The following is a 55,458-nucleotide window of genomic DNA, read 5'->3' as shown; positions in this document are numbered from 1 at the left end:
GGCCGCTGGATAGCGCCGGTGAGGAAACCGCGCCCTAACGGGCTGTAAGGCACAAAGCCGATCCCCAGTCGCTCACAGGCCGCCAGCACGCCCTGCTCGGCGTCGCGCGTCCACAGTGAATACTCGGTCTGCAGCGCCGTGATCGGATGCACCTTGTGCGCCCGCTCCAGCGTGGCGACCGACGCCTCGCTCAGGCCGATGTGGCGGATCTTGCCTTCGCGGATCAGATCCGCCATCGTGCCCACGACGTCTTCGATCGGCACCTGCGGATCGACCCGGTGCTGATAATAAAGATCGATCTCCTCCACGCCCAAGCGCCGCAGGCTGCCCTCGACGGAGCGCCGGATATACTCGGGGCGGCTGCTGACGCCGCGCGCCGAAGGATCCGCCGGATCGCGCAGGATGCCGAACTTGGTGGCCAGGAACACCTGTTGCCGTTTGCCTTTGATCGCTTCCCCCACCAGCGCTTCGTTGGTGTGCGGGCCATACATGTCGGCGGTGTCGAGCAGCGTGACGCCCAGCTCCAGCGCCCGGTGCAGCGTGGCGATGGCTTCTTGCCGATCGGCGCCGGTGGAGTAGAAGTCGCTCATACCCATGCATCCCAGCCCCAGGGCGGAGACGACGGGACCGTGGGAACCCAGTTTACGTTGTTGCATTGTGCTGCCCTCATGCGGTGAATGGATAACGCAGCAAAGTCTGGTTGTTTACACTACAAAGATAAATAATGCAGATTGCACATCACTGTTCAAAAATCACCAACAATCCGGAGTGGACATGGATCAGGTTCAAGCCATGCGCATTTTTACCCGCATCGTCGAACTGGGCAGCTTCAGCCGGGCGGCCGAACGCCTGCAGCTGCCGCGCGCCACGGTCAGCAACGCGTTAAAACGGCTGGAGCAGCGGCTGGGCGTTCGCCTGCTGATCCGCACCACCCGCCAGGTACAGGTGACCAGCGAAGGCAGCCTCTACTATCAACGCTGCGTGCAGTTGTTGGGGGCACTGGAGGAGGCGGACACGCTGTTCAGTCACCATAAGCTGCAGCCGTCCGGCAAGGTGCGCATCGATATGCCCCATTCGCTGGCGCGCCAGATCGTCATTCCGGCGTTGGACGACTTTTACCAGCGTTATCCCGACATCACCCTGGCGCTGGGTGCCAACGACACCCACGTCGATCTGTTGCGCGAAGGCGTTGACTGCGTGCTGCGCGCCTGGGAAACCGAAGACGACAGCCTGGTGGCGCGGCGCATCGCCCAGTTGCCACAGATCACCTGCGCTTCCCCCGCTTACCTGCAGGCCTGCGGCACGCCACTCGACATCGATAGCCTGGCGCCGCACCGCGCGGTGGGGTATTTTTCGCTGGCCAGCAACCGCGATTACCCCCTGGAGTTCTGCCGCGGCGGCAAGCTGGAACTACGCGAACTCCCCGCCCGGCTGAGCGTCAGCGGCGCCGACGCCTATATCGCCGGCGCGCGAGCCGGCATGGGATTGATACAGGCGGCGCGCTATTCGCTTGCCCCCTGGCTGGAACAGGGCGAACTGGTGGAAGTATTGACGGACACGCCGCCCCCGCCGATGCCGATTTACATCATGTATCCGCCTGGCCGTTTCCTGGCGCCACGGGTCAGGGTGTTGATTGATTGGCTGATTTGGCTGTTTGACCAGCAGAAAAGCGGCGATATGGCTGTTTTTCCAGCAAACACCCGCAAAGCGGGGAAATAACTGTTGACGTGCCCGCCAAAATCTCTAGAATTCGCCTCCGTGGTAACGTTACTCCGGTAATGTTTCTGGTACGCGAAGGTGGCGGAATTGGTAGACGCGCTAGCTTCAGGTGTTAGTGTCCTTACGGACGTGAGGGTTCAAGTCCCTCTCTTCGCACCAAATAACCACATGATTTATATTGCACTCAGCATCGATGCGAAGGTGGCGGAATTGGTAGACGCGCTAGCTTCAGGTGTTAGTGTTCTTACGGACGTGAGGGTTCAAGTCCCTCTCTTCGCACCACGCTGGCGACGTAATATAAATCAAAGCAACAACATCGACTGTGCGAAGGTGGCGGAATTGGTAGACGCGCTAGCTTCAGGTGTTAGTGTCCTTACGGACGTGAGGGTTCAAGTCCCTCTCTTCGCACCAATTGATGATCTCTCCGGTAGTCTCCCCGAAAAAATCCCAACGCATTGATGAATCACACGCTAAAGCGTGGTTTTGCCGTTTCGGGCGTTTCACCCGAAGCTGAAGTTGAGGCTGACCGCCGCCAGGCCGCCCGCCAGCGCCATACAGGAAGGCAGCAGCAGATAGTGGCGCAGCCGGCTGTTGAACAGCATCACCAGCGTGGCCAACATCGCTATCACGATCAGGGTGCGCAACTGCAGCATATCCAGGTTGATCAGGGCCAACAGCGGCATCAACGCACAAGGCAGCAAAACGCCCCAGGCGCTGGCCAGGCGATCGCCGAGGCACCAACTGACGCCCCACAGCCCGCACGCGGCAATCATGGCAGTGAGCATGACAACCCTCCTCAAGTGATAATGATAACCAATATCATATAACACTTTTTTGGCCGCCGCATCATTTTCACTGCGCTGACCAAACTCAGATGACACCAGCAGGAAAAAATGATAATTTGACATAAGAAAATTCCTAGTCCTGTTTGCATGATAATAATCACAATCCTCAACCATGCAATTCAAGTGGATATTCGCGCCAAGGGAATGCTTCTCAACCTTAATTATTCGACAGAACGACTTTGCAAAGAGTGACCTCCGTATGAACGCCCGTTCTTATCAGGAATTACTGAACAGCAAGCAGCGCCTGGCATTATTTCTTTTTCTGATAATGAATGCCGCCTCTTCCGTATTTACATTATTGTTCCCTTTTAGGGATACGCCCGCATTTACCCTACCTTTATTATGTATACCGCTATTTTGTCTGGTAGCAGCGCTATTTTCTCTGCAAACGCCACGTAAATATTTGTGCAAACTCAACCTGTTCTCCAGCGTGCTTGGCCTGCTGTGGGCCGCACATATTTACGTTAAAAGTCAATATTGCTTGCCGAATAACCAAGATTTTTTATTAATTAGTTTGTTCAGCATCTTTTTTATCAGCGCTATTTCTCTGACGGATAACTTTACCGCCTTTTGTTTACACGCCGTGCCTTCCGCAATGGTGATCCTGGCTTTAGACGGCATGCATAATACCCTGCGGATATTATTCACCACGCTATTACCTATTATCGCTTTCTCCATTCATCACCTGATGTTGAAACGCAGTGAAATCTTTACCCACGCGCTGGTGGCCAACCTGTATAACGAGCGGGACAAATTCAATAATTTGAGCATGCTCGATCCCCTGACCGGCCTTTATAACCGGCGTGGCCTGGAAAATAAGATCACTATGCTGCTGGAACCGCAAACCGGCCGCCACTACGTGCTACTGCTGGATATCGACCACTTCAAGGTCTACAACGACAGCTACGGCCACGCCATGGGCGACCGGGCTCTGGTGCAGGTAGCGGTCGCCATTCGCGATGCGGTGCGTTCGCGCGACATCGTGGTGCGTTACGGCGGGGAAGAGTTTTTGGTGCTGCTGACCAACGTGCACGAAGGCTACGCGGCGCAACTGGCCGAACGGGTGCGCCAGCGGGTGGCGGAGCTGAACATCCCGCACGGCGCCAGTCCGCAGCACAGCGGCACGCTGACGCTCAGCGCCGGCATCTCCGCGCTGGAAAAACTGGACATCGAATCGGCGATAGGCGCAGCCGACGCCGCGCTCTATCTGGCGAAGCACAGCGGCCGCAACAATATTCAGCTGGCGCAAAACGTCGAGCCCGCCGCCGTTCACCCTTAAGCCGCCGCCGTAACGGCGCGGCGGCTGACATCAACACTTATACGGCTATACGGCGGTGGAACGCAGCCCGTTCAGCAACAGGTTCAAACTGACCAAGGCTTGTTCCAGTCCCACGTCTTTTTCCGGATGATGGGCGACCCACAGCGCGGCATCCATCAGGCCGCCGTTGATTAAATGCGCCAGCGATTCCGGCTCGGCGACGGCGATGCGCCGCTGCGCCATCAAGGCCTGCAATGCGCCCGTCATCCAGCTGATGCACGCCAGCTTGCTGGCCCGCAGATATTCAGCTCCCAGCACCGAAGGTGAATCACGCAACAGAATGCGTTGCGCTTGCGGCTCCGTCATCATGATCAGATAACCGCGGCAACGCGCCGCAAAAGCCTCCCAGTCATCCGCAGTACTCGCGGTTATGTCAGCCAGATGCGCATCCATCTCCGCGTCTATCGCCTGCACCACCGCCAGGAACAGCCCCTTTTTATCGCCAAAATGGTGATAGAGCGCGCCGCGCGTCAGGCCGGCCTGGGCGGTGAGATCATCCATCACCGTCTCGGCATACCCCACGCTGCCAAACTGCCGGCGGGCCGCCGCCACCAGCTTTTGTCGGGTTTCTTCAATCATTTCGGTGCGCGCTTTACGTGCCATGGGTCCACTCCGCCTCGTTATTGATGATGTTATAATTGACATACGTCATGTATGTCAATTAACGTAACATACGTGGCGTATGTCAATGATGGACATTGAGCGAATACCGAGCCGCCAACATTCCGGAGCCCTTTCCATGGCAAATCCTTATTTCAAACTGTTCAACGCCCCGGGCAGCAAGGCGTTTTCCTCTGCCGGGCTAATCGCGCGCCTGCCGGTCTCGATGACCGGTATCGGCATCATCACCATGCTCTCGCAGGTACGCGGTTCCTATTGGTTGGCGGGTGCGGTGGCGGCGACGTTCGCCTTTTCCATGGCGCTGCTTGCGCCGCAAATCGCGCGCGCGGCGGATCGTCACGGCCAAAGCCGCGTGTTGCCGTATGCCACCGGGATCAGCGCGATCGCCCTGCTGCTGCTGTTGTTCTGCACCCACTATCGGGCACCGGACTGGACTCTGTTTGTCTTCGCCGCGCTCGCGGGCGGCATGCCCAGCATCTCCGCGATGGTCAGGGCCCGCTGGAGCGAAATTTATCGCGGCACGCCACAGCTGCACACGGCATTTTCATTCGAGTCCGTATTGGACGAGGTGGCCTTTATCGTCGGCCCACCGATCGCCGTGGGGCTTAGCGTTTCACTCTTCCCAGAGGCCGGCCCTCTGGTGGCCGCGCTGCTTCTGGTGGCGGGCGTTGCGGCATTCGCCGCGCAAAAAAGCACCCAGCCCCCGGTTTACGCCCACAATAACCAGCGGCAGCGCGCCATCCTGACCATGCCGTCGATGCAGATCCTGGTGCTGGCGCTGATCGCCCTCGGCACCATCGTCGGCACCGTGGACGTCATCAGCGTGGCCTTCGCCGAGCAGCAAGGGCAGCCGGCCGCCGCCAGCCTCGTACTGTCGGTTTACGCGTTCGGCTCCTGCCTGGCCGGGCTGATTTTCGGCGCAATGAAGATCCCCGTACCCTTGCCTCGTCTGTTCTTATACGCGGCGTTCGCCACCGCTTTCACCACCTTGCCGCTGCTGTGGGTGCACAATGTCTTAACGCTGGCGGCGGCGATGTTTGTCGCCGGATTGTTTTTTGCGCCAACCATGATCGTTGCCATGGGGCTGGTTGAAAACATCGTGCCGCCCTCCCGGCTGACGGAAGGATTGACCTGGATGGTCACCGGCCTGGGGATAGGCGTGGCACTCGGCGCCGCATTGGCGGGCCTGGCGATCGACGCTGCGGGGATAACGGCCGGCTTTGGCGTCACGCTCACGGCCGGCCTGGTCGTACTGCTGGTGGCGGCCGGCGGCTACCGCTTAATGCAGCGAACGCTGGCCTTGAAAGCGGCGTGAATCGCCCGCGCTAAGCGGTTTCCCAAATCGCCTTGCCCTGCCAGCGCCGTTCGATCGCCGTCAGAAACAGTTTCACCTTGGGGGAGAGATGGCGCCGGCTGGGATAGACGGCGCAGATCGGCGGCCCCGGGCGACAATAGCGCTCCAGCACCGGCACCAGCGTGCCGGCCGCAATCTGCTCGCCGACCAGAAACGCCCCCACCTGGCACAGACCCGCCCCGGCAACGGCGGCATCCCGCAAGGCCTCGACGTTGTTGAAGCGCATCCGGCCGCGCACCGGCTGTTCGTGCAGTTGGCCGTTAACTCGATAGCGCCAGGGCGCCGGCAATCCCTGGTGGCTGAAGACCAGCGTCTCGTGATCGCCCAACGCCTCCGGCGTTGCAGGCGTGCCGTAGCGCGCCAGATAGTCCGGCGCCGCGCAAGTGATTAGGCGATGCGGCGCGAGCACTCGCCGCACCAGCCGGCTGTCGTCGCTGCCGCCGACCCGGATAGCTACGTCGATGCCGTCGCGCACCAGATCGCTGTAATCGTCGGAGAAGCTGACGTCGGCGTCCACCTCCGGCCACTGTGCCAAAAACTCCCGTAAAATCGGCAGGATATGCAACCGCCCCAGCGAGACCGGCAGATCCAACCGCAGCCGCCCGCGCGGGGTTTGCCGCCGGGTATTGAGCGCCGTTTCCGCCTCTTCGGCCTGCGACAGGATGCGCTGCGCATACTCGTAAAACACCGCGCCGTCTTCGGTCAGGCTGACGCTGCGCGTGGTGCGCTGCAGCAGCCGGGTCGCCAATCGCGCCTCCAATCGGTTCACGCATTTGCCCGCCGCCGATCGGGAGATGCCCAGCCTCTCGGCCGCCAGCGTGAAGCTGCAGGCGTCGGCGACGCGGATGAACACCAGCAGGTCAGTCAGGTTATCCAACGGCATAGACGGTAAATTAGCCACGATTTGTCCCCAATGTTGCGCAATCAGGCCAGTTTATCAGCCATTTTGGCGCGGATACACTGAGGTTATTCATCTGTTGGGAGGGTCCTTATGAATGCCTTACACGCCGACGGCGGCGCAAAACCCTGGCTGGCGACCTTCGCGGTCAGCCTGTCCACCTTTACCGTCGTCACCGCAGAAATGCTGCCCGTCGGGCTGCTGACTCCGATCGTCAGCACCTTGAACGCATCGATAGGCCGTGCCGGGCTGCTGATTTCCCTGCCGGCCCTGTTCGCCGCGCTGTTCGCCCCGCTGGTGGTGCTGGGCGCCCGGCGCACGGATCGCCGCAGCCTGTTGGTGGGCTTTCTGCTGCTGCTGATCGTCGCTAACCTGCTGGCCGCCGCTGCCACCTCCCTGGCCCTGCTGTTCGCCGCGCGCATCCTGCTGGGCTTTTGCATCGGCGGTATCTGGGCCATCGCCGGCGGGTTGGCGGAACGCCTGGTGCCGCCGGCCTCCGTCGGATTGGCGCTGTCCGTCATCTTCGGTGGCGTAGCGGCGGCCTCGGTGTTCGGCGTGCCACTCGGGGTATTCCTCGGCGAAGCGCTGGGTTGGCGCATGGCGTTTCTGGCCGTCGCCGTCCTGGCGGCGCTGGCCCTGCTGTTGCTGCTGTGCGTGCTGCCGTCGCTGCCGGTCACGCAGGCGATAAGCTGGCGGTCGTTCACCGCGCAGCGCGCGAATCGCCGACTGCTCCTTGGGCTGCTGCTGACGTTTCTGCTGGTCGCCGGCCACTTTATGGCTTACACCTTTGTTCGCCCGCTGTTGCAGACGGTCGCCGGCATCGAGGGCCGCTGGGTGGGGCCGCTGCTGTTCGCCTACGGCGTCGCCGGTATCGCCGGGAATTTCATCGCCGGCCAGGCCGCCGCCAAACGGCTGCGCCGCACTCTGGCGCTGATCGCCCTCGGGCTGGCGCTCGCCGTCCTGCTGCTGCCGCTGCTGGGCCACGCGCCGCTGAGCGGCAGTGCCTTCCTCCTGCTGTGGGGCATCGCCTACGGCGGCGTTTCCGTTTCACTGATGGCATGGATGCTCAAGGCGGCCCCCGACGCGGTAGAGGTCGCCTCTTCTCTGTATATCGCGCTGTTTAATCTGGCGATTTCCTGCGGTTCGCTGGCGGGTGGGCTGGTGGTGGACACCGGAGGCCTGACGATAAACGGCGTGCTGTCCGGCATGGTGCTGCTATTGGCGTTGGCGATCCTGATACGAACCCGCCCGCAGGCGCTGGCAACGGCGGCGAAGGCCGATTCGCCGCCGGGTTGAATCAGGCGCGGCGCTGCCGCAGGCCGTAAACTAGCACCACCGCGAAGCACAGCAGCGGCAGCAGATAAGAGAGCGCGGTGCTGTAACGATCGGCCAGCGCCCCCATAAAGTACGGCATGATGGCGCCGCCGACGATCGCCATGATCATAAAGGAGCTGGCGCGCTTGGTGTGTTTACCCAAATTTTTCACCCCCAGGGCGAAAATGGTCGGGAACATGATCGACATAAAGAAGAACACCGCGATCAGCGCCACTACCGATACGCCGTCGACGCTCAGCATCACCACGCCGCACAGCGCGATGTTGATCAGCGCATAGGCCGCCAGCAGCGTCGCCGGTTTGACTCGCCCCATCAGCCAGGTGCTGAAGAAGCGTCCGACCATAAAGCAGATCATGGCGATCGACAGCAGGTAAGAGGCGCTCTGGTTAGACACCTCGCGCCAGTGCTCGGTGGCGTAGTTGATGAAGAACGCCCCGACGCCCACCTGCGCCGCCACGTAGAAGAACTGTGTGATAACCCCGCCGACGAAATGCGGATGCTGCCACAATCCTTGCGCTATCACGCCGTGCACCGGTTTTTCCTCTTCGCGGATCGCCGGCAGCCGTGTGCGGCTGAACAACAGCGCGATCAGCAGCACCAGCGCGGCGATCGCCACATAGGTCATCTTCACCGCGCTCTGATCGCCGCCGCCGGTGGACTGGCTGGCGGAGAAGAACAGCGTGCCGCCGATCAGCGGGCCGATAAACTGCCCGAGGCCGTTGAACGACTGGGCCAGGTTGAGCCGCCGTTCGGCGCCCTGCGCATCGCCCAGCACCGTGGCGTACGGGTTGGCCGCCGTTTCCAGGCAGCCCAGGCCGCTGGCGATAACGAACAGCGCGAACAGGAATACGCCGAAACTGTTGGCCGACGCCGCCGGCACGAACAGCAGCGCCCCCAGCGCATACAGGCACAGCCCGACCAGAATGCCCGCCTTATAGCCCTTGCGATCCATAAAGTACCCGGCGGGCAGCGCCACCAGGAAATAGGCGCCGAAATAGGCCGCCTGCAGCAGCCCCGACTGCGCCTTGGTGACGTGCAACGTCTCCTGAAAATGTTTGTTCAATACGTCCAGCAGGCCATAAGACAGCCCCCACATGAAGAACAGGCTGGTGACCAGGATAAAGGCCCAGCGCAGATTGGCGGTCACGGGGACGCCCGGCTGCGCGGAGGCCGCACTTTTTTCAGCAAGCATGGTGATACCCTCGTATCGTCTGGCGATGATGATGTTGGCGTTATTGCTGTTGCAGAGAGAAAATCCGCGCCATTTCCACCCATTTTTCGCCCTGCGGCGTCCAGGGGGTGGTGGCCTGGTAGTGCCACATCAGCGCTTCCCATCGCTGTACTTCGGGGTTGTTCAGGCTGGCGGCGTCAAAACGCGCGGCGTCGAAATCGGCGCTGACCTCCACGATCATGAACAGCCGGGTGCCCAACCGGTAAATCTCCATGTCCAGAATGCCGTGCTCGCGCAAATGCGCGGCGATGCCCGGCCAGATGCGCTGATGATGCTGCTGGTACTCCGCAATCAGCGCCGGTGAGTCAATCAGATCGAGCGCCTGGCAGAAACGGCGCCGCCCTGCCGCCGCGCCGCTCACGTCAGCGCCCGATCGAGATGCAGGTAGCCGCCGTCCACCGACAGCCACTGCCCGGTGGTGTGCGATGACCGCGACGACAGCAAAAACGCCACGGTATCGGCGATCTCCTGCGGCGTGGTCATGCGCTGCCCGAGCGGAATGCGCGCGGTGATTTTCTCCATCTGCCGCTGCGGTTCGGCGAAGGTGTTGAGCCAGCGCTGGTACTGCGGGGTGATCACCTCCGCCGGCACCACCGCGTTCACCCGCACCCCGTCATGGCGCAGCGACACCGCCCATTCGCGCGTCAGCGCCAGCACCGCGCCCTTGGCGGCGGTGTAGCCGCTGGTGCCCCCCTGCCCGCTGAGCGCGGTCTTGGAGGCGATGTTGACGATGGCGCCCCGGCTTTCCTGCAGCGCCGCCTGGCACAGGTGCGCCATCAGGTAGTAGTGCACCAAGTTCTTCTCCAGCGATCCGACGAACGCTTCACGCCCCGCCTCCAGCCCGACGCCGTCATTGACCCCGGCGTTGTTCACCAGTCCGTCGATGCGGCCGAAGGTCGCCAGCGTCTGGCTGACCGCCCGGCGGCAGGCCACCTCGTCGCACAATTCGGTGAGGATCACCTCGGTGCGCGGCTGCAGCCGCTGCAAATCGGCCAGCAGCGCCGCTTCCGGCGCGGCGTTGGTGACCAGCACCGGGATCGCCCCCTCCTCGGCCAGCACATGAGCAATCGCCGCGCCGATGCCGGCACCGCCGCCGGTGACCAACACCACCTTATCTTGCAGATACAGATCCATAACCAGACTCCGTTAAACCGTAAATTCGCCAGGCGGTGCCGCCCCAAATCGCCGCCTGCTCGGCGGCCCCCAGCGTCGACAGCGCCCGTTCGCACAGTTGCACCACCTGGCGGTAGTCGCCGGCCAGCAGGCACACCGGCCAGTCGGAGCCGAACATCAGCCGCTCCGGGCCGAACGCCTCCAGCGCGGCGTCGAAGAACGGCAGCAGTTCTTCCGCCCGCCACCGGCCGCCCGGCGCCTCGGTGATCAGCCCCGAGAGCTTGCAAGCCACGTGCGGCAGCGCCGCCAGCGGCCGGATTTGCTGCGCCCAGTGCCGCACGCCGCGCGCGATGTCCGGCTTACCGAGGTGATCCAGCACCAGCCAGTGTTCGTCATGGCGGGCGGCGAACGCCGCCGCGGCCGCCAGATGCCGATGCGTCACCAGGATCTCGTACACATACCCGGCGCGCTGCAGCGTTTGCATGCCGCGTTCCACCTCCGGCCGCGCCAACCAGGCCGCCGGATCCGCTTCGTCCTGCACCTGATGGCGCACCCCGCGCAGCGCGCTGTAAGGCCGTAAGGCCTCCAGACGCTGCGCCAGCTGCGGCGCGGCGATGTCCAGCCAGCCCACTACGCCGCATACGCCCTCGCTCTGTTCAGCCAGCGCCAGCAGGGCCAGCGTCTCGTCCTCGCTGGGGCGCGCCTGCACCGCCAGCGCGCCGTCGAAACCGTGTTCCTGCAACAGCGGCCGCAGCCGGGGCGGATCGAAATCCTGCCGCAGCACGCACATCCGCTCGTCGATCCACGGGTAGTGCCGTGGGTGATAGCGCCAGTAGTGCTGATGCGCGTCGATGCGCGGCATGCGATCCTCCCGCCTCACCCGCGGAACCGATACTGCTCGATCGACGACGGATGCATCTCGATCGAATAGCCGGGACGGCTCGGCGGCATGTAGGCCGCGCCGTTGATCACGCAGGGATCGACAAAGTGTTCATGCAAATGATCGACGTACTCGATCACCCGGCCTTCGTGGGTGCCGGCGATGCACAGGTAGTCGATCATCGACAGGTGCTGCACGTACTCGCACAGTCCGACGCCGCCAGCGTGCGGGCAGACCGGCAGCTGGTATTTGGCCGCCATCAGCATCACCGCCAGCACTTCGTTGACGCCGCCGAGACGGCAGGCGTCGATCTGCACCACGTCTACCGCGCCGCGCATGATGAACTGCTTGAACATGATGCGGTTCTGACACATCTCACCGGTGGCCACCTTGACCGGCGCCACCCCTTCGCGGATGCGGCGATGCCCTTCCACGTCGTCCGGGCTGGTCGGCTCTTCGATAAACCAGGGTTTGGCGAACGCCAGATGCTTCACCCACGGAATGGCTTCGTCCACTTCCCACACCTGGTTGGCGTCGATCATCAGCCGGCGATCTGGGCCGATCACCTCGCGGGCGATGCGCACCCGGCGGATGTCGTCTTCCAGATCGCGCCCGACCTTCAGCTTCAGGTAGGAGAAACCGGCGTCGACCGCTTCCTGGCACAGGCGGCGCAGCTTGTCGTCCGGGTAGCCCAGCCAGCCGGCGGAGGTGGTGTAACAGGGATACCCCTCCTGCAGCAGCCGCTCCAGGCGCCGTTCTTTGCCCTCGGCCCGCTGTTTCAGCAGCGCCAGCGCTTCCTGCGGCGTGATGCAGTCGGTGATGTAACGGAAGTCGATGCAGCGTACCAGCTCCTCCGGCGTCATCTCTGCCACCAGCCGCCACACCGGTTTGCCGACCGATTTGGCCCACAGATCCCACACCGCGTTGACCACCGCGCCGGTCGCCAGGTGAATGGCACCTTTGTCCGGCCCGATCCAGCGCAGCTGGCTGTCGCTGGTGAAGCGCCGCCAGAAGGCGCCCATATCGGCGGCGATCGTCTCCAGCCGCTCACCGACGATCTGATGCTCCAGCGCGCGGATCGCCGCGCAGCAGATCTCGTTGCCGCGGCCGATGGTGAACGTCAGTCCGTGGCCGCTGAGATCCGCGCGATCGGTCTCCAGGATCACGTAGGCGGCGGAATAGTCGGGATCCGGATTCATGGCGTCGGATCCGTCCAGCCCCAGCGACGTGGGGAAACGAATGTCTTCAACCCGCAGTGCGGTAATGGTGGTCATGGCGGCGCTCCCGGTTAAGCCTGTACGGTTTGCTGGCGCTGTTCGCCCAGCCCTTCAATGCCCAGACGCATCGTCTGGCCCGCCCGCAGGTAGATGGGCTGCGGTTTCTGCCCCATGCCGACGCCCGGCGGCGTGCCGGTGGAGATCACGTCGCCCGGCTGCAGGCTCATGAAGCGGCTGAGGTAGCTGACGATCTGCGGAATGCGGAAGATCATGGTGCTGGTGTTGCCGTCCTGATAGCGCTTGCCGTCCACCTCCAGCCACAGGTTCAGGCTGTGCGGATCGGCGATTTCGTCGGCGGTCACCAGCCAGGGGCCGATCGGCCCAAAGGTGTCGCAGCCTTTGCCCTTGTCCCAGGTGCCGCCGCGCTCAATTTGATATTCGCGTTCTGAGACGTCGTTGATCACGCAATAACCGGCGACGTGGCGCATCGCATCCGCTTCACTGATGTAGCGCCCGCCCAGGCCGATCACCACGCCCAGCTCCACTTCCCAGTCGGTTTTCTGCGATCCGCGCGGGATCTCCACCCGGTCGTAGGGGCCGACCACCGCGCTGGTCCATTTGTTGAACACCACCGGTTCCTCAGGAATGGCCGCACCGGTCTCCGCCGCGTGATCGGCGTAATTCAGGCCGATGCAGATGAACTTGCCGATGCCGCCGACGCAGGCGCCGAGACGCGGCTGCCCCTCGACCAGCGGCAATGCGGCGCTGTCCAGCGCGCGCAGTTTGGCGAGCGACGCCGGCGATAACGCGGCGCCGCCCACGTCGGCGATATGCTGCGACAGATCGCGCAGGCGGCCCTGCTCATCCAACATGCCGGGGCGCTCTTGCCCGGGTTCCCCATAACGTAAAAGTTTCATGCGTTCCTCTCTCAAAAATGGCGGCTCAGTTGCTCCAGCCACCGTCGATGATCTGCACCGTGCCGGTGGTGTACGAGCTGGCGTCGGAGGCCAGATACTGCGCCAATTGGGCGATTTCCTCGGTGGTGCCGATGCGCCCGATCGGCTGACGGGCGACGAACGCCTGATACACCTCTTGCTCGCTGCGCCCCTGTTCGCGCGCCTGCTCGGCGATGCGCTGGCGCAGCGACGGCGATTCCACCGTGCCGGGGCAAATGGCGTTGCAGCGGATGCCCTGGGTGACGTAATCCGCCGCCACCGAGCGCGTTAGGCCGATCACCGCCGCCTTGCTGGCGCTGTAGGCGAAGCGGTTCGGCACCCCTTTCACGCTCGAGGCCACCGAAGACATGTTGATGATCGAGCCTTTGCCGCGCGCCAACATGCCCGGCAGGAAGGCGCGGATCATGCGGAACATCGCGGTGACGTTGAGATCGAGCGCGAACGCCCACTGATCTTCGCTGCAGTCGAGGATCGATCCGCTGTGCACCACGCCAGCGCAGTTGAACAGCACGTCGATCGGGCCGATCGCTTCCGCCGCCGCCGCGATGGCGGCCGGATCGGTGACGTTCAGCGTCAGCGCGCGGATCCCGGCGGAGCCCTGCAGGCGCTCGAGGTTGATGTCGCTGGCGATCACTTCAGCGCCGGCGGCGGCGAACAGCCTGGCGGTGGTGAATCCGATCCCTTGCCCGGCGGCGGTGATCAGTACGCGTTTCCCGGTTAAATCCATCTTGACTCCTCGGCCTAAAGGTCTAATGGTCAGGCCACTAAAGGCGGTTAAAGGTCAGGCCTCTAACATGACAAAAGACGCTTTACGCGTTATCGTTGGGGGAAGAAGTTAATAAAAACAGCCTTGAAACCGCATTTCAATTAACCATTTTTTTACACTTGAATAACGATTACTCAAGCGCCTTATCGCATAATTGTGCGCCAAATCACTGAACGCCGAATCGTCAAAGGTCAAAAATGCCGATTACCCGACTGGAAAACCCAAGAATTTACAGACAGATAGCTGACCAACTCAAACGTCTGATCGAAAATAACGAATTTCCGCCGGGCAGCCGTCTGCCCTCGGAGCGCGATCTCGCCCAGCAATTGCAGGTCAGCCGCGCGTCAGTGCGCGAGGCGCTGATCGCGCTGGAAGTGATCGGCCTGGTAGACGTCAAGGTCGGCAACGGGGTGATCGTGCGCTCGCCAACGCCGCTGGCGCCGTCGCAGGAGCCGGTGATGGCCCAAGCCGGCCGCAACCAGTGGGCGGAGATCGACGACGAACTGAACATCGAGCTGGATTTCAACGCCGAGTTGCCGCCGTTTTCTCTGCTGCAAACCCGCCTGCTGATCGAACCGGAGACCGCCGCGCTGGCCGCGCGCCACGCCACCGACGAAGAGCTGGCGGGTATCCGCGCCGCCTATGAACAGAACTGCCGCGATAACCGCGCCGGTTCCGCCACCCACCCCGGCGATCGGCTGTTCCACATCCGCATCGCCCAGGCCAGCGGCAACCCGGCCTATGCGTTCATCATCGGCCACCTGCTCGGCCACCGTTACGGCAGCATGTTCCGCGTGCTGCAGCGCCACTATACGCCGGACGACATGCCGCACCGCTCCGAGCTGGAACACCGGGCGATCCTGGCGGCGATCGAAGCGCGCGACGTGCGCGGCGCCCGCAAGGCGATGAAGGCGCACCTGGACGAAGTGATCGCCATTTTCGCCCGCGCGCAGTAGGCCGCCGGCGGTGAAAAAATTTTATCGCCACCGCTCTTTTTTCTACATGCAGCCGGGGCCTGGGGGCATTACACTGGGCGACGAATAAGCCCTTTCCCCGCTGCATTGTTAAATGGATAACGACCGTTGAAGAACTCTGTCTCCGCTTTATTGCTGGCGCTGGGCCTGTGCGCCGCGCCGCTGGCCGTGCAGGCCGCGCCCCCGCAGCTGGCTTCGCAAATCGTCGACCAGTATGCCGAACATATTTTCTACAACAGCGGCGCCACCGGCATGGCGCTGGTGGTGATCGACGGCAATCAGGTGGTTAACCGCAGCTTCGGCGACACCAAGCCCGGCAACAACCTGCGCCCGCGCCCGGATTCGCTGATCCGCATCGCGTCGATCACCAAGCTGATGACCAGTGAAGTGATGGTGAAAATGGCGGCGGCAGGCCAGGTCAAGCTGACCGACCCGCTGCGCAAGTACGCTCCCAAGGGCGCCTATGTGCCGTCTTACAACGCCGGCCAGCCGATCACCTTATTGAACCTGGCCACTCACACCAGCGCGCTGCCGCGCGAGCAGCCGGGCAAGAAGCCGCCGAAAACGCCGGTGTTCACCTGGCCGACCAAGGCCCAGCGCTGGCAGTGGCTGGCGCATGCCAACATCACGACGCCGCCGGGCGTGCACGCCGCGTATTCCAACCTGGCGTACGATCTGCTGGCCGATGCGCTGTCGCGCGCCGCAGGCAAGCCTTATAACGCGCTGCTGAAAGAGAAAATCACCGCGCCGCTCGGCATGGTCGACACCACGTTGACGCCGAGCCCCGAACAGTGCTCGCGCCTGATGGTGGCGGCGGCCGGCCCGAGCGCCTGTCGCGACACCACCGCCGCGGCCGGCAGCGGCGGCGTCTACTCCACCCCGCGCGACATGCAGCGCTGGATGCAGCAGTTCCTCTCCTCCAGCGCCAGCGGCCCGCGCAAAGCCACCGCCGCCAGCGAGCAAACCATGTACTTCCAGCGCCACGATCTGGTGTCGCTGAAGGGTATGGACGTGCCGGGACAAGCGGATGCATTGGGATTGGGCTGGGTGTATATGGCGCCGAAGGACGGGCTGCCGGGCATCATTCAGAAGACCGGCGGCGGCGGCGGATTCATTACCTACATGGCGATGATCCCGGCGAAAAACGTCGGGGTGTTCGTGGTGGTGACCCGTTCGGAGCTGAGCAAGTTCACCAACATGAGCGATCCGGTCAACCGCCTGGTGAGCGATCTGGCGGCCAACAAGAGTTGAGATGAGGGGCGCAGCCAACTGCGCCCCCACGCCTCAGGCCGGCACCGCCATCTGGTGGATCACCGAATGGAAGTTGCGCTTGAAGTAGATCAGGCCGTTGCCGGCTTCGCTCAGCGCGATCTGCTTGATCTGCACCAGGTACATCTGGTGAGTGCCGATGCTCTGGATCTGCTCGATCTCCCCTTCCAGGCTGGCCAGGGTATTGCGCAATACAGGCTGCCCCAACGCGCCAAGCTGCCACTCTTCCAGCCTGAAACGATCTTCCATGCTGACGCCGGTCATGCCGGCGAAGTGGCGCGCCATCAGTTCCTGTTCGTGGTTGAGCACGTTGACGCACAGCCTGCGATTTTCCTGAAATACCGGGTTCATCGCGCTGTTGCGGTTGATGCACACCAGCAGCGTCGGCGGCGTATCGGTTACCGAGCACACCGCCGTGGCGGTGATGCCGCAGCGCCCCGCCGGGCCGTCGGTGGTGACGATATTCACCGCCGCCGACAGGCTGGCCATCGCGTCGCGAAAGCGCAACCGCTGTTCATTTTCCTGAGACATACAACCTCCTCCTGAATTACTTCAGCAGATTATCCAACTGATTAATATCGTCATTGTTCCGCAGGTGCGGCACCTTCCAGCCATGCTGATCGTAATCGGCCAGGCACTTGTCGACCATCTGCATCATGCGATCCATGTTGCCGGATCCCTGCGCGTGGCGCAGGCACTGCAGGCGGATCTCATCCTGGCTGCCGGCGTAGTTGATCTCATACAGCTCGTGACGGCCGCCGAATTCGCTGCCGATCGCATCCCACATCAGCTTGAGGATCTTGATGCGCTCGACGTGATCCATGCCGTCCGATCCGCGCACGTAGCGCGCCAGGTACTTGTCGATCTCCGGATTGTTCATGTCGCGCACGCTGGACGGCAGGTAGATCAGGCCGCTGGTGACGTTCTTCTCGATGATGTGTTTCACCTTGGTGTAGGCCATCGGCGCCATCACGCGGTAGGTTTGCAGCGCGGCGGAATCCGGCAGGTAGGCGCCGTTTTCCCATTGCGTGGCTTCGGCGCACATCGCGTCGCTCAGCGACCAGAACAGGTTGCGCCAGGCCACCACTTCGCCCAGATCGGCCTGCACGCCGCGGAACTCCAGCACGCCGGTACACGAGAGGCTCTTTTGCAGCAGCGCAGTGATGAAGTCCATCTTCACCGCCAGGCGCACGCAGGCCTGCAGCGGGAACAGCCGGGCGAAACCGCCCTGGGTGCTCCAGCGGCGACAGCGGTCGAAATCGCGGTAGATCAGCACGTTTTCCCACGGGATCAGCACATGATCCATGATCAGGATTGCATCGTTCTCGTCAAAGCGGCTGGTGAGCGGGTAGTCGAACGGCGATCCGGTGGCGCCAGCCACCAGCTCGTAGGAGGCGCGCGAAATCAGCTTCACCCCTTCGGCGTCCATCGGCGCCACAAACATCAGCGCGAAGTCCGGGTTATCGCCCATCACCTGCGCCGAACCGAAGCCGATGAAGTTGTAGTGGGTCAACGCCGAGTTGGTGGCCACCACTTTGGCGCCGCTGACGATGATGCCGGCGTCGGTCTCTTTCTCCACCTGAATGTAGACGTCCTTCACCTCGTTGACCGGCTTATGACGATCGATCGGCGGATTGACGATGGCGTGGTTGAAATAGAGCCCGGTTTCCTGAATGCGTTTGTACCAGTGGCGCGCGTTGTCGGCGAACTGGCCGTAGAACTCCGGATAAGCGCCCAGCGCGCAGCCGAAGGCCGCCTTATAATCCGGCGTGCGCCCCATCCAGCCATAGCTTTGGCGCGACCAGTCGGCGATGGCGTCGCGCTGCTGGCGCATCTCTTCCGGGCTGCGGGCATAGCGGAAGAACTTGTGGGTGTAGCCGCCGTTGCCGGTGTCGGTATTCCAGCACAGGCGATCCTGGCTGGCCGGATCGTGCAGCGCGTCGTACAGCTGGCCGACCGAGGCCGCCGCATTGCGGAACGCCGGGTGGGTGGTGACGTCTTTCACGCGCTCGCCGTAAATGTAAATTTCGCGGCTGTCCTGCAAACTTTTCAGGTATTCGGCGCCGGTGAACGGGCGTTTGCTGTCGGCACGAAAGTCTTCTGGTTTCATCGGGTCTTCCTCGTAATCGGCATTTTTCAGGCCGTGGAGTCGGCCATTTGTTAAAATAATGTTTTCTTTTGGTTGCTTAATTGAAGCTGCCAAAGCCGGTTTCGAGAAGAGACTTTTGCGGCAATCGCCGGTACTTTTCAGGTCAGTTTGCCGCTTTCGCGGCAAACTGTGATCGCGGTTACGAAAGGGCGTGTTGCGCCGCGCGGTAGGTCGAGGGGGAACAGCCTTCCAGCCGATTGAAAAACCGGGCGAAATAGGCCGGATCCTTGAAGCCGAGGCTGTAGGCGGTTTCATGCACCGTGCAGGCGCTGAACAGCAGCATGCGCTTGGCCTCGCGCAGCAATCGATCGAAGATCAGCCGCTTGGGCGGCCGGTTGGCGAAGCGCCGACACAGATCGTTGAGCCGCGATTCGGTCACCCCCAACGCCTGCGCATACTCCGGCACCGGCAGGTGCTCGCGAAAACGCTCGTCCACCATCTTGTTGAAGCGCTGGAACAGCTGCAGTTCGCCACGCACGCCGCTGTTGGCGCTGTCTTCCAGCGCGGTATTGCGCAACAGCAACGTGAACACCGCCTGCGCCAGCAGCGCCAGCGTCTGTTCGCGCCCGGCCAGGTTCTGCGCGAACTCGCGGCGGATCAGCGCCCAATAGTGGCTGAGCGCCGTCAGCTCCTGCGGCGCGTCGGCCAGCGACAGGCAGATGCCCGGCATGTCGAGCGCCAGGTTGCTGCCGGGGTACAGGCGCTCCAGCAGCGGCCAAATCAACTCCTGACGCACCGTCAGCACGTGGCCGTCGCTGTCCGGTTCGGTGAAGAACGCATGCGGCACCGACGGCGGCGTGAGGATGAACAGCGGCGCCTGCACCGAATAGTGCTGATCGTCGAGCTGCAGCTCTATCTTGCCGGTCTCCAGAAAATGCACCTGGAAGAAGCAGTCGTGCCAGTGCACCTGCATGTCGCGGCCAAAGAATGCCGCCAGCCCGGCGAAGGTTTCGTAGTGCACCTCGTCGGCGGCGTAGCGCGCGTCATACTCTTTGCAAATATCGATGTTGGCGATAAAACCGGTACTTTTCCGCACCTCATTACCTCCTGCAATCCTGCCTGTCTGCGTATCAAGGCGTCGCTCTCGGGCGCGAATCCTTCATCGGGATGCGCCACACCAGCACGGCGCCGACGATCAACAGCGCCGAGACGAAATACAGCCCGGAGTTGAAGCTGCCGGTCAGATCCTTGAACCAGCCGATCAGCAGCGGGCTGAGCGCCGATCCGATGTTGCCGGTGGCGTTGATCACGGCGATCCCCACCGCTCGCGCTTCCAGGCTGATCGATTGATCCGGCGTGGTCCAGAAGATCGCCATGGCGGTAAAGGAACCGACCGACGCCATCACGATCCCCAGCAGCTGGATCAGGCTGTGATCGGTGGCGGACGCCAGCAGCCAGCCGGCGGCGGCGAACAGGTACGGCAGCGCGGTGTGATGCTTGCGCTCCTGCAGCCGGTCGGATCGTTTGCTCCACCACACCATGCCGGCGATGGTGCAGATCTGCGGGATCGCCGCCAGAATGCCGATCGTCACGTTGCTGCTGCCCTGGTTGAAGCTCTGCAGGATCTGCGGCGTCCAGATATTGATCGCGCTCAGGGTGTTGGTCAGGCAGAAATAGGCCAGCGTATACATCAACACAATCGGCGTGAAAATCTCGCGCCACAGGCTGCGCTGCTGCAGCGCGCGGTGGCTGCTCGGCCCGTTGGGCTGCACCAGCTGCAGCTTGTCGGCCTCCATCATCGCCTTCAGGCTGGCTTTTTCCTCGTCGGTCAGCCACTTGGCCTTGGCCGGGGTGTCGTCGAGGTAGAACCACACCACCACGCCCAGCAGCACCGACGGAATGCCTTCCAGCAGGAACAGCCACTGCCAGCCCTTCAGATTCATCACCCCGTCCAGCGCCAGGATATAGCCGGAGACCAACGAGCCGATCGCCATGGTCACCGGCATGGCGATCATAAACAAGGCGTTGGCGCGCGCGCGGTAGAACGCCGGGAACCAGTAGGTGAGGTACACCAGAATGCCCGGCAGGAAGCCGGCCTCGGTGATGCCGACGATCATGCGCAGCACATACAGGCTGGTCGGCCCGGTGGCGAACATGGTGCAGGTGGAGGCGATGCCCCACAGCACCATGATGGTGGCGATCCAGCGCCGCGCGCCGACCCGGCTCAGCATCATGTTGCTGGGAATGCCGAAGATCACGTAGGTGGCGTAGAACAACGTCGCCGCCAGCCCGAACATGGTCGAGCTGAGGCCGAGATCTTTGCCCATCGTCAATCCGGCGAAGCCGATGTTGATGCGGTCGAGGAAAGAGAAAACAAACAGCACGAACAGGAAAATAATCAGGCGCCGAAACAACTTTTTAATCACCGATTGCTCGGCGGCGGTTAACGCTTTATGTTGCTGCGCCGGGTTGGCCGGCGGCAGCGAATCGACGTGGTTCATGGTTCAGTAGACTCCCGATGAAGGCGCTTGCGCCCCGCCCTGTTTGAACTCGTCCGCCAGGGCTTCCGCCGCCCGCGCCAGCAGGGTGGTATCCACCCCCACCGCAACGAACAGCGCGCCGGCCTCCAGATAGCGCTGCGCCAGTACCTTGTTGGCCATCAAAATGCCCGGCGCCTTGCCGGCGGCGCGGATACGCGCGATGGCGTCGTCGATGGTGCGCTGCACCTCCGGGTGCTGCGGATTACCGGCAAAGCCCATGTCGGCGCTGAGATCCGCCGGGCCGATAAACACGCCGTCCACCCCTTCCACCTGCAAAATGGCGTCGAGGTTTTTCACCGCTTCGCGGGTTTCAATTTGCACCAGCACGCACATCTGCTCATCGGCCTGCAGCAGGTAATCGGGCACCCGGTTCCAGCGTGAGGCGCGCGCCAGGGCGCTGCCGACGCCGCGCACGCCGTGCGGCGGATAGCGCGTGGCGCGCACCGCGTCGCGCGCCTGTTCGGCATTCTGAATCATCGGGATCAATAAGGTTTGCGCGCCGACGTCCAGCAGTTGCTTGATGATCACCGCGTCGTTCCACGGCGGGCGCACCACCGGCTGGCTCGGGTAAGGCGCGACCGCCTGCAGCTGCCCCAGCACCGTTTGCACGTTGTTGGGCGCATGTTCGCCGTCGATCAGCAGCCAGTCGAAACCGGCGCCGGCCAGCAGCTCGGCGCTGTAGCTGCTGCACAGCCCGAGCCACAGCCCGATCTGCGGGCGTTTTTCCTGCAGCGCTCGCTTGAAGTGGTTGGTTAACATCGCATTCTCCCTGACAAGCGGACGCGGCGCGTGGCCCCCGCCCGATTATTGCGGCCCGGTTCGCCGAGCCGCTTATTAGACGAAGCGGCAGCTGATGCAGCCCATCGGGCCGTAGTCGACGTGGAAGGTATCGCCGCGCCGCGCCGGCACCGGCCGGGTGAAGGAACCGCCGAGGATCACCTGCCCCGCTTCCAGTTCCACCTCATACGGCGCCAGCTTGTTGGCCAGCCAGGCCACGCCGTTGGCCGGATGATTGAGCACCGCGGCCGCTACGCCGGACTCTTCAATCACGCCGTTGCGGTACAGCAGCGCGGAGATCCAGCGCAGATCCAGCGCATCCGGCTTGATTGGCCGCCCGCCCATCACCACCCCGGCGTTGGCGGCGTTGTCGGAGATGGTGTCGAACACCTTGCGCGGCCGCTGCGTCTCGGGATCGACGTTGTGGCTGCGCGCGTCGATGATCTCCAGCGCCGGAATGACGTAGTCGGTGGCGTTGTAGACGTCGAACAGCGTGCAGTTCGGCCCGCGCAGCGGCTTGGCCAGCACGAACGCCAGCTCCACCTCCACCCGCGGCACGATAAAGCGATCGATCGGAATGTCGCTGCCGTCGTTGAAGAACATGTCGTCCAGCAACGCGCCGTAGTCCGGCTCGGTGATCTGCGAGCTCACCTGCATGGCGCGCGAGGTCAGGCCGATCTTGTGGCCTTTGAGCGCACGCCCCTCGGCGATCTTCAGCGCCACCCACTGCCGCTGAATGGCGTAGGCGTCTTCGATGGTGATCTCGGGATGATCGAGCGACAGCGCGCGGATCTGCTCACGACTCTTTTCCGCCTGATGCAGGCGCTGCACGGCGCGGTTAACCTGCTCTTTATCCAGCATTTACGACCCCTTATTCACGCCTTGTTGAACAGCGCGTGGACATTGTTCTGTTTGTAATTCAGCACCGGATCCAGCTCTTCCATGGTGAAAGAGAGCGCCAGGTAACGCTGCGCCATCAGCGCGGCAAAGTGTTCCTTGATCAGCGCAAACAGCATCTCGCCCACCTGCTGCCGGCTTTCCAGACTGCGGCCGTGGCCGATCTTCAGCGTCATGTGCACGAAGGCGTAATCCTGCTTGCCGTCGGCCATCTGCCAGGTATCGAGCCAGATGGCGCGGCTGCGCACGCCGGCCAGCGGGAAGATGCCGGTCGCCGCCAGCGCCTCGTTGACCTTGGCGAACAGGGTGGGCAAATCCGCCTCGCGGCGGATGTTGTCGGTACATTCAGCGTAAAAATGGGGCATAGCGTTCTCCAGACGGCGCATAGGCGCGGGCAAGGCCCGCGCAGCGGCATTTACAGCGTATTGCCAAGTTTGAAACCTTTTTCCGTATCGCCCTCGCGGGTATAGGAAAAACCGTCTGCGCCGATGGTGACGGCCATTTCGCTGGGCGCACTGCGCTCGATGACCGGCTGCGGCTGCCCATCGAGATCCAGCACCAGCGATCCTTCGGTGTACCAGCTCGGCACCACCGGATTGCCCCACCAGTCGCGGCGCTGGTTGTCATGCACGTCCCAGGTCACGGTCGGGTTGTCCGGATCGCCGGTGTAGTAATCCTGCGTGTAGATTTCCACGCGGTGGCCATCGGGATCGCGCAGGTAGAGATAGAACGCGTTGGAGACACCGTGGCGGCCAGGGCCGCGTTCGATCAAATCGGATTTGCGCAGCGCGCCGAGCTTGTCGCAGATGGCCAAAATGTTGTGCTTTTCATGGGTGGCGAAGGCGATGTGGTGCATGCGCGGCCCGGCGCCGCCGGTCATCGCGGTATCGTGCACCGTCGCCTTGCGGCGCATCCAGGCCGCGTAAACCACGCCGTCTTCATCGCGGATGTCTTCCGTCACGCGGAAGCCCAACCCCTGGATGTATTCCACGGCGCGCGGCACGTCAGGGGTGATTTGGTTAAAGTGGTCGAGGCGCACCAGCGCGCCCGGCGTATACAAATCGTAGCGCCAGGCCAGACGCTCGACGTGCTGCACATCGTAGAAAAACTCATACGGAAAACCGAGCGGATCCTCTACCCGCACCGCATCGCCGATGCCTTTGGCGAACCCGTTCACCCGACGCTCGGTACGGCAGCCAAGCGCCTTGAAATACGCTTCGGCGCGATCGACGTCTTCCGGCGTGCGCACGCGGAAAGCAAACGCCGCCACGGCGGCGACCGGGCCTTCGCGCAGCACCAGGTTATGATGAATAAACTCCTCCATCGAACGCAGGTAGAGGGTTTTATCCTCTTCGGCGGTCACGACCAGGCCGAGGATATCGACGTAAAATTCGCGTGCGGCTTTAAGGTTCGTGACCTGAATTTCCATGTAGGCACAGCGCACGACGTCGGGAGCAGGGACAGCATCAGTGGTAAGTTTTGTCGTCATTGTTCTCATCTCTTTCGTTATTATTGTGGCCTGAGGCTCAAACGCCCCATTTCGGGATCGGGTGGTCGCCCATGGAAATACACACGTTCTTCATTTCGGCGAATACTTCGAAGCTGTATTCGCCGCCTTCGCGGCCGGTGCCGGAGGCTTTCACGCCGCCGAACGGTTGGCGCAGATCGCGTACGTTTTGGGTGTTGACGAAAACCATGCCGGCTTCGATGCCGCGGGCCAGGCGCAGAACCTTGCTCACATCCTGCGTCCAGATGTACGACGCCAGGCCGTACTCCACGTCGTTGGCCATGCGCAGGCCGTCTTCTTCCGACTTGAACGGCAGCAGGCAGGCCACCGGCCCGAAAATCTCCTCCTGCGCCACGCGCATCCGGTTATCGACATCCGCCAGCACCGTCGGGCGCAGGAAGTTGCCGTGGCTCAAACCGGCCGGTTTGTCCGGGCCGCCGGCCAGCAGGGTTGCCCCTTCCTCCACCCCGAGGCGGATATAGCCGGAGACTTTTTCCCAGTGCTGCGGGCTGATCAGCGCCCCCACCTGGGTGTTGGGATCTTGCGGATCGCCCACGCGCAGACGGTTGGCGCGCTCGGCGAAGCGTTTGACGAATTCCGGGTAGATGCTCTCCTGAATGAAGATGCGCGAACCGGCGGTGCAGCGTTCGCCGTTGATCGAGAAGATGGTGAACAGCGCGGCGTCGAGCGCCCGCTCGATGTCGGCGTCTTCAAAGATCAGCACCGGCGACTTGCCGCCCAGTTCCATGGAGAATTTCTTCAACCCAGCGCTTTCGATGATGCGGCGGCCGGTGGCGGTGCCGCCGGTGAAGGAGACCGCACGCACGTCTTTATGGCGCACCAATGCGTCACCGGCGGTGGCGCCGTAGCCCTGCACCACATTCAGCACCCCGGCCGGGATGCCGGCTTCCAGCGCCAGCTCGCCCAGGCGATCGGCGGTCAGCGGCGACAGTTCGGACATCTTCAGCACCGCCGTGTTGCCCAGCGCCAGGCAAGGCGCGGTTTTCCAGGTGGCGGTCATGAACGGCACGTTCCACGGCGACACCAGCGCGCATACCCCCACCGGCTGCACCAGCGTGTAGTTGAGCATCTTGTCGTCCACCGGGTAGGTCTTGCCGTTCATCTGCTGGCACACCTCGGCGAAGAATTCGAAGTTGTGCGAGGCGCGCGGGATCAGCACGTTTTTGGTCTGATGGATAGGCAGACCGGTATCGGCGGTTTCCAGTTCGGCGATCTGCGGCACGTTCTGGTCGATCAGTTCACCCAAACGGCGCATCAGGCGCGCGCGCTCTTTCATCGGCGTATTCGCCCACTTGGGGAATGCCTCTTTCGCCGCGGCCACCGCCTGGTCTATCTCCAACTGACCGCCGGAGGCCACTTCCGCCAGCACCTCGCCGTTCGCCGGGTTGGTGGTGGTGAAATACTCTTTGCTGGCGACGTTCTTGCCGTTAATCCAGTGGTTGATGGTTTTCATCGCAGGCTTTCCTCGTAATCTTTTCACTGATAATGTGGTTAACCAAACGGCCGATGCCTTCGATCTCCACCACCACTTCATCGCCCGGCTGCACGTCGGCCAGCCCTTTCGGCGTGCCGGTGGCGATCATGTCGCCCGGCTGCAGCGTCATGAATTCGCTCAGGTAGGCGATCAGGAACGGAATGTCGAAAATCATGTCGGCGGTGCTGCCGCGCTGACGCAGCTCACCGTTGACATAGGTGCTGAGCGCCAGCCGGTGCGGATCGGCGACGTCGTCGCGATCGACGATGTACGGCCCGATCGGCGTTAGGGTATCGCGGCTCTTCACCCGCAGATTCGGCCGGTAGTAGTTCTCCAGGTAATCGCGGATGGCGTAGTCGTTGCACAAGGTGTAACCCGCCACGTACTCCATGGCGTGCTCACGGCTGACGTTGCGCGCGGTCTTGCCGATCACCGCCACCAGCTCGGCTTCGTAATGCATATACTCCACGCCGGCCGGGCGTACCGACACCTGACGGTGGCCGGTCAGGGTGTTCGGCGCCTTGAGGAACACCAGCGGCTCTTCCGGCGCCTTGAATTCCAGCTCGCTGGCGTGGTCGGCATAGTTCAGCCCCAGGGCGAACACCGTGCCCTGCGCCGGCGGCAGCCATTCCACTTCGCGCTCCTGCAGCACCTCGCCGTTCGGCAGCGTGACGCGCAGCTGGTCGTCCACCTGAACGTTGACGATCTGGCCATGATGGCGAATACGGGCATGTTTCATGATGCGGCTCCTGCCTGGGTGACGCGGTTGGTCAGAGTGGGCAGGCCGGCGGCGCGCACCGTCACCTCATCCCCCGGTTTGATCTCCACCCGCTGGTGCGGGGTGCCGATCAACACCGCATCGCCCGGCTGCAGGGTGATGAAATCGCTGATGGCGGCGATCAGTTCCGGCACCGAGCGCACCAGATCGGCGGTGGACCAGCGGTCCTGCTCCACGCCGTTGATCTCGGTGACGATCTCCAGCCGATCGGCATTCTCCAGCAGACCAATCTCCCCCAGCGGGCAGAACCCGTCGCGGCATTTGGCCTTGATCGCCGGGCGGTAGAAGCTGCTTTCCGGCAGGCTGACGTCGTTGGCCAGCGCGTAACCGGCCAGATAACGGCTCACCTGCGCCGCCGGCACCTTGCGCACGGTATCGCCGATGATCACCGCCAGCGTGCCGCCGCTCTGCACGGTTTCACCGGCCGGAAACGGGATCGCCCCGCCGTTGGCGAGGTGGGTGTTGCGCGGTTTGATAAACCACACCGGGGTTTTGGGCGGGGTTTGATACGGTGGCTGGTGAAACGCCTGATCCCAGGCGTCCAGTTGGCTGCGGTGGTTCAGCGCAACGGAAAATACGGTGCCTTTCATGCGAACTCCTCCAATGGCAAAACATGACAACCGGCATTCATTAATATATTAATGATTACTTTTATACGCTGTGCAGCTTTTACGCAACGCGCTTGGAGTGATTTGTGATCGTGATAACAAAATATTCACAAACAACGAACATTAGCGTGATTATTCAGCGTATTAATCATTTTTATCGCCATTTTTCGCTGCCCCGCGCATTTTTGCTTTATCCCTGCGGGTAACTTTGGCTACTATTAAGTTATTAACAAAATCGGGCCTGGCGGGGTAACAGCCCTGCGGTAAGCGCCGTGACAACGAACACCTTGATAGCTAAGGCCAAACTTATGCATGAATCGTTAACCATCGCCCTGCTGCAGGCGCGCGAAACCGCCATGGGGTTCTTTCGCCCGATCCTGAAAAGCCACAACCTGACCGAGCAGCAGTGGCGCATCATCCGCGTGCTGGCCAACAGCCGTTCGATCGAATTCCACGAACTGGCGGCGGAAACCTGCATCCTGCGTCCCAGCCTGACCGGCATTCTGTCGCGCATGGAGCGTGATAAGCTGATCTTCCGCCTCAAGCCGGTTAACGATCAGCGCAAGCTGTACGTGTCGCTGACCCAGCAGGGCCAGGATCTGTATGAAGTGGCGCGCCACCAGGTGGAACAGGGCTACGCCGAGATTGAAGCCGCTTTCTCGCGGCAGAAAATGGACCAGCTGATGACGTTGCTGGACGAGCTGATCACCCTGGGTGACAGCCTGCCTGCCAACGTCACCGCGCATCCCGCCAAGCAGTGATTTAACCAACCGGAATGCTCAAATTAATTGGCGTTGCAGCCAACAACGCTGCAGCGTCAAGTAAGCAGAGAATTCGTTTCCGGCAACAGCGCGCCGCCGTCCACCACCAGCGTCTGGCCGGTGATGTAGGCCGCCGCCGGCGAGGCGAGAAACACCATCGCCGCGGCGATGTCTGCCGGTTCCCCCAGCCGCCCGAGCGGCACTGAGGCGGCGATCGCCTGATTCACCTGCGCGTCGCCCAGGTTGGCCATCGCCGGCGTGCGGATCATCCCCGGCTCCACGCCGTTGACGCGAATGTTCTCCGCCGCCAGCTCCAGCGCCGCCGCGCGAATAAACCCGTTCACCCCGGCCTTGGAGGCGGCATAGTGCGCCAGCCCCGGGTAGGCTACCCGCGGGCCGGTCACCGACGAGGTCACCAGAATGCAGCCCCCGCCCCGGTGGCGCATCCACGGCAGCGCCGCCTGCGCCAGAAAGAACGGCGCCATCAGATTGACGCTCAGCGTGCGTTGCAACAGGGCCGCGTCGATGGCGGCGAACGGCGTCAGCGGAAAATAGGCGGCGTTGTGGATCACCACGTCCAACCGTTGGTGCCGCTCGCCCACCGCCGCCACCAACTCGGCAATCTGCCCCGGCTCGGCCAGATCGCAGGCCAGCGCCTGTACGCTCAGCCCTTCGTCCCGCAGCGTTTGCGCCGCCGCCTGCGCCTGCGGCAGCTGCACGTCCGCGATCGTCACCTCGGCGCCCAGCCGGGCAAAGGCGCTGACGATCGCCAGCCCAATGCCCTGAGCGCCGCCAGTCACCAGCACCACCTGCCCCGCGAAGGCATTGGCCGCATAGGTTGCGCTCATCGGCCTATCCTCGCGGGTGGTGCGTGGTGTTCAGCACCTGAGCGTGGGCGCCGACCGCAAAGTTGCTCAGCGCGCTGAAATCGCTGCCCTGATAGCCGAGGATCTTGCCGTCGGTGCGCATGCCCTGCAGATCGATCATCACCACGCCCAGCGTCGGGATGATCTTCTCGCGCCAGACGAACAGATAAAGCTGCTCCGCCACCTTCACGTAGTGGCAGCGATCGACGTCCGCCAGCCCTTTCTCCACCCCGTCCAGACACTGCCAGGCGTAGAAGTTGTCGTTCAGGTAGATGTGCTCGTACCGCTCGGTCGGGCTGTAGGTGTACATATTGCGCATGCCGATCAGCTCGTCGGTAAAGCCCGGCGGTGCCGCGTCGGCGTCGTCCAGCGTGCCGAAGCGGAATTCGGCCTCAACCGCGGTCAGCGGCAGCCCCTGCTCCACCCGGCTGAAGGCATCGAGCCGCGTCTGCGCTTCGTCCGGCAGTTGGCCGTATACCGCAGTGAAGTTGCCTTGATTGCGGTCGCATACCAGCGTAATGCTGGCGTTAGCGCGGGCAGGATCGAGAAAATCGATGAACAACACGCCAGGGCGAATGCTGGTAGCGCGATAGGCGACGCCGCGCCGCTCCCCCCACTCCAGCGTCTGCTCGTCGCTAAACCGACAGCGCTGCGTCGCACCGTCGCTAAAACGCAGCGTCAGCATGGTGCCCGCCAGGCCGTGCTGGCGTTCCAACGTATTGCTGTGCGGCGCAAAGCCTTCCGCCAGCGCGCCAACCTGAATGAATACCGCTTCTGAACTCATGGAAATGCTCCTTACAGGGAAGTGAAAGCCAGGGTCGGCACATCGACGATGGTGGAGCCGCCGTCGGCCACCAGCGCCGCGCCGGTTATGATTGAAGCTTCGCTGGAACAGAGGAAACGGCAGACGCGGGCGATCTCCTCGGCGCTGGCCGGCCGGCGCAGCGGTACGTCGCGACAGACCATTTGGTAGGCCTGCTCCAGCGAAATCTGATGGGCGTCCATCAGCAGTTGCATCTCTTCGTCCGCCATCGGCGTGGTCACCCAGCCCGGGCACACCGCGTTGGCGCGCACGCCCAGCGGGCCATAGTCGCGGGCGATGGAGCGCATCAGCCCGATCAGCGCATGTTTGGCGGTAACGTAGCCGCAGACCTCCGGCCCGGCGGCCAGCGAAGCGATCGAGGCCACGAACAGCAGGTTGCCGCCGCTTTTAATCAGCTCCGGCAGGCAGGCGCGCGCACTGGCGAAAGCGCTGTTGAGGTTGCTGTCCATCGCCCCTTGCCACTGCGCGTCGGTCATCTCGGTGATGCGCTTGAAGCCCATGCCGCCGGCGCTGCCGATCAGGCAGTCGATGCGCCCGGCGTCGCGCAGAATCGCCGGCAGCAGCGTGTGGTTCCAGCTCTCGCCGCTGGCGGCATCGCCCACCAGCGCCTGCGCGCCGATCTCTTGCGCCAGCGCCGCCAGCGGTTCCGGGCGGCGGCCGATGATGAACACCCGATCGCCCTGCGCCGCCAGCAGACGGGCGCAGGCGGCGCCGACGCCGGTGCCGCCGCCGGTAATCACAACCACTCTATTCATGATTCAGCTTCTCCATCAGTTGGCCGATCATCAGCAGGCTGCTCAACAGCAGCCGCCGCTGTTCGGCATCCAGCCGCAGATAGCGGCGGCCGGCCGGCAAACGGCTGACCACCTCCGACGCGGCGAAATGCTCGATATCCACCTGCCAGCGCCCGTCGTTCACCGTCAGCCGCACGCGGCGAAAATCCAGCTGCGCCAGCGTCTCGCCGATCTGCGGGTAGCGCTGCAGCCCTTCCAGCACTCGCTGCGCGGCTGCATGGCGCTGGCGCAACAGATAGCGCACCCCGCGCCGCCGCAGCCAGCCGCCGGTCACCACGTCCAGCGTCAGCGGAGGCTGCGCTGCGCATGCGCCCTGCAACCGAAAACGGTGGCTGACGATATGCGCCATAAACAGCCCCTGCACCTGTTCGCCGATCTCGATCTGCGGCCCCTGCGGCAGCGTCAGCCGCAGCAGGCCCGGCGCCAGGCGTTCGCACGCGTAGGGTTCCAGATTGCGCGCCAGACGATCCAGCGCGGCGCCCGGCCGATAGCCCGACGGCGCGCGCCGCCAGGCGCGATTAAGTGAGGGAAGTAAGCCGATCAAACTGCGCCTCCTCGTTTTCACCCTTGGCAAATGCGTTCTCCAGCACCTGCTCGACCGGCACCGGCTTGAACGGGTTCACTTTCTGCACGCACAGCGTCCAGAACAGCGCATAGGCGGCGGTCAGGCCGATCATCCAGCCGAAGGGAATGTAGATGTCGCTCGGGTTCATCCCCGGCGGCGTGATGTAGACGATGGCCAGCACGATGCCGACGCTGGAAACGATTTGCGGCAGTGGGAACCACGGCGATTTATAGGCGCGCGGCAGGTCGGGGCGGCGCACGCGCAGGATCACCACCGAACAGGTCACCAGCAGGTAGGCCACGCCCCAGGCGCACACCGCCGCCAGCACCAGCGGAATGATCCTGTCGAGGTTGCCCTGAATGGCGAAGGCGTGTACGCAGGGGATCAGGACCGCCACCAAAATGCCGACCACCGGCGTTTTAAAGCGCGGGTGCAGATAAGCGAACATGCGCGGCAGCGCGCCGTCCAGCGCCATGCCGTACAGAATGCGCGGCACCGCCGCCATCAGCGTGTTGATGGTCGCCGCGCCCGCCAACAGCAGGCCGACGCCCAGCCAGTATTTGCCGAACTGGCCCATCACCTGGCCGGCGAACGCCGGGATGGCCATCGGCGTTTCCAGCAGGCGCGTGCCGCTGGCGGCGTCGATCACCACGTTTTCCACCTGGTGGCTGAGCGCCGCGCCATACAGCGCCATGCACACCGCCACGCCGCACAGCCCGAGCGCCATCGCGCGCGGGATCACCCGATCGCAGCGTTTGATCTCCGGCGCCATCGGTGTCACCAGCTCACAGCCGACGAACATGAACATCGCCATGCCGATCAGGCTGAACACCGCGAACGGATCGTTCAGGCTCAGCGTGCTGCCGAACCAGCCCTCAAGCGGCACCGCATGCGGCGACAGCAGCCCGACGATGCCGAAAATCACCAGCGTGCTCCACATGGCGAAGGTCAGCACGATCTCCGCCTTGCCGAAGGCCTCGATACCAAACGCGTTGAGCAGGCCGAACACGACAACCAGCCCGACGCCGACCATCCAGGAGGCATTGTGGCTTTCCATCAGGGTGTTGAGGTGCTCGAAGTTCACCAGCGCCATGATGCCGGAAAGAATGGTCTCGGCGGTGCCGGCGAAGATATGCACGATCAGGTAGGCCGACAGCGCGCCGGTGATGGCGAAAAAGCGCCCCATGCCGCAGGAGATGTAGTCGTAAACCGAACCGGAGGTCGGCAGCAGCGACGCCGCTTCGGAGAAGGTGGTGAGCTGCGCCTGCATCATGATGAAGGCGATCAGCATCGCCAGCGCGAAGGTGTCGCCGCCGATGCCGAAGCCGCTGGTGACCGTCAGGATCACCGGGCTGGCCATGATCACCCCGACCGAACTGGCCAGGGTGGTGGGAAAGCCGACCTTGCCTCTAGCCAGGTGGGCGTGCAACCGCGACGACAGGTTCATGGTTATTTCCTCTTATAGTTTTGGCCTGATGCATGCAGGTGCTTGCAGGTTTTTCACCGCCAGCGGCGGTAATCTCACTATAGAGAGGAAAGGAAAATGCTGACTATCGTCCTTAAGGACGAGACAGTTTCAACCTGCGGCGGCGCTCACGGCGGCGCGCCATTGCATCACCCCCTGCGGGCTGCGCGGGTAGGCGCGCAGCGGCGCCAGCAGCGCGGAAAAGAAGGCGTAATAACCGGCACACAGCCGGTTATAGCGATCTTCGCCCACATGCGCCGGGCAGCCGCCCTGGCAGACGCTTTTCACGCTGCAGCGTTGGCACTCGCGGCGCAGGCTCTTGTTTTTACCGAACGGCATCTCCGCCGCCCTTGCCGCCAGGGTGGCGAGCGGCGTGTGGCGATCGGCATGGCCGAGCAGATGCTGCGCATTGATCAGATGATCGCAGGCGTAAAGCCGCCCGTCCGGCTCCATCACCAGATTGCCGCCGCAGCGTTCGGCGTGCACGCAGCTGGGGCTGACGTGGGTGAAATACTGCGCGTAGACCTGTTCGATGTTCATCACGAAGACCTGGCCGATATGCCCGCGGCTGCGCCAGCGGCGATATACCGCCAGCATAAAGCGCCCCCAGTTGGCGGCGCTCAGTCCGTAACCGGCGGTGGGCGCATCCCCTTCCAGCATCAGCGGCTGAAACTGCAGATAACGCGCCCCGATCGCCACCGCATGATCGTAGATCGCCTCGGCGCGATCCGCGACGCCGTCGTGCACCACCATCAGCAGGTTGAAGTCGATCTGATGGCGCTGCAACAACGCAATGCCGCGCAGCGCGGCGTCATAGCTGGCGCCGCCGCGCTTGTCCGGCCGGTGGGCGTCCTGCACCTCGCGATCGCCGTCCAGGCTGACGCCGAGGATAAAGTGATGTTGCCGGAACAGCCGGCACCAGGCGTCGTTCAGCAGAGTGCCGTTGGTCTGCAGGCTGTTGCTGATCCGCACGCCCGGCGGCGCATAGCGGCGCTGCAACGCCAGCGCCCGCTTGTAAAAACCGATCCCCGCCAGCAGCGGCTCACCGCCCTGCCAGACGAAGTTGATCTCGCGGCTGTAACGCGGCTGGGCGGCGATGTAGCTGCGGATAAATTCCGCCAGCAGGTCGTCGTCCATCTTGCGCGTCCGTTCTTCCTGGCGCTGCGGATAGTAGCAGTAGCGGCAACCCAGGTTGCAGCCGGCGCCGATCGGCTTCACCAGCAAATGAAAAGGCGCCGCCGCGCGCGGTTCGCTCTCCACCGGGATCTGCTGCGCACGCAGCTGGGCCAGGTTCATGGTGCCGCCTGCGGCAACGGTTTGTGGGTCTGCGGATCCAAGCCGATGTAGTCACCGGTGCTGGCGTCAACGCCGAGGTAGTCGATCGCTGCGCCTTTAGCTTCAATAATCATGCTCTGCTGCGCAAAGCGGCGATACGCCTCGCTCAGCCGTTTGACTTGATCCGGGTTGGCGGCGGCCAGATCGCGCGTCTCCAGCGGATCGTCATGCAGGTTGAACAGCCCCCACGGCGCCATCTGCGCCGTCGGCCCGGCCTTCACCAACCGCCGCAGCTTCCAGATGCCGTCTACATAGGCGGCCTGGTTATGCAACTCCACGCCGTAGGTCGCGCGCGGCACACCGTCGGCCTCGCCGCTGAAATAGCGCTTGAAGCTGACGCCGACCATCGGCAGCGTCGGTTTGGCCTTCAGCGGTTTGTTGGCGTCGATGCCGGCATAGTCATACAACGTCGGGGCGATGTCATACACCGCCATCGGCGTGCGGTCGATGCCGCCGCGCCCCTTCAGCCGCGGCGCGGAGATGATGAAATCGGTATTGATGCCGCCCTGTGCGCTGGTGGTTTTGTGGTAGTTGGCGTACGGCGCATTGCTGACGTTGGCCCAGTGCGGCCCGTAAGAGATGAACGATCCCTTGCGGCCGAGGTTGGCGTAACTGTTGTCGAACTGCCGCCAATACTCCGGCTTCGAGCCGTAGTAGAAGCCGCTGGCCGGGTTAGCGCCGTTGTCGGTGGCGAACACGATCACCGTATTTTGGTCACGGCCGGTCTGCTTCAGGGTGTTCAGCACCGCGCCGACCTGATCGTCCATATAGGCAATCATCGCCGCGTATACCTGCATGGTCTTGGCTTCATATTTTTGCTGCTCGGGCGTCAGCGCGTTCCAGGCCTGATCCAACGCCAGCGTCGGCATCGGCGTGCGATCGGAAATCAACCCCAGCGCCTTCAGGCGCTGAATGCGCTGCTGATAGGCCTGCTGATAGCCGGCGTCGTATTTGCCGTCGAATTTAGCGATCCAGTCATCCGGCGCCTGCAATGGATCGTGCGGCGCGGTGAACGCCAGATAGGCGAAGACGGGCTGATTCTGCGGTGTATCGCGGATCCACTGTTCCAGCTGATCGGCATAGGCCTTGCTGGAGTAGAAATCTTTGGGCAACGACACGCGTTTGCCGTTCAGGGTGTAGAAGGTGTGGAACGCCTCCACGGTGCCCAGCGGTTTCGCATCGTCGAAATGGCTGGTGCCGCCGCCCATGAAGGCGAAGGCGCGCTCGAAGCCGCGATCGGTCGGTTTGGCGCCGTCGACATAGCCCAGGTGCCATTTGCCCGCCATCATGGTGGCGTACCCCGCATCGCGAAAGCGCTCCGGCAATGTGGTCACGCGGTCGGTCAGCCGCATTTCATAGCCCGGCTGTGCCGCGGTGCTCTCATACCACCACATGCCGCCCATGCCGGCCTGCTGGTTGGTGTTGCCGGTCATCAACATCGACCGCGCCGGCGCCGACATCGGCGAGGTGTAGTACTGGCTCATGCGCACGCCCCGCTCGGCCAGCGCCTGCAGGTTGGGGGTCGGTATCTCGCCGCCGAACGGGCTGATGTCGGAGTAGCCCATGTCGTCCACCAGAATGATCAGCACATTGGGGCGATCGGCGTCCGCCCCCTGTGCCAGGCCCGATAAGGCACCGCTCAACGCCACCGCCAACGTTTTTTTCTGCATCGTTCGTTCCCCGTATGGTCATGCGGACTGAACAACCCGACGCCTCAGCCCGAGAAAGGTCATCATTTTTTCGTCTTATACGTTTGGCGCCGCCTGGCGCTATCTTCAATTCGCAGTGTAGGAAGCGGTGGAAAAGCCTGGCTATCGTTCTTAAGAACGAGGGACGGCGACGGTCGCGCCGGTTGTAGCACGCGCAGAGCGGCGAGGGCCTCGCCCAGGCAAGCATTGAAAAGCGCTGTAAATTCAGCGGGAAAAGCGGCGGACTATTTCATTAACCTATTAATGAAAATCGCGAAAAATCCGCCCTAAAAAGCCCTGATAAACGCAGTGTCATCTTGTTATTTATGTGTTTTATTGCAATCGGCCTCACGTTGTTAATATGTTTTTATTGTGTTGCCAAATTGCTACAACTATGCTTGTATCGTTCATATATTGACCGCCAACATTCTCCAGATTGAACGATAAAGGGAGGAACACGAATCATGCACAGCACCGCATCCGATGCCTTTATCAACAGTTGTTTGGCGACCATTACGCACCTGATCCCGGTGTCCGCCGGGGTGTTTTATCTGGTCGATCGCGACCTGCGGCCGGATCACTACATCCTGCACGGCATGCCCGATAAAACGCACCAGCAGTACCTGAACCACTTCCAGCAGATAGATCCGCTGCAGCCGGCCAATTTCCATCGCCAGGACATCACCATGGTCGGCATGAGCCCGGCGGCGATCGCCGGCAACCGCCGCTATTACCACGACTTTATGTTGCCGAACGACATGCGCGACATGACGGAGATCTTCATCCGCCAACGCAAACGCATCGTCGCCGGGGTATCGCTGATCCGCGATACGCCGTTTACCGAAGTGGAACGCGGCCGCCTGCGCGCGGTGCTGCCGCTGATCGAGCTGGCGACGCGCGATCTGCTGCCCGACGGCGAGGCGCAGCTGTTGACCGCCAAAGAGCAAGAGATCGTCAACCTGGTGCGCGAAGGCGCCAGCAATAAGCGCATCGCCCTGAAGCTGGGCATTTCGCTGTCCACGGTGAAAACCCATATGCGCAATATTTTCGCCAAAACCGACGTGGTGAACCGCACCGAACTGGTCGCCGGCGGCTTTCTCGCCCACGGTTAACGCCCGATAACGGCCGCCGCTGCCGACGGCCGGAAAATAACGCCAAAACGTATTCGCCATTTATGGCGCGGCCTCCCCCTGCCCGCAATCGGGCCGGGCGGGATATTTCATCGTCACTCAACGCTTGGGGAAAAGGTTTATGTCCAGTGATTCGGTTTCCGCGCCCGCCGTCGGCGCGGCGCTCCCCTGCCCGCCGCGGCTGTTGACCGCCATTATCGTCTTCGCCGCCATCGCGCCGGGCATTCTGATGACCGCCCCCGCCGTGGCCGCCCAGCTCGCTACTCAGTGGCAGCTCGGCCCGGCGCAGATCGGCCACCTGTTCTCCACCGAACTCGGCGCCATGAGCCTGGCCACGCTGCCGGCGTGGTGGTGGATCGGGCGCATCAACTGGCGGCGGGTCGCTACGCTGTCGGCGCTGGTGTTTATCGCCGGCAACCTGGCTTCGGCGCTGGTACAAGATTTTACCTTGCTGCTACCGCTGCGCTTTATCGCCTCGCTGGCGGGCGGCACCCTGATGATCCTGTGCATCACCTGCGCTGCCGGCACCGCCAATCCCAGCCGCGTCTATGCCTTCTGGGTGCTCGGCCAGCTGGTGCTGGGCGCGGTCGGGCTGCTGGTGCTGCCACCGCTGTTTGCGCACTTCGGCCTGATGGCGGTCTACCTGATTTTGGCCGCCATCATGCTGTGCTGCCTGCCGCTCATCCCGGCGTTCCCCAACGGTTTCACCGCCGCCCGCACCGCCCGCAGCGGCCCCGCCGCCTCGCTGGCGCGCAAGCTGTGCGCCGTGCTGGCGGTGCTGACCTTTTACATCAGCCTGAGCGCGGTCTGGACCTTTATCGGCGGCATCGCCGCCGGCGCCGGGCTGTCGCCGGCCCACAGCGGCCAGGTGCTGGCCGTCGCCACCTTGCTCGGCATCGTCGGCGCGGGGGCCGCGGCGCTGATCGGCGCGCGCTTCGGCGGCGGACGCCTGATCGTGCTGGGGTACGCCCTGCTGTTGGCCAGCGTGGCGCTGCTGACGGGCCAGCCCCTGCTCCTGCGCTTCGCCCTGGCCGCCCTGCTGTTCAAATTCACCTGGACCTTCGTGCTGCCGTTCATTCTGGCGCGGGTCGCCGGGCTGGATAACGACGGCAAGCTGATGAACGGCATCAACCTGGTGATCGGCGGCGGCATGGCCATCGGCCCGACGCTGGCCGGCTCTCTGATCGAATCTTCCGGCGGTTTCAACGCCTTGCTGTTTGGCGCGCTGGGCTGCGCGCTGCTGTCGCTGCTGTTGATTTCGCTGGCTTCACCGCGCGCACCGCGCCGTATAACAGGAGGAGAAAGGTGAAAAGAACAACCGGTTTCTTGTTTGATGAACGCTGTTTCTGGCACAGCACCGGCCTGCACGCCACCACCCTGCCGGTCGGCGGCTGGGTACAACCGCCCTCGGGCCCCGGCCACGCCGAATCGCCGGAAACCAAACGGCGTATGAAGAACCTGATGGACGTATCCGGCCTGTCGCGCCAGCTCACCCTGCTGAGCGCCGAACCGGCGACGGAAGAAGACCTGCTGCGCATCCACCCCGCCCACTACCTGCAGCGCTTCAAACAGGTGAGCGACAGCGGCGGCGGCCTGCTGGGGGAGGAAGCGCCGCTGGGGCCGGGCAGCTATGAAATCGCCAAACTCTCCGCCGGGCTGGCCTGCGCGGCGGTGGAGGCGGTGCTGCAGGGCGAGCTGGATAATGCCTATGCGCTGTCGCGCCCGCCGGGCCACCACTGCCTGCCGGATCAATCGATGGGCTTCTGCTTCCTGGCCAATATTCCCATCGCCATCGAGCGCGCCAAGGCCCGCTACGGCCTCGGCAAAGTCGCGGTGCTCGACTGGGACGTGCACCACGGCAACGGCACCCAGCACATCTATTGGCAGCGCGGCGACGTGCTGACGCTGTCGCTGCATCAGGACGGCTGCTTCCCGGCGGGCTATTCCGGCGAGCAGGATCGCGGCGAAGGCGACGGGGCGGGCTGCAACGTTAACGTGCCGATGCTGGCCGGCGCCGGCGACGACGGCTACCTGCACGCCATGCGGCGCCTCATCATCCCGGTGCTGGAAAAATTCGAGCCGGAGCTGATCATCGTCGCCTGCGGTTACGACGCCAACGCCCTCGATCCGCTGGCGCGCATGCAGCTGCACAGCGACAGCTTCCGCGCCATGACCGCGCTGGTGCAGGACGCCGCCGACCGGCTGTGCGGCGGCAAACTGGTGATGGTGCATGAAGGCGGCTACGCCGAATCCTACGTGCCGTTCTGCGGGCTGGCGGTGATGGAACAGCTAAGCGGCGTGCGCACTGAAGTGCAGGATCCGCTGCTGACGTTCATCCAACAGCAGCAGCCGCGCGACGCCTTCAACCGCTTCCAGCGCGAAGCGCTCGACGAGCTGGCGCGCAAGTTCGGCCTGTAATCCCCTCTCTGCGGGCGCCGCACCCGGCGCCCCTGACAACCTCGCCGCCAGCCGCTACGCTGAAAGGCAACCCTACCACCATGAGAACAATAACATGTCCGAACAAACCGTCAGCTTTATCAAAGGCCGTCACGGCGACATCGCCGTGCACGACTGGGGAAACGACAAGCCGCGCTATCTGGCGCTGCTGGTGCACGGCTACGGCGAGCACCTCGGCCGCTATCAATACGTGGCGCGCACGCTGCAGGCGCAGGGCGCGCGGGTGTTCGGCCCCGACCATCTCGGCCACGGCCTGTCGCAGGGCGAGCGCGTGCTGATCGAAGATTATGACGCCGTGGTCGACGACGTGCAGCGCGTGGTCAGCCATTTCCGGCAGCAATACCCCACCTTGCCGCTGGTGGTGATCGGCCACTCGATGGGCGGCATGATCGCCACCCGCTACGTGCAGCGCCATGGCGAGGAGGTACGCGCGCTGGTGCTGTCCGGCCCGCTGCTCGGCGACAGAACGGCGATTTCCGATCTGGCTGAACTGCCGACGATCCCCGACGCGCCGCTGGATACCGCGACCCTGGCGCGCGATCCGGCGGTTGGCGCGGCGTATCAGGAAGATCCGCTGGTGTGGCACGGGCCGTTCAAGCGTCCCACCCTGCGCGCCATGCAGCGGATCCTCACCGCCATCAACGCCGGGCCGGGCTTCGGCGCGCTGCCCACGCTGTGGATCCATGGCGACGACGATCGGCTGGTGCTGATGAGCGAAACGCAAACCGCGCTCGATCGTCTGCGCGGCGACGATTTCGAACGGATGATCAATGCGGGCGGGCGGCACGAGAGCTTTAACGAAACCAATAAGGATCAGATCCTCAAGCGGGTGACTGATTTTATTACGCGGGCGTTAGCCTAAGGCGCTCCCCCTCGGCATTCAGCCTGCTGAGGGGGGCATGACGGCGTCAGCCTTCGACGATGGCGAGGTAGTGTTTGACGAAGCGATCCGAGGTGATGTCCCAGCGCACCGGGGTGCCTTTCTCGACGAACCAGGAATCGCCGGCCTGATACTGCACCGATTCGCCGGTGCGTTCGTTGGTCAGGGTCGCACTGCCTTCCCACACCGTGGCGTGCTCGGCGAACGGATACTCCATCACGAAGCTGCCGCGGGTGCAGCTGAACACGCCGCAGTTCAGGTTGTCGGTCGGTTCGCCGAAGATGCTGGCCACGCCGACGTTTGGCGTGCCGGCGATCACCGTGGCGCCCAGGTTGCTGACGCTGCCGATCTCCAGCAGTTCTGGCAACGGTTGTTTAAGCAATAACGGTTTCATGTGATTCTCCTCTGAGGGTTAACGGCGGCCTTTCCAGTAGCCGGATGTCTGGTGCCAAACCTTACCGGCGGTGGTCATCACCCGCCGCAGCTTGTCCTTGCCGAAGATGTTGACGTGCGGGATCGAGCTCATCAGATCGTACCGATCGGATCCTTCGCTCATGCCCTCCGCCAGCACCTTGCACACGATGTGGCTCGGCGTCACGCCGAAGCCGGAGTAGCCCTGCACGTAAAACACGTTGTCGCGATCCGGCAGCGTGCCGATCTGCGGGAACAAGTTGGCGCTACAGCACAGCGGGCCGCCCCAGGCCAGATCGATCTTCACGTCTTTCAGGTACGGGAACACCTTCAGCATCAGGTTGCGGTTCCAGGCCTTGAGATCCGACGGGAAATATTCGATCAGGCGGGTGGCGCTGCCGAACAGCAGCCGGTTCTCGTTGGTCACCCGGTAATAATCGATCACCGGGCGGATGTCGCTGTAGGCGCCGCGGATCGGGCTGATCTGACGGATCAGATCGTCAGACAGCGGCTCGGTGGCCAGCTGGAAGGCGTAGGTATTGATGGTCTTGCGGTAGATCTGCGGCTCCATGCCGTTGAGGAAGCCGTTGCAGGCCCACAGCATCTTGTTGGCGCGCACCGAGCCCATGGCGGTGCGCACCGTAATGCGCGGGCCATACTCCACGTTGAACACGCTACTGTTCTCAAAGATTTTCACCCCGTAGCCGCTCAGCGCCTTGGCCTCGCCCAGCAGCAGGTTGAGCGAATGCACGTGGCCGCCGCCCATGTGCTTCAGCGCGCAGGTGTAGGCGTCTGAGCCCACGACCTGCTTCACCTCCGCTCCGGTGTAGAGCTCAATTTCCTCCTGCGGCGCTACCGCCTTGAACTCCTTCAGCCAGCCGCGCAGGGTCTTCTCCTGGCGCGCGTTGCTGCCGAGATAGCCGTAGCCGAAGCAGAAGTCGGCGTCGATGTCATATTTCTTGATGCGCTCGCGGATAATGCCGGCGCCGAGGTTACTGATTTTGAAGATGGTTTCCAGCCCGGCCGGGCCAACGTGGCGCTTGATCTTCTCCAGATCGTGGCCGATGCCGGCCATCACCTGGCCGCCGTTGCGCCCGGTGCCGCCGTAACCCAGATAGCGGCCTTCGAGAATGGCGATGTTGGTGATGCCCTTCTCCGCCAGCTCCAGCGCGGTGTTGATGCCGGAGAAGCCGCCGCCGATGATCACCACGTCGACGTCCAGATCCTCTTCCAGCGTCGGGAAGCGCAGATCGTATTTTTTGGTCGCCGCGTAGTAGGTTAAGGACTCGATTTCGTTGTTCACTGCCGCACTCCCGATTGCCTATGCCATGACATCGGATTATCGGGAGCAGTGGGATCGTTCGCTATGTCCCCTTAGGGACATTCGCTACAAAAAATTAACATTCACGCGCTGCGCCGCTGCGGGGCGGTCAGCAGCAGGCTAAACAACTCGGCCTGCGAGCCGATGTTCAGCTTGCCGTAGATGTTCTTGCGGTGATTTTTTACCGTGCCGAGGCTGATGAACAGCCGGTCGGCAATCTGCTGCGAACCGCAGCCGGCGAGGATCAGATCGACGATCTCGCGCTCGCGCGGCGTCAGCAGATAGCGCGCCTGGGCGCCGTCATCGTTCACCGTCGCGGCCTCGGCCGGTGCCGCCACCACTTCGCCGTGCAGCCGCGCCACGCTTTTCACCAGCGTCAGCGCACTGCGCAGATCCGCCCGCTGCGGATAGCGTACCGCCACCGTGCGGCGCACCGAGCCGAAGAATACCCCCAGCCCGCGCTCCGGCGTCAGCTGCAGCAGCACGCCGGCCTCGTCGTGCCAGCCGGTCTTGCGATAAAAATTACGGTAATAATCGCTGTGATAAAACCCGCAGGGTGCCAGCTGGCGCAGCGTGAGCACCTCGCCTTCGCCGCCGTCGCTCAGCGCGCGGTAAAACGGATCCTGCAGGTAGGCGCCCTGTTGGTAGATCTGATTGACCGCATCGCTGTTTTCCCGCTCGGTTTTGATCAGGCAGCGCGGCGGCCGGCCGCGTTCGAAGGCATAGACGATGGCGTTGTCGAAGGCGAAAAATCCCTCCAGCCAATTCAACAGGCTGGGATAAAAACGCGGGCTAGCCACCGCATCGATCACCGCAGACAAGCGTTCAACCTGAATTTCCATACCCGCCTCGCCATTATTAACACATTAACAATCTACCGATTTCGGATGGGGTTGGCCGCACGACGGCCGGTACTGTTAAAAAAAGCACCCAAAACGCCGAAATGCAAGAACGCGATCGTTTACATGTTAAACAACTCACAGGTTGCCGCGGCGGGGAAAGCGGTGGCCGCTCCGCGCCCGCTGGCTTATGCTGTGGCATCGCGCTCTGCAACGTCGTCAAGGAGATCTCATGTCCGTCAGCCACATCATCGCCAATCGCCAGACCTGGTTCGGCCACGGCAGCATCCAGCAGCTGCCGCCGCTGCTGCTTGCCGACCCGCAGCCGACGCTGTTGTTCAGCTGCCGATCTTTTCTCAACGGCCCGGTGTACGCCGGCCTGCGCGAAGCGCTGGCGCCGCTGTTCATCGGCACCGAAATCGTCAACCACGAGGCGTCGCCGCAGGAAATAGACGCCTGGGTGGCGCGCTGGCGCGGACAGGTGCAGCGCGTAGTGGCCATCGGCGGCGGCAGCGTGCTCGACGCCGCCAAAGCGTTCTCCGCGCTGGTGGTGCATCCGCTGCCGACGCTGCGCTATATGGAAAAGGTGGGCGATAGCAAAATCAGCGGCGCCACCCTGCCGCTGATCGCCATTCCCACCACCGCCGGCACCGGCAGCGAGGTGACGCAGAACGCGGTGATCACCGATACCCAGGTCAGCAAAGTGAAGGCCTCGCTGCGCCACAATAACTTCGTGCCGCACACCGCCATTCTCGATCCGCAGCTGCTGGCGGGCGCGCCGGACAAAGTGTTGGCCTACTGCGCTATCGACGCCTTCACCCACCTGTTCGAGGCCTATCTGTCGAAAACCGCCGGCGCCATGACGCGCGACATGTCGCTGAACGGCATACGCCACTTCCTCGCCGCCTGGCCGGCGCTCAACCGCAGCGATGCGGCGCGCGAAGCGATTATGCAAGCTTCGTACCTCGGCGGGCTGACGCTGAGCGCCGCCGGGCTGGGGGTCATTCACGGCATCGCCGGCGAGATCGGCGCGCTGCGCGACTACCACCACGGCCAAGTCTGTGGCCGCCTGCTGCTGCCGTTCCTCGCCCTGCTGGAAACCAGCGAACAGCCGCAGCAACGCGCGCTGATGGCCAAGCTGGCCGCGCGCCTGTACCCGCACTGGCAGGGCAGCCCGGAGAGCTACCTGACCGACTTCATCACCCGCCACGCCATCGCACCGTTCTGGCAGGACGATTTGCCGATTTCCGGCCAGGAATTGGCGGTGGCGCTGGAGAAATCCAACAGCAAGAATTCCTGGATCGACTATGTGCCGGCGCAGCGGCAACGGATGATCGAAGAGGCGTTTCGCGTCGAATGATTATATAATCAGATCAACGCACTAGCAGGAGTTAAGAAAATGGGCATCATCGGCTGGATCTTCGCCGGCATCGCGGTCGGCATCCTGGTCGGCGCGCTGATCAGGATCTTCGGCAAGAAGAAAGAGCAGTAAGCGTCACGCTGTTCCGTGGGCCGCCAGCAGGCACTCATGGAACAGCTTCACCACCCGCTGCGGCACCGGCGAGCGGCGCAGCACGCTGGAGTATTCACAGTGATAGCGGAACAGCGCCGGTTTGATCGCCCGCATCATATTCTGCGCCACGAAAAACGCCGCGTAGTGATCAGGCAAAAAGCCGACGTATTTGCCGGACAGGATCAGCGTGGCGATCGACTCCTGCGCAAACCCCGTCGCCTTGCGATGCAAATGTTGCTGCAGGCTCAGTTCCATATTCGGCGAATGATAGCCTAATCCGGCGAAGGCATAATTGTGCAGCAGATCCCAATTTAATGTTTCATGGGGGCCGGAAAATAATTCATGCTGCGCGCCGCAATATAAGAACATCCTCTCACTGAATAACGAATGATAAGATAAACTTTCCGCGCTGCGGTGCATGGGAATAACGCCAACCTGAAATTGCCCGTCAATGACGCCGCGTTCAATGGTATTAATCGGCTCCACGTACATTTGCAAAGAAACCTCCGGCGCGCGCTCGCTGAATAACGCGATGGCCCGGCCGATCTGCGCCTGCGGATTGCTGACCGTATGGTCGAATATCGCCACGTGCAGCTGCCCGCCCATGCGCTGGTGTACCTCGTCCACCCCGCGCCGGAACGCCTCGGTGGCCGCCAGCAGGTTGACCGTTTCCTGATAGATCAACAGCCCCTCGTCGGTAACCGCAAAACCCTCGCGCCCGCGCTGGCACAGCGTCAGGCCCAGCCGCTGCTCCAGATCCTTGATGTGCTTGCTGATGGTCGACAGGCTGATATTCAGCTCCAGTTCGGCGGCGCTCATGCCGCCGCAGTCGACCACGGCCTTGAATACCCGCAGCAAACGCAGATCCATATCCGACAATTGCCCTAACAGCGCGCGCTTTTTTACTTGCATAAAACCTTAAGTAAGTTTCGACATATGATTATTCACAGTAGAGAACAAGCGGTACATAGTCAATTTCGCACAACAATTCGTTAACAACTCATTTTATTTAATTAATCGCACTTATTTTCCTGCCCGGAGGAAAACATGGCCGCTGAAAATTATTCGCTTAATCGTCTCGATGCCGAAGGGTTAGAGGCCCATTGGATGCCTTTTACCGGCAACCGTAATTTTAAAGCGCAGCCGCGCATCATTACTCAGGCCGCAGGGGCGTATTACACCAGCCACGACGGCAGAAAGATTTTCGACGGCCTGTCCGGATTGTGGTGCTGCGGATTGGGGCACGGCCGGCAGGAAATCACCGACGCCGCCCAGCGCCAGCTGGCGACGCTGGATTACTCGCCGGCGTTTCAGTTCGGCCACCCGCTGTCGTTCGAGCTGGCCAACAAAATCAAGGCGCTGACGCCGGCGGGGCTGGATTACGTGTTCTTCACCGGCTCCGGCTCGGAAGCGGCGGACACCTCGCTGAAAATGGCGCGCGCTTACTGGCGCGCCAAAGGCCAGGCGGGCAAAACCTGCTTTATCGGCCGGGAGAAGGGCTATCACGGCGTTAACTTCGGCGGTATCTCGGTCGGCGGCATCGCCGGCAACCGCAAGACGTTCGGCGCCGGCGCCGAGGCGGACCACCTGCCGCACACCCTGCTGGCCGGCAACGCCTTTTCGCGCGGCATGCCGCAACAGGGGGCGGAGCTGGCGGAAGAGCTCAACCGCATCATCGCGCTGCGCGACGCCTCGACGATCGCCGCGGTGATCGTCGAACCGTTCTCCGGCTCCGCCGGGGTGATCGTGCCGCCGGTCGGCTACTTGCAGCGCCTGCGCGAAATCTGTACCCAGCATGACATCCTGCTGATCTTCGACGAAGTGATCACCGCCTTCGGCCGCTGCGGCGCGATGACCGGCGCCGAGGCGTTCGGCGTCACGCCGGACATCATGAACATCGCCAAACAGGTGACCAACGGCGCGCAGCCGATGGGCGCGGTGGTGGTGCGGCCGGAGATCTACCAAACCTTCATGAACGGCGGCGAGCCGGACTACCAGCTCGAATTCCCGCACGGCTACACCTACTCCGCCCATCCGGTCAGCTGCGCGGTCGCGCTGGCGACGCTGGACATCCTGCAGCGCGAACAGATGGTGGAGCGCGTACAGGCGCTGGCGCCCTACTTCGAGCGCGCGGTGCACAGCCTGCAAGGAGCCAAACACGTCGCCGACATTCGCAATATCGGCCTGGCGGCCGGCATCACGCTGGCGGCGCGGCCCGGCGAGCCGGCGCGGCGCCCCTTCGAGGCGGCGATGCGCTGCTGGGAAAGCGGATTTTACGTGCGCTACGGCGGCGACACCCTGCAGCTGGCACCGCCGTTCATCAGCAGCGAAGCGCAGATCGATGCGCTGATCAACGCCGTGGGCGACGCCCTCAACGCCACCGAATAAGGAGAGAACCATGACCATTACCCATTGGATCAACGGTGAGCCCGCCGCCGCCGGCGAACGCAGCCAGCCGGTTTACGACCCGGCCACCGGCCAATCGGCGCAGGAGGTGCAGCTAGCCGACCGCGCCACGGTGGAGCGCGCCATCACCGCCGCCGAACAGGCCTATCCCGCCTGGCGCGACACCCCGCCGCTGAAGCGCGCGCGCATCATGATGAAGCTCAAGGATCTGCTGGAGCAACACGCCGACGCCATCTGCCAGTTAATCACCGCCGAGCACGGCAAGGTGCTCAGCGACGCCCTGGGCGAACTGCAGCGCGGCATTGAGAATATCGAATACGCCAGCTATGTGCCGGAACTGCTGAAGGGTGAACACAGCAAAGAGGCAGGCCCGGGCATCGACAGCTGGAGTGAGTTTCAGCCGCTGGGGGTGGTGGCGGGCATCACCCCGTTCAACTTCCCGGCGATGGTGCCGCTGTGGATGTGGCCAATGGCGGTCGCCTGCGGCAACACCTTCGTGCTGAAACCTTCCGAGCGCGTGCCTTCCGCCGCGCTGTATATCGCCCGGCTGGCGGCGGAAGCCGGGCTGCCACCGGGGGTGCTCAACGTGGTCAACGGCGACCGCGAAGCGGTGGAGACGCTGCTGCATGACGGGCGCGTCAAAGCGATCAGCTTCGTCGGTTCGACGCCGGTGGCGGAGCACATCTATCACACCGGCTGCGGCCAGAACAAACGGGTGCAGGCGCTGGGCGGCGCCAAAAACCACGCGGTGGTGCTGCCGGACGCCGATATCCCCGGCGCGGTCGGCGCGCTGATGGGCGCGGCGTTCGGCTCGTGCGGCCAGCGCTGCATGGCCATCCCGCTGGTGGTGGCGGTGGGCGACGGCACCGCCGACGCGCTGATCGCCGGGCTGCGGCAACAGATGGCCGCCATGCGCGTCGGCCCCGGCAGCGACAACCGCAACGACATGGGGCCGCTGGTGACCCAGCAGCATTATCAGAAGGTGAAAGGCTATATCGATCAGGGCGTAGCCGAAGGCGCCGAGCTGCTGGTGGACGGCCGCGAACTGAGCGTGATCGGCGCCGACGGCCGCCCCAGCCAGGGGTATTTCCTCGGCCCGACGCTGTTCGATCGCGTGACGCCCGGCATGCGCATCTATCAGGAGGAGATCTTCGGCCCGGTGCTCGGCGTGGTGCGCGCGGCCTCGCTGCCGGAGGCGATGGCCTTGATCGACGCCCACGAATACGGCAACGGCACCTGCCTGTTCACCCGCGACGGCGAAGCGGCGCGCCACTTTTCCAGCCGCATTCAGGTCGGCATGGTGGGGATCAACGTGGCGCTGCCTGTGCCGGTGGCCTACCACTCGTTCGGCGGCTGGAAGCGCTCGCTGTTTGGCGATCTGCACGCCTACGGCCCGGACGCCGTCAGGTTCTACACCAAACGCAAGACCGTGACCCAGCGCTGGCCGGCCTCCGGCGATGCCCGCCGCGCCAGCTTCAGCTTCCCGTCGGGGCAGGGGTAACACATAAGAACAATAAACTTCCGGGGAGCAACGCTCCCCGGCATTTAGCGCGCTCCATTTGATTCCTGCGTACAGCCTGTGCAGCAAAACAATAACTCACTCACACGTTAATGGAGTCGTTATCCCATGAAAGAGTCCGCCCCTGAACACACCTTCAAAGGCAATCTCAGCGTCCTCGACGTGGTGATGATCACCGCGTCCGGCGTGACGCCGGCCAGTTCGATCTTCGTTATCGCGCCGCTGGCGATCGCCAACGCCGGCAGCGGCGCCTTTCTGTCGTTTCTGATCGCCGCCTGCGTCGCCGCCGCCATCGCGCTGTGCTATGCCGAGCTCGGCGCCGCACACCCCAGCGCCGGCGGTGAATACAGCATCATCAAGCGCCTGTTCGGCACCCTGTGCGGGTTGCAGACCTACCTGTTTATCCTCAGCGCCTCGCTGTTCGTGCCGGCGGTACTGGCCACCGGCGCAGTGCCTTACCTGAACACCGCGCTGGGCACCCAGTTCGACGCCTCGACCGCCGGCATGCTCACCGTGCTGGTCGGTGGTATCTGCGCCATTTTCAACATCAAAGCCAACGCCCTGCTGACCGGCGCCTTCCTGGTGGTGGAAGTGGCGGTGCTGGCGCTGATCGCCTGGCTCGGCTTCAGCCACCCGCATCAAAGTACAGAGATCCTCACCGCGCCGGTGATGCTGGACGCGCAGGGCAGCCTGGCGCCGGTGTCGCTGCCGCTGATCGTCGCCATGGTCGGGGTCGCGCTGTTCTCCTACAACGGCTACGGCGCGGCGGTGTACATGGCGGAAGACATGCGCGAACAGGGCAGGCCGATGGCGATCGCGATCATGCTGACGCTGGTCATCGTGGTGCTGGTGGAACTGGTGCCGTTCACCGCCCTGCTGATCGGCTCGCCGTCGCTGACGGAGATGGCCAAACAGGCCGATCCGGTCGGCTACGTGGTCACCCAGCTCGGCGGCCCGACGCTGGCGCGGGTGGTGAGTGGCGCAATCTATCTGTCGGTGTTCAACGCCATTATCGCCATCGTGGCGCAGTTCAGCCGCATGATGTTCGCCAGCGGACGTGACGGCTTCTGGCTGCCGGCGTTCAACCGGGCGCTGAAAATCATCCACCCGCGTTTCGGCACCCCCTGGATCGCCACCCTGCTGTTCGGCGTGCCGTCGGCGCTGCTGGCGTTTTGCTCCGATCTCGAATCGCTGACCTCGTTCACCGTGATCCTGCTGCTGCTGGTGTACATCATTATGGCGGTGGCAGCGCTGATCAGTCGCCGTCGCCGCCACTTCCACCACCCGTACCTGATGCCGCTGTGGCCGCTGCCGGTGGTGGTGGCGCTGCTGTGCTGCCTGTACGTGCTGTGGACGATTTTGATCGCCAGCAGCCTGAAAGACTTTATTATCATTGCCGGCATCATCGGCTTCGGGTTGGCGCTGAACCATCTGCGCGGCCGCCAGACGGCGCCCCTCGCCGCCCCCTCAATAGAAGGAGAATAACCATGACGCAGCGCGCTCAGGATCTGGGCATCATCATCGGCCAGGGCACGCCCGGCCCGCTGAACGCCATCACCGACGTGCCCGGCGTGCGCGTCGGCCATGCCAGCCTTCATGCCGACTTGGCGGACGGGCGCAGCGTGCGCACCGGCGTGACGGTGATCGAACCGCGCCCCGGCTCCGCCCGCCACGCGCCCTGCTTCGCCGGCGTGCACGTGCTGAACGGCAACGGCGACGCCACCGGCCTGGAATGGGTGCGCGAAGCGGGCCTGCTGACCAGCCCGATCGCCTTCACCAACACCCACAGCGTGGGCGTGGTGCGCGATGCGCTGATCGCGCTGGAGCGTGAAGCGCTGCCCGCGGGCGACAACGCGGTGTATTGGAATATGCCGGTGGTGATGGAAACCTTCGATGGCCTGCTCAACGACATCAACGGCTTTCACGTCAAGGCCGAGCACGTGCGCGAGGCGCAGCAGGCGGCCCAGGGCGGCTTGCCGAAGGAAGGCGCGGTCGGCGGCGGCAGCGGCATGATCTGCCATGAATTCAAAGGCGGCAGCGGCACCGCCTCGCGCCGCTTGCCTGCCGATCAAGGCGGCTGGACGGTGGGCGCCATCGTACAGGCCAACCACGGCAAGCGCGAGTCGCTGCTGGTCGGCGGTTACCCGGTGGGCCGGCATCTGGGGCATATCCCCTCGCCGTTCACGCCGCAGTTGCCGCATCCCGGCATGGGCTCCATCGTGGTGGCGCTGGCGACCGACGCGCCGCTGCTGCCGCACCAGTGCGCGCGGCTGGCGCAGCGCGCCAGCATCGGCATCGCCCGCACCGGCGGCGGCACCGAGGATTCGAGCGGCGATATCTTTATCGCCTTCGCCACCGGCAACGACGGCCTGCCGCCCGCCGACTACGCCAATAAAGGCGCTTTTACCACGCCGCTGCGCATGGTGAACAACGACTACATTTCGGCGCTGTTCGCCGCGGCGGCGGAAGCGGTGGAAGAAGCGATCGTCAATGCACTGCTGGCGGCCAATACCGTTAGCGGTAACGGCCACCGGGCGGAAGGGTTAAGCGCCGAACAGCTGGTGACGGCGCTGGAGAAGGCCGGCTGGCGGCGATAAACAACGCGGGGCGCGGGTTAACGCGCCCTGACCGTCAGGATTCGCCGCCCGGTTTGGGCGTCGGGTAGTCGTAATCCAGCCGCAACGGTTCGGCGTAGACGCTGTTCCACAGCTGTTGGTACAGCTGGTCCAACCGCCCGCTCATCGCCGCGCTGTGCATCACCAGCTCCAGATTGCGCGAGTTGTCCAGATAGCCGCCGGTCCAGTTGCTGGTGCCCACCCAGGCAATCTCGTCGTCGATGGTCATCAGCTTGCTGTGGATCACGCGGGCAAACGGAATGAAGCCGCTGCTGGCCGGCGGAATGGTCACCACCTTGACCTGCACGTTCGGCACCAGCGCCAGGCTCTTCAGCCAGGCGATATCCGGCTTTTTGGTGTTCCAGTTGGCCACCATCAGCTCGATCTGCACGCCGCGCGCCGCCGCGCTGCGCAGCGCGTTGTCGATCACCGCGTAGAAGGGGCGACTGCGCTCCGGGCCAAACGACAGCGGCGCGTAGTCCATCACCTGCACCCGCACCCGCCGTTTGGCGCCGGCCAGCAAGCGCGGCAGCTCGGCCTGCGAGTCAATCACCCCCGCCGGGTTGTAGGCGCGCGGGCTGGCCACCAGATAGTTGCCCTGCGGCTGCGCCGTCGGCGGCGAATCGGGCAACGCCGGCACCGGCTTATCCTGCGCCAACAGCGCCTGCGCCCGCCAGTCCTGTTCGAAGATCGCCTGGATCTGCCCCACCACTTTAGCATCGCTGATGCGCAGCCCGGTTTCGTGAATATGCTCCAACGCGCGCCAGTCGAAATTCTGGCTGCCGACAAACGCCTGCTCGCCGTCCACCAGCAGATATTTGGCGTGCAGGATGCCGCCGCTCAGCTTCTGGTAAGGAATGATGCGCAGCTCCAGATTGGGGATCGTCTTCAGCTGTTCCAGCGTTTCGGCGGTAGAAATGCGAATGCCCTTCTCTTCCACCAAAAAGCGGATTTTCACCCCGCGCTCACCGGCCGCCTTCAGGTGCTGCAGCACGCCGTCCAGCAGCGAACCGTCCTGATTCGCCACGTAAAACTGCCCCAGGTCGATGCGGGTTTTCGCCGCGTCGAACATCTCGCGCCACACCTCGGCGGTGTTGCGCAGGTCGTCGGCCTGCAGCGCGGTTTCCACCGGCGCGGTGTACACCAGCTCATAGCCGGGAATCGCAAAACGCGCCGCAGCGCTCTGGCTCAACATCAACAAACAACCGCTCCACAATGCCGCATAAAGGCGGCCGAGCGGCCGCCGTACTGGATGGCCATTAGGCATAGCGCGGCGCTCCGCTGTCAACCCATTGTTCGCCGCTGCCGTTCTCCGGGCGGCTGGTCGGCTGGCCGGCGCGGATCAGCAGCACCTTCAGCAGCTCGTTGATGCGCTCCGTGCGGCTCTGCAGGAAGTTGTTGGCCACCAGGCACAGCAGCGCGATGGCGATGCCGAGGCCAGTGGCGTACAGCGCGGTGCCCATCCCGGCCGACACCAGGCTCGGCTCGGACACCCCCGAGGCGGCCAGCGCCTTGAAGGTTTCGATGATCCCCATCACCGTGCCGAGCAACCCCAGCAGCGGCGCGGCGGTGACCACGGTTTCCAGCAGCCACAGGCCGCGCGCCATCGGCGGCTTGCTCAGCAGGTACTGGGCGTCGATCAGATCGCCGATCGCCTCGCGGTCGCCGGCGCGGTGCTTCTGCGCCAATACCGGCGCGATCACCGCCATCGGCAGGCTGTTGCGCTGGGTCAGCTCGTCCGGCAGATCGGCGGCGCGGCGTACGTCCGGCGTCAGCGCCTGCTCCAGCCGGCGCGCCTGGCGTTGGGTATAGGCGAAGTACAGCGTGCGTTCGATGATGATCACCAGCGCGATCGCCAGCGCGGCGTACATCACGTAGAAAATAATGTCGTGCAACAGATTGGCGTCCATACAGGGCTCCTCTTCCCCGCCGCCGGGCAGGCGGCGGGGTATTCAGTTAAAAGGTGGCTTCCAGCGAGACGCTGAAGGTGCGTTCTTCGCCGACGTTGTAATACGGCGTGCTGGCCTTCACGCCGCCGTACGGCGCCGCGTTGAAGGTGGTGGTGCGCACCGAGGTCAGGTATTCCTTGTCAAACAGGTTGCTGATGCCAAAGCGCAGCGCGGCGCTTTTGACGATTTTCTTGTCCACCGGCAGATGCACCCCCGCCGCCAGATCGAACACCGTGCGGCCGCCGATCTTCTCGTCGTTGGTTAGATCGCCGTAGAACGCACTGACGTACTTGCCGCTGACGCTGCCGTAATACAGCCCGTCGTCATAACCCAACGTCATGTTCAGCAGGTTTTTCGGCACGTTCGGCACTTCTTTGCCGGAGGTCGGCAGCGGCTGCCCGCCGTTGCTGACGATGTCGCTCTTCTGCTTCGATTGGGTATAGGTATATGAGGTGTAGTAGTTGAAGTTATGCGGCAGTTGGCCGCTCCACTCCAGCTCCAGCCCTTTGTTCTCCACATTGCCGATGTTCATCATCTCGTAATCGCCGGCCGAGTTGGTGGTGGAGATCTGGCGATCGCTGTAGCGCATGTAGAACAGCGTGGCGCTCAGCAGCATGTCCTCTTGCTGGAAACGCCAGCCCAGTTCGTGGTTCCAGCTGAGTTCCGGCTTGGTGCTGAGCGAGTCGCCGACGTTGTACAGCACGTAGTTTGGCGGCGTGCGCATGTTGCGCGTCAGGTTGTAGAACACCTGGTTTTCCTGGTTCACCTTATAGCTGGCGCTGAAGTTCGGCAGGAATTCGTGATAGGTGGCTTTGCGCTTCTCCGGCACGTTGTACAGGCTGCCGCGGTTGTCCCCTTTGCGCTCCACGTACTGATAGGCCAGGCCGCCGACGAAGGTCCAGTCCGGCGTGGCGAACCAGGTGTCCTGCAGCCACACCTTCTGCGCCGGGGTGATGGTGTACTGGTTGCGCCCCTGCACCGTATTGCCGTTGGCGTCCTTCACCTGATCGGATCCGCCCGGTTTGCCCGAGATTTGCGCCGGATTGCCATCATCTTTGATGCTGATGAACGGTTGGGTCTGCAGCTGGCGCGCGCGCTCGTACCAGTAACCGATGTCCAGGCTGTGCTGATCGTTGATGTCCCACTTCAGCTTGGTGGTGATGCCCGGCCGCCAGGTTTGGGTCCACGACGGGCGGTAATAGGTGTTGGACTGCAGGTTGCTGAGGTCATACTGCCCGGCCTTGTCCGACGTGCTGGACAGCACCGAGGCCGTCTGGCCGTTGAAGCTGCCGCCGTTGCCCCAGTAGTAATACGGTTGCAGAGTCAGCGACAGGTTATCGCGCAGCTGCAGCTTCTGGGTGAACGACAGCGTGAAGGTTTCGAACGGGTTGCGTTCAATCTTGTAGTACTTGTTCAACTGCCCTTTGCTGTTGTACTCCGGTGTGGTGACGTAGTCGGTGTCACGGCCGTCGTTTTGGAACTGCGCCTTGCTCAGAGTGTTGTAGTTGGTGTTGTTCTGGCGGTTGTACTTCATCACCAGGTTGCTGCTGTTGCCGTTGCCGTCTTCGTACAGCGAGTTCATCTCGAATTTGTCGGAATACAGTCGCCCCTCGCCGCGCCACTTCTTCGCTTCGGTGTGCGAATAGGAGAGCCAGTTACTGAAGCCGTTGTACTCGCCGGTCTCCAGGCGGGCAAAGGTTTTGCTCAGGCTGTTGCTGCCCAGCGTTTGCTTGACGAAACCGCCGAAGTCTTTCGCCGGGCGGCGCGTCACCAGGCCGATGTTGCCGCCGCTGGAGCCGATGTGCGGGCCGTCCGCTTCGGAAGACCCTTGGGTGACGAACACCTCCTCCAGGTTTTCCGCATCGCCGAGCAGGTTCGGGTATACCGCGTAGTTGCCGGAGTCGTTGATCGGAATGCCGTCCATCGACAGGCCGATCTGATCCGAGTTCATGCCGCGCATGGTGTAGTCCACGCCGCTCAGGCCGCTGGCGTCGTTGCTGTTGACGTTCAGGCCCGGCGTGTATTTCAGCTTGTCGATGGCGTTGGCCGCCGACGGCATTTTATCCATCGCCTCTTTGGTGACGGTAGAACGCGCCTTGGCGCTGTCATCCTGCACCATCATGCCGCCGCCGAGCGACTGCCCCTTGACGCTGATGGTGCCGACATCGGTGGCGTCGGCCGCCAGCGCGGCGCCCGGCAGCATCGCCGACATCACCGCCAGATAGATCCCAGAACGATTAAACGATTTCATTGTGTGCATCCCATAAAAATCAAACGATTAACCCTTGCGCTAAGGCGCCTGATAATTGAACGTCGCGGTAAATCTTTTGGTTGTTTGCCCGGCGAACGCCTCGCTCGGGAACGGCTTCACTGAACTGATGCTTTGCAGGCTGCTCATCGCCGCGCGGTTCAGCAGCATGCTGGCGGCTTTGTTGGCGATGCCGGAAGAGAGCACCCGCCCGCTGCGATCGACCTCCAGCCACACTTCGACGTTGCCCTGCGGGCGCTCGAGTGAGGCCTGACGCCCGCTTGGGTAGCGCTTGCGCTGTTCCAGCTCGCGGCGCAAGGCCAGCAGATAGCCGTTTTCAATCGCCTGCGCGTTCACCTTCGGCGCCGCGGGGGCGGCCGGTGCGGGCTGCGCCGCCGGTTTGCTGACCAGCGCGCGCGGCGCGGCGGTCGCCGGCGTCGGTTTAGGTTTCTCTACCGGTTTGGCTTTCTCTTTTACCGGCTTGGGCTTCGGCTTCGGCTGCGGTTTCGGCACCGGCTTGGCTTCCACGATCGGTTCCGGCGCCGGCACCACCGGTTCGGGGATCGGCTCCGGCTCGGGCGGCGGCGGTTCGGGCTGAGGTTCCGGCGGCGTTTCCGGTTGAGGTTCAGGCGCCGGTTCAGGCTCCACCAGCGCCAGTTCGATGGCAGTTTCGTCGTAGCGCGGCT

At 63.3% G+C, this 55,458-nt stretch carries 52 protein-coding genes, 3 tRNA genes and 1 pseudogene (2 of these 56 cut by a window edge); 19 read left to right on the top strand and 37 right to left on the bottom strand.

Annotated features, from left to right (window positions below; genetic code table 11):
- Window positions 1-656: the 5' portion of an aldo/keto reductase gene (locus tag ACMGGW_RS01635; RefSeq protein WP_197832142.1), read on the bottom strand. It extends 337 nt beyond the left edge of the window; only the first 656 of its 993 coding nucleotides appear in the window; its start codon is at window positions 654-656; its stop codon lies beyond the left edge, outside the window.
- 118 nt (window positions 657-774) lie between these two features.
- Between ACMGGW_RS01635 and ACMGGW_RS01630 the strand changes: the two genes are divergently transcribed.
- The 4 genes from ACMGGW_RS01630 (at window position 775) to ACMGGW_RS01615 (ending at window position 2,130) form a co-directional block, all read left to right on the top strand.
- Window positions 775-1,719 (top strand): LysR family transcriptional regulator, encoded by a 945-nt coding sequence (locus ACMGGW_RS01630; protein ID WP_151428297.1) that lies wholly within the window; start codon window positions 775-777, stop codon window positions 1,717-1,719.
- A gap of 72 nt (window positions 1,720-1,791) precedes the next feature.
- Window positions 1,792-1,878: transfer RNA gene (locus ACMGGW_RS01625), tRNA-Leu, on the top strand.
- A 36-nt stretch (window positions 1,879-1,914) separates the two neighbouring features.
- A tRNA-Leu gene (locus ACMGGW_RS01620) sits at window positions 1,915-2,001 on the top strand.
- 42 nt (window positions 2,002-2,043) lie between these two features.
- Window positions 2,044-2,130: transfer RNA gene (locus tag ACMGGW_RS01615), tRNA-Leu, on the top strand.
- An 89-nt stretch (window positions 2,131-2,219) separates the two neighbouring features.
- On the opposite strand, the gene ACMGGW_RS01610 is transcribed toward ACMGGW_RS01615, so the two are convergent.
- Window positions 2,220-2,504, bottom strand: coding sequence for a DUF1435 domain-containing protein (locus ACMGGW_RS01610; RefSeq protein ID WP_004933115.1), 285 nt, complete (start codon window positions 2,502-2,504; stop codon window positions 2,220-2,222).
- A 259-nt stretch (window positions 2,505-2,763) separates the two neighbouring features.
- Here ACMGGW_RS01610 and ACMGGW_RS01605 point away from each other — a divergent pair, with 259 nt between their 5' ends.
- Window positions 2,764-3,843: a GGDEF domain-containing protein gene (locus ACMGGW_RS01605; RefSeq protein WP_025305202.1), complete on the top strand. Its 1,080-nt coding sequence runs from the start codon at window positions 2,764-2,766 to the stop codon at window positions 3,841-3,843.
- 45 nt (window positions 3,844-3,888) lie between these two features.
- On the opposite strand, the gene ACMGGW_RS01600 is transcribed toward ACMGGW_RS01605, so the two are convergent.
- Complete coding sequence (locus ACMGGW_RS01600) at window positions 3,889-4,485, bottom strand: TetR/AcrR family transcriptional regulator (RefSeq protein WP_016929176.1); 597 nt, start codon at window positions 4,483-4,485, stop codon at window positions 3,889-3,891.
- A 136-nt stretch (window positions 4,486-4,621) separates the two neighbouring features.
- Here ACMGGW_RS01600 and ACMGGW_RS01595 point away from each other — a divergent pair, with 136 nt between their 5' ends.
- A complete protein-coding gene (locus ACMGGW_RS01595; RefSeq protein ID WP_197832141.1) occupies window positions 4,622-5,818 on the top strand; it encodes an MFS transporter in 1,197 nt (398 codons plus the stop codon).
- 10 nt (window positions 5,819-5,828) lie between these two features.
- Here ACMGGW_RS01595 and ACMGGW_RS01590 read toward each other — a convergent pair whose 3' ends face one another.
- Entirely contained in the window at window positions 5,829-6,740 is a 912-nt protein-coding gene (locus ACMGGW_RS01590; RefSeq protein WP_197832159.1) for a LysR substrate-binding domain-containing protein, read from the bottom strand.
- Between the two features lie 108 nt (window positions 6,741-6,848).
- On the opposite strand from ACMGGW_RS01590, the gene ACMGGW_RS01585 reads away from it, so the two are divergent.
- On the top strand, window positions 6,849-8,051 hold the full coding sequence (locus tag ACMGGW_RS01585; RefSeq protein WP_420279157.1) for an MFS transporter: 1,203 nt from the start codon (window positions 6,849-6,851) through the stop codon (window positions 8,049-8,051).
- A 1-nt stretch (window position 8,052) separates the two neighbouring features.
- Here ACMGGW_RS01585 and fucP read toward each other — a convergent pair whose 3' ends face one another.
- Genes fucP through ACMGGW_RS01550 form a run of 7 tightly spaced genes read right to left on the bottom strand, consistent with a single transcriptional unit; the run spans window position 8,053 to window position 14,214 of the window.
- Entirely contained in the window at window positions 8,053-9,282 is a 1,230-nt protein-coding gene (gene fucP / locus ACMGGW_RS01580; protein WP_049207862.1) for an L-fucose:H+ symporter permease, read from the bottom strand.
- Window positions 9,283-9,322: 40 nt separating this feature from the next.
- Window positions 9,323-9,682, bottom strand: coding sequence for an L-rhamnose mutarotase (locus ACMGGW_RS01575; protein ID WP_025305196.1), 360 nt, complete (start codon window positions 9,680-9,682; stop codon window positions 9,323-9,325).
- Window positions 9,679-10,455 (bottom strand): SDR family oxidoreductase, encoded by a 777-nt coding sequence (locus tag ACMGGW_RS01570; RefSeq protein ID WP_025305195.1) that lies wholly within the window; start codon window positions 10,453-10,455, stop codon window positions 9,679-9,681. Before ACMGGW_RS01570 ends, ACMGGW_RS01575 begins: the two co-directional genes overlap by 4 nt.
- Entirely contained in the window at window positions 10,433-11,296 is an 864-nt protein-coding gene (locus ACMGGW_RS01565; RefSeq protein WP_197832139.1) for an amidohydrolase family protein, read from the bottom strand. Before ACMGGW_RS01565 ends, ACMGGW_RS01570 begins: the two co-directional genes overlap by 23 nt.
- 14 nt (window positions 11,297-11,310) lie before the next feature.
- On the bottom strand, window positions 11,311-12,588 hold the full coding sequence (locus ACMGGW_RS01560; protein WP_025305193.1) for an L-fuconate dehydratase: 1,278 nt from the start codon (window positions 12,586-12,588) through the stop codon (window positions 11,311-11,313).
- 14 nt (window positions 12,589-12,602) lie between these two features.
- Window positions 12,603-13,448, bottom strand: coding sequence for a fumarylacetoacetate hydrolase family protein (locus tag ACMGGW_RS01555; protein ID WP_025305192.1), 846 nt, complete (start codon window positions 13,446-13,448; stop codon window positions 12,603-12,605).
- Window positions 13,449-13,473: 25 nt separating this feature from the next.
- The gene (locus tag ACMGGW_RS01550) at window positions 13,474-14,214 is read right to left on the bottom strand and encodes an SDR family oxidoreductase (RefSeq protein ID WP_197832138.1); all 741 of its coding nucleotides are present in this window, start codon (window positions 14,212-14,214) and stop codon (window positions 13,474-13,476) included.
- A 236-nt stretch (window positions 14,215-14,450) separates the two neighbouring features.
- Here ACMGGW_RS01550 and ACMGGW_RS01545 point away from each other — a divergent pair, with 236 nt between their 5' ends.
- Complete coding sequence (locus ACMGGW_RS01545) at window positions 14,451-15,209, top strand: FadR/GntR family transcriptional regulator (protein ID WP_025305190.1); 759 nt, start codon at window positions 14,451-14,453, stop codon at window positions 15,207-15,209.
- Between the two features lie 126 nt (window positions 15,210-15,335).
- Window positions 15,336-16,478 carry a D-alanyl-D-alanine-carboxypeptidase/endopeptidase AmpH gene (gene ampH / locus ACMGGW_RS01540; protein WP_079450063.1) on the top strand — a complete coding sequence of 381 codons (1,143 nt, stop codon included), beginning with the start codon at window positions 15,336-15,338 and terminating at the stop codon, window positions 16,476-16,478.
- A gap of 33 nt (window positions 16,479-16,511) precedes the next feature.
- Here the strand turns inward: ampH and hpaC are convergent, their stop codons facing one another.
- The 11 genes and pseudogenes from hpaC to ACMGGW_RS01485 form a co-directional block, all read right to left on the bottom strand.
- Window positions 16,512-17,027: a 4-hydroxyphenylacetate 3-monooxygenase, reductase component gene (gene hpaC, locus ACMGGW_RS01535; protein WP_004933156.1), complete on the bottom strand. Its 516-nt coding sequence runs from the start codon at window positions 17,025-17,027 to the stop codon at window positions 16,512-16,514.
- A gap of 16 nt (window positions 17,028-17,043) precedes the next feature.
- A complete protein-coding gene (hpaB, locus tag ACMGGW_RS01530) occupies window positions 17,044-18,606 on the bottom strand; it encodes a 4-hydroxyphenylacetate 3-monooxygenase, oxygenase component (RefSeq protein ID WP_004933158.1) in 1,563 nt (520 codons plus the stop codon).
- A 178-nt stretch (window positions 18,607-18,784) separates the two neighbouring features.
- The gene (hpaA, locus tag ACMGGW_RS01525; RefSeq protein ID WP_004933161.1) at window positions 18,785-19,681 is read right to left on the bottom strand and encodes a 4-hydroxyphenylacetate catabolism regulatory protein HpaA; all 897 of its coding nucleotides are present in this window, start codon (window positions 19,679-19,681) and stop codon (window positions 18,785-18,787) included.
- A 34-nt stretch (window positions 19,682-19,715) separates the two neighbouring features.
- The gene (gene hpaX, locus ACMGGW_RS01520) at window positions 19,716-21,086 is read right to left on the bottom strand and encodes a 4-hydroxyphenylacetate permease (protein WP_046688194.1); all 1,371 of its coding nucleotides are present in this window, start codon (window positions 21,084-21,086) and stop codon (window positions 19,716-19,718) included.
- A gap of 3 nt (window positions 21,087-21,089) precedes the next feature.
- The gene (gene hpaI, locus ACMGGW_RS01515; protein ID WP_151428303.1) at window positions 21,090-21,884 is read right to left on the bottom strand and encodes a 4-hydroxy-2-oxoheptanedioate aldolase; all 795 of its coding nucleotides are present in this window, start codon (window positions 21,882-21,884) and stop codon (window positions 21,090-21,092) included.
- Between the two features lie 75 nt (window positions 21,885-21,959).
- Window positions 21,960-22,763 carry a 2-oxo-hept-4-ene-1,7-dioate hydratase gene (gene hpaH, locus ACMGGW_RS01510; protein WP_033641768.1) on the bottom strand — a complete coding sequence of 268 codons (804 nt, stop codon included), beginning with the start codon at window positions 22,761-22,763 and terminating at the stop codon, window positions 21,960-21,962.
- 14 nt (window positions 22,764-22,777) lie between these two features.
- The gene (locus tag ACMGGW_RS01505) at window positions 22,778-23,164 is read right to left on the bottom strand and encodes a 5-carboxymethyl-2-hydroxymuconate Delta-isomerase (RefSeq protein WP_004933172.1); all 387 of its coding nucleotides are present in this window, start codon (window positions 23,162-23,164) and stop codon (window positions 22,778-22,780) included.
- A gap of 50 nt (window positions 23,165-23,214) precedes the next feature.
- The gene (gene hpaD / locus ACMGGW_RS01500; RefSeq protein ID WP_089180517.1) at window positions 23,215-24,288 is read right to left on the bottom strand and encodes a 3,4-dihydroxyphenylacetate 2,3-dioxygenase; all 1,074 of its coding nucleotides are present in this window, start codon (window positions 24,286-24,288) and stop codon (window positions 23,215-23,217) included.
- Between the two features lie 37 nt (window positions 24,289-24,325).
- A complete protein-coding gene (gene hpaE, locus ACMGGW_RS01495; protein ID WP_033636981.1) occupies window positions 24,326-25,780 on the bottom strand; it encodes a 5-carboxymethyl-2-hydroxymuconate semialdehyde dehydrogenase in 1,455 nt (484 codons plus the stop codon).
- Window positions 25,777-26,540, bottom strand: a pseudogene (locus ACMGGW_RS01490) (fumarylacetoacetate hydrolase family protein). The gene hpaE and the pseudogene ACMGGW_RS01490 overlap by 4 nt, the downstream one beginning before the upstream one ends.
- Window positions 26,537-27,169 carry a fumarylacetoacetate hydrolase family protein gene (locus ACMGGW_RS01485; RefSeq protein ID WP_049207851.1) on the bottom strand — a complete coding sequence of 211 codons (633 nt, stop codon included), beginning with the start codon at window positions 27,167-27,169 and terminating at the stop codon, window positions 26,537-26,539. The pseudogene ACMGGW_RS01490 and the gene ACMGGW_RS01485 overlap by 4 nt, the downstream one beginning before the upstream one ends.
- Window positions 27,170-27,495: 326 nt before the next feature.
- Here ACMGGW_RS01485 and hpaR point away from each other — a divergent pair, with 326 nt between their 5' ends.
- Complete coding sequence (hpaR, locus tag ACMGGW_RS01480) at window positions 27,496-27,948, top strand: homoprotocatechuate degradation operon regulator HpaR (protein WP_004933183.1); 453 nt, start codon at window positions 27,496-27,498, stop codon at window positions 27,946-27,948.
- 56 nt (window positions 27,949-28,004) lie between these two features.
- On the opposite strand, the gene ACMGGW_RS01475 is transcribed toward hpaR, so the two are convergent.
- The 7 genes from ACMGGW_RS01475 to ACMGGW_RS01445 form a co-directional block, all read right to left on the bottom strand.
- A complete protein-coding gene (locus ACMGGW_RS01475; RefSeq protein WP_089181646.1) occupies window positions 28,005-28,796 on the bottom strand; it encodes an SDR family oxidoreductase in 792 nt (263 codons plus the stop codon).
- Between the two features lie 4 nt (window positions 28,797-28,800).
- Window positions 28,801-29,598 carry a MoaF C-terminal domain-containing protein gene (locus ACMGGW_RS01470; protein ID WP_197821749.1) on the bottom strand — a complete coding sequence of 266 codons (798 nt, stop codon included), beginning with the start codon at window positions 29,596-29,598 and terminating at the stop codon, window positions 28,801-28,803.
- 11 nt (window positions 29,599-29,609) lie between these two features.
- The gene (locus ACMGGW_RS01465) at window positions 29,610-30,392 is read right to left on the bottom strand and encodes an SDR family NAD(P)-dependent oxidoreductase (RefSeq protein WP_043136148.1); all 783 of its coding nucleotides are present in this window, start codon (window positions 30,390-30,392) and stop codon (window positions 29,610-29,612) included.
- Window positions 30,385-30,975, bottom strand: coding sequence for a DUF3156 family protein (locus tag ACMGGW_RS01460; RefSeq protein ID WP_043136151.1), 591 nt, complete (start codon window positions 30,973-30,975; stop codon window positions 30,385-30,387). The genes ACMGGW_RS01465 and ACMGGW_RS01460 overlap by 8 nt, the downstream gene beginning before the upstream one ends.
- Entirely contained in the window at window positions 30,950-32,443 is a 1,494-nt protein-coding gene (locus ACMGGW_RS01455) for an APC family permease (protein WP_049207838.1), read from the bottom strand. The genes ACMGGW_RS01460 and ACMGGW_RS01455 overlap by 26 nt, the downstream gene beginning before the upstream one ends.
- Before the next feature lie 129 nt (window positions 32,444-32,572).
- The gene (locus ACMGGW_RS01450; RefSeq protein WP_197832135.1) at window positions 32,573-33,757 is read right to left on the bottom strand and encodes an anaerobic sulfatase maturase; all 1,185 of its coding nucleotides are present in this window, start codon (window positions 33,755-33,757) and stop codon (window positions 32,573-32,575) included.
- Window positions 33,754-35,466 (bottom strand): sulfatase-like hydrolase/transferase, encoded by a 1,713-nt coding sequence (locus tag ACMGGW_RS01445; protein ID WP_197832134.1) that lies wholly within the window; start codon window positions 35,464-35,466, stop codon window positions 33,754-33,756. Before ACMGGW_RS01445 ends, ACMGGW_RS01450 begins: the two co-directional genes overlap by 4 nt.
- A 482-nt stretch (window positions 35,467-35,948) precedes the next feature.
- Between ACMGGW_RS01445 and ACMGGW_RS01440 the strand changes: the two genes are divergently transcribed.
- From ACMGGW_RS01440 to ACMGGW_RS01425, 4 genes are all read left to right on the top strand, one after another.
- On the top strand, window positions 35,949-36,596 hold the full coding sequence (locus ACMGGW_RS01440) for a response regulator transcription factor (RefSeq protein ID WP_049204607.1): 648 nt from the start codon (window positions 35,949-35,951) through the stop codon (window positions 36,594-36,596).
- A 139-nt stretch (window positions 36,597-36,735) separates the two neighbouring features.
- Entirely contained in the window at window positions 36,736-37,923 is a 1,188-nt protein-coding gene (locus ACMGGW_RS01435) for an MFS transporter (RefSeq protein ID WP_043136167.1), read from the top strand.
- On the top strand, window positions 37,920-39,032 hold the full coding sequence (locus tag ACMGGW_RS01430) for a class II histone deacetylase (RefSeq protein ID WP_151428306.1): 1,113 nt from the start codon (window positions 37,920-37,922) through the stop codon (window positions 39,030-39,032). The genes ACMGGW_RS01435 and ACMGGW_RS01430 overlap by 4 nt, the downstream gene beginning before the upstream one ends.
- 94 nt (window positions 39,033-39,126) lie before the next feature.
- Window positions 39,127-39,933 (top strand): alpha/beta hydrolase, encoded by an 807-nt coding sequence (locus tag ACMGGW_RS01425; protein WP_197832133.1) that lies wholly within the window; start codon window positions 39,127-39,129, stop codon window positions 39,931-39,933.
- A 46-nt stretch (window positions 39,934-39,979) separates the two neighbouring features.
- Here ACMGGW_RS01425 and ACMGGW_RS01420 read toward each other — a convergent pair whose 3' ends face one another.
- The 3 genes from ACMGGW_RS01420 to ACMGGW_RS01410 all read right to left on the bottom strand — a co-directional run bounded on the left by ACMGGW_RS01420 (window position 39,980) and on the right by ACMGGW_RS01410 (window position 42,525).
- Window positions 39,980-40,345: a cupin domain-containing protein gene (locus tag ACMGGW_RS01420; RefSeq protein WP_015376517.1), complete on the bottom strand. Its 366-nt coding sequence runs from the start codon at window positions 40,343-40,345 to the stop codon at window positions 39,980-39,982.
- Between the two features lie 18 nt (window positions 40,346-40,363).
- A complete protein-coding gene (locus ACMGGW_RS01415) occupies window positions 40,364-41,665 on the bottom strand; it encodes an NAD(P)/FAD-dependent oxidoreductase (protein ID WP_141997195.1) in 1,302 nt (433 codons plus the stop codon).
- Window positions 41,666-41,766: 101 nt separating this feature from the next.
- The gene (locus tag ACMGGW_RS01410) at window positions 41,767-42,525 is read right to left on the bottom strand and encodes a helix-turn-helix transcriptional regulator (RefSeq protein ID WP_089181644.1); all 759 of its coding nucleotides are present in this window, start codon (window positions 42,523-42,525) and stop codon (window positions 41,767-41,769) included.
- Between the two features lie 229 nt (window positions 42,526-42,754).
- Between ACMGGW_RS01410 and ACMGGW_RS01405 the strand changes: the two genes are divergently transcribed.
- Window positions 42,755-43,882 carry an iron-containing alcohol dehydrogenase gene (locus ACMGGW_RS01405; RefSeq protein ID WP_197832132.1) on the top strand — a complete coding sequence of 376 codons (1,128 nt, stop codon included), beginning with the start codon at window positions 42,755-42,757 and terminating at the stop codon, window positions 43,880-43,882.
- A 135-nt stretch (window positions 43,883-44,017) separates the two neighbouring features.
- On the opposite strand, the gene ACMGGW_RS01400 is transcribed toward ACMGGW_RS01405, so the two are convergent.
- A complete protein-coding gene (locus tag ACMGGW_RS01400; RefSeq protein ID WP_025305173.1) occupies window positions 44,018-44,947 on the bottom strand; it encodes a LysR family transcriptional regulator in 930 nt (309 codons plus the stop codon).
- Window positions 44,948-45,082: 135 nt separating this feature from the next.
- On the opposite strand from ACMGGW_RS01400, the gene ACMGGW_RS01395 reads away from it, so the two are divergent.
- The 4 genes from ACMGGW_RS01395 (at window position 45,083) to ACMGGW_RS01380 (ending at window position 50,557) form a co-directional block, all read left to right on the top strand.
- The gene (locus tag ACMGGW_RS01395) at window positions 45,083-46,423 is read left to right on the top strand and encodes an aspartate aminotransferase family protein (protein ID WP_042783621.1); all 1,341 of its coding nucleotides are present in this window, start codon (window positions 45,083-45,085) and stop codon (window positions 46,421-46,423) included.
- Window positions 46,424-46,433: 10 nt separating this feature from the next.
- Window positions 46,434-47,942 carry a CoA-acylating methylmalonate-semialdehyde dehydrogenase gene (locus tag ACMGGW_RS01390; protein WP_197832131.1) on the top strand — a complete coding sequence of 503 codons (1,509 nt, stop codon included), beginning with the start codon at window positions 46,434-46,436 and terminating at the stop codon, window positions 47,940-47,942.
- Window positions 47,943-48,068: 126 nt separating this feature from the next.
- On the top strand, window positions 48,069-49,445 hold the full coding sequence (locus ACMGGW_RS01385; RefSeq protein ID WP_025305170.1) for an APC family permease: 1,377 nt from the start codon (window positions 48,069-48,071) through the stop codon (window positions 49,443-49,445).
- Between the two features lie 2 nt (window positions 49,446-49,447).
- Complete coding sequence (locus ACMGGW_RS01380; RefSeq protein ID WP_197832130.1) at window positions 49,448-50,557, top strand: P1 family peptidase; 1,110 nt, start codon at window positions 49,448-49,450, stop codon at window positions 50,555-50,557.
- 34 nt (window positions 50,558-50,591) lie between these two features.
- Here the strand turns inward: ACMGGW_RS01380 and ACMGGW_RS01375 are convergent, their stop codons facing one another.
- The 4 genes in view from ACMGGW_RS01375 to ACMGGW_RS01360 are tightly spaced (at most 46 nt apart) and all read right to left on the bottom strand, a layout consistent with a single transcriptional unit that may run on beyond the window.
- Entirely contained in the window at window positions 50,592-51,842 is a 1,251-nt protein-coding gene (locus ACMGGW_RS01375; protein ID WP_089196479.1) for a phospholipase D-like domain-containing protein, read from the bottom strand.
- Window positions 51,835-52,485: a MotA/TolQ/ExbB proton channel family protein gene (locus ACMGGW_RS01370; RefSeq protein ID WP_197832129.1), complete on the bottom strand. Its 651-nt coding sequence runs from the start codon at window positions 52,483-52,485 to the stop codon at window positions 51,835-51,837. Before ACMGGW_RS01370 ends, ACMGGW_RS01375 begins: the two co-directional genes overlap by 8 nt.
- A gap of 46 nt (window positions 52,486-52,531) precedes the next feature.
- Window positions 52,532-54,775, bottom strand: coding sequence for a TonB-dependent receptor family protein (locus tag ACMGGW_RS01365; protein WP_049204587.1), 2,244 nt, complete (start codon window positions 54,773-54,775; stop codon window positions 52,532-52,534).
- A 39-nt stretch (window positions 54,776-54,814) separates the two neighbouring features.
- Window positions 54,815-55,458 carry the 3' portion of an energy transducer TonB family protein gene (locus ACMGGW_RS01360; RefSeq protein WP_049294785.1) on the bottom strand. It continues 103 nt past the right edge of the window, so the window shows 644 of its 747 coding nt (coding positions 104-747); its start codon lies beyond the right edge, outside the window; the stop codon is at window positions 54,815-54,817.

Source organism: Serratia sp. BNK-4 (assembly GCF_048685115.1).
Classification (GTDB): domain Bacteria; phylum Pseudomonadota; class Gammaproteobacteria; order Enterobacterales; family Enterobacteriaceae; genus Serratia; species Serratia bockelmannii.
Note: the sequence above shows the minus strand (reverse complement) of the source record. Positions and strands in the feature narration are given on the sequence as shown.

Coding starts and splice junctions, on each gene's coding strand:
- ACMGGW_RS01630 (WP_151428297.1), top strand. CDS start 775: ATGGATCAGGTTCAAGCCATGCGCATTTTTACCCGCATCGTCGAACTG.
- ACMGGW_RS01610 (WP_004933115.1), bottom strand. CDS start 2,504: ATGCTCACTGCCATGATTGCCGCGTGCGGGCTGTGGGGCGTCAGTTGG.
- ACMGGW_RS01605 (WP_025305202.1), top strand. CDS start 2,764: ATGAACGCCCGTTCTTATCAGGAATTACTGAACAGCAAGCAGCGCCTG.
- ACMGGW_RS01600 (WP_016929176.1), bottom strand. CDS start 4,485: ATGGCACGTAAAGCGCGCACCGAAATGATTGAAGAAACCCGACAAAAG.
- ACMGGW_RS01595 (WP_197832141.1), top strand. CDS start 4,622: ATGGCAAATCCTTATTTCAAACTGTTCAACGCCCCGGGCAGCAAGGCG.
- ACMGGW_RS01590 (WP_197832159.1), bottom strand. CDS start 6,740: ATGCCGTTGGATAACCTGACTGACCTGCTGGTGTTCATCCGCGTCGCC.
- ACMGGW_RS01585 (WP_420279157.1), top strand. CDS start 6,849: ATGAATGCCTTACACGCCGACGGCGGCGCAAAACCCTGGCTGGCGACC.
- fucP (WP_049207862.1), bottom strand. CDS start 9,282: ATGCTTGCTGAAAAAAGTGCGGCCTCCGCGCAGCCGGGCGTCCCCGTG.
- ACMGGW_RS01570 (WP_025305195.1), bottom strand. CDS start 10,455: ATGGATCTGTATCTGCAAGATAAGGTGGTGTTGGTCACCGGCGGCGGT.
- ACMGGW_RS01565 (WP_197832139.1), bottom strand. CDS start 11,296: ATGCCGCGCATCGACGCGCATCAGCACTACTGGCGCTATCACCCACGG.
- ACMGGW_RS01560 (WP_025305193.1), bottom strand. CDS start 12,588: ATGACCACCATTACCGCACTGCGGGTTGAAGACATTCGTTTCCCCACG.
- ACMGGW_RS01555 (WP_025305192.1), bottom strand. CDS start 13,448: ATGAAACTTTTACGTTATGGGGAACCCGGGCAAGAGCGCCCCGGCATG.
- ACMGGW_RS01550 (WP_197832138.1), bottom strand. CDS start 14,214: ATGGATTTAACCGGGAAACGCGTACTGATCACCGCCGCCGGGCAAGGG.
- ACMGGW_RS01545 (WP_025305190.1), top strand. CDS start 14,451: ATGCCGATTACCCGACTGGAAAACCCAAGAATTTACAGACAGATAGCT.
- hpaC (WP_004933156.1), bottom strand. CDS start 17,027: ATGTCTCAGGAAAATGAACAGCGGTTGCGCTTTCGCGACGCGATGGCC.
- hpaB (WP_004933158.1), bottom strand. CDS start 18,606: ATGAAACCAGAAGACTTTCGTGCCGACAGCAAACGCCCGTTCACCGGC.
- hpaX (WP_046688194.1), bottom strand. CDS start 21,086: ATGAACCACGTCGATTCGCTGCCGCCGGCCAACCCGGCGCAGCAACAT.
- hpaI (WP_151428303.1), bottom strand. CDS start 21,884: ATGTTAACCAACCACTTCAAGCGAGCGCTGCAGGAAAAACGCCCGCAG.
- hpaH (WP_033641768.1), bottom strand. CDS start 22,763: ATGCTGGATAAAGAGCAGGTTAACCGCGCCGTGCAGCGCCTGCATCAG.
- ACMGGW_RS01505 (WP_004933172.1), bottom strand. CDS start 23,164: ATGCCCCATTTTTACGCTGAATGTACCGACAACATCCGCCGCGAGGCG.
- hpaD (WP_089180517.1), bottom strand. CDS start 24,288: ATGACGACAAAACTTACCACTGATGCTGTCCCTGCTCCCGACGTCGTG.
- hpaE (WP_033636981.1), bottom strand. CDS start 25,780: ATGAAAACCATCAACCACTGGATTAACGGCAAGAACGTCGCCAGCAAA.
- ACMGGW_RS01485 (WP_049207851.1), bottom strand. CDS start 27,169: ATGAAAGGCACCGTATTTTCCGTTGCGCTGAACCACCGCAGCCAACTG.
- hpaR (WP_004933183.1), top strand. CDS start 27,496: ATGCATGAATCGTTAACCATCGCCCTGCTGCAGGCGCGCGAAACCGCC.
- ACMGGW_RS01475 (WP_089181646.1), bottom strand. CDS start 28,796: ATGAGCGCAACCTATGCGGCCAATGCCTTCGCGGGGCAGGTGGTGCTG.
- ACMGGW_RS01470 (WP_197821749.1), bottom strand. CDS start 29,598: ATGAGTTCAGAAGCGGTATTCATTCAGGTTGGCGCGCTGGCGGAAGGC.
- ACMGGW_RS01465 (WP_043136148.1), bottom strand. CDS start 30,392: ATGAATAGAGTGGTTGTGATTACCGGCGGCGGCACCGGCGTCGGCGCC.
- ACMGGW_RS01455 (WP_049207838.1), bottom strand. CDS start 32,443: ATGAACCTGTCGTCGCGGTTGCACGCCCACCTGGCTAGAGGCAAGGTC.
- ACMGGW_RS01450 (WP_197832135.1), bottom strand. CDS start 33,757: ATGAACCTGGCCCAGCTGCGTGCGCAGCAGATCCCGGTGGAGAGCGAA.
- ACMGGW_RS01445 (WP_197832134.1), bottom strand. CDS start 35,466: ATGCAGAAAAAAACGTTGGCGGTGGCGTTGAGCGGTGCCTTATCGGGC.
- ACMGGW_RS01440 (WP_049204607.1), top strand. CDS start 35,949: ATGCACAGCACCGCATCCGATGCCTTTATCAACAGTTGTTTGGCGACC.
- ACMGGW_RS01435 (WP_043136167.1), top strand. CDS start 36,736: ATGTCCAGTGATTCGGTTTCCGCGCCCGCCGTCGGCGCGGCGCTCCCC.
- ACMGGW_RS01425 (WP_197832133.1), top strand. CDS start 39,127: ATGTCCGAACAAACCGTCAGCTTTATCAAAGGCCGTCACGGCGACATC.
- ACMGGW_RS01420 (WP_015376517.1), bottom strand. CDS start 40,345: ATGAAACCGTTATTGCTTAAACAACCGTTGCCAGAACTGCTGGAGATC.
- ACMGGW_RS01410 (WP_089181644.1), bottom strand. CDS start 42,525: ATGGAAATTCAGGTTGAACGCTTGTCTGCGGTGATCGATGCGGTGGCT.
- ACMGGW_RS01405 (WP_197832132.1), top strand. CDS start 42,755: ATGTCCGTCAGCCACATCATCGCCAATCGCCAGACCTGGTTCGGCCAC.
- ACMGGW_RS01400 (WP_025305173.1), bottom strand. CDS start 44,947: ATGCAAGTAAAAAAGCGCGCGCTGTTAGGGCAATTGTCGGATATGGAT.
- ACMGGW_RS01395 (WP_042783621.1), top strand. CDS start 45,083: ATGGCCGCTGAAAATTATTCGCTTAATCGTCTCGATGCCGAAGGGTTA.
- ACMGGW_RS01390 (WP_197832131.1), top strand. CDS start 46,434: ATGACCATTACCCATTGGATCAACGGTGAGCCCGCCGCCGCCGGCGAA.
- ACMGGW_RS01385 (WP_025305170.1), top strand. CDS start 48,069: ATGAAAGAGTCCGCCCCTGAACACACCTTCAAAGGCAATCTCAGCGTC.
- ACMGGW_RS01380 (WP_197832130.1), top strand. CDS start 49,448: ATGACGCAGCGCGCTCAGGATCTGGGCATCATCATCGGCCAGGGCACG.
- ACMGGW_RS01375 (WP_089196479.1), bottom strand. CDS start 51,842: ATGCCTAATGGCCATCCAGTACGGCGGCCGCTCGGCCGCCTTTATGCG.
- ACMGGW_RS01370 (WP_197832129.1), bottom strand. CDS start 52,485: ATGGACGCCAATCTGTTGCACGACATTATTTTCTACGTGATGTACGCC.
- ACMGGW_RS01365 (WP_049204587.1), bottom strand. CDS start 54,775: ATGAAATCGTTTAATCGTTCTGGGATCTATCTGGCGGTGATGTCGGCG.